At 43.0% G+C, this 57,671-nt stretch carries 44 protein-coding genes and 1 tRNA gene (2 of these 45 cut by a window edge); 34 read left to right on the forward strand and 11 right to left on the reverse strand.

The genetic code is table 11. From position 1 onward, the window contains the following. From wecB to OD355_RS08900, 13 genes are all read left to right on the forward strand, one after another. Positions 1-584: the final stretch of a non-hydrolyzing UDP-N-acetylglucosamine 2-epimerase gene (gene wecB, locus OD355_RS08840; protein WP_263038105.1), read on the forward strand. Its footprint begins 595 nt before the window's first position; the window shows 584 of its 1,179 coding nt (coding positions 596-1,179); its start codon lies beyond the left edge, outside the window; its stop codon occupies positions 582-584. Beyond that, positions 574-1,794, forward strand: coding sequence for a glycosyltransferase family 4 protein (locus OD355_RS08845; protein WP_263038106.1), 1,221 nt, complete (start codon positions 574-576; stop codon positions 1,792-1,794). Before wecB ends, OD355_RS08845 begins: the two co-directional genes overlap by 11 nt. Positions 1,795-1,909: 115 nt before the next feature. Then, positions 1,910-2,809, forward strand: coding sequence for an NAD-dependent epimerase/dehydratase family protein (locus OD355_RS08850; protein ID WP_263038107.1), 900 nt, complete (start codon positions 1,910-1,912; stop codon positions 2,807-2,809). A gap of 227 nt (positions 2,810-3,036) precedes the next feature. Beyond that, on the forward strand, positions 3,037-4,248 hold the full coding sequence (locus OD355_RS08855; RefSeq protein WP_263038108.1) for a UDP-N-acetylglucosamine 4,6-dehydratase: 1,212 nt from the start codon (positions 3,037-3,039) through the stop codon (positions 4,246-4,248). 233 nt (positions 4,249-4,481) lie between these two features. Further along, the gene (locus tag OD355_RS08860; RefSeq protein WP_263038109.1) at positions 4,482-5,033 is read left to right on the forward strand and encodes a hypothetical protein; all 552 of its coding nucleotides are present in this window, start codon (positions 4,482-4,484) and stop codon (positions 5,031-5,033) included. A 3-nt stretch (positions 5,034-5,036) separates the two neighbouring features. Continuing rightward, entirely contained in the window at positions 5,037-5,510 is a 474-nt protein-coding gene (locus tag OD355_RS08865) for a helix-turn-helix domain-containing protein (RefSeq protein WP_263038110.1), read from the forward strand. Beyond that, a complete protein-coding gene (locus OD355_RS08870; protein ID WP_263038111.1) occupies positions 5,503-5,961 on the forward strand; it encodes a hypothetical protein in 459 nt (152 codons plus the stop codon). The genes OD355_RS08865 and OD355_RS08870 overlap by 8 nt, the downstream gene beginning before the upstream one ends. Before the next feature lie 209 nt (positions 5,962-6,170). Next, entirely contained in the window at positions 6,171-6,833 is a 663-nt protein-coding gene (locus OD355_RS08875; protein ID WP_263038112.1) for a sugar transferase, read from the forward strand. Positions 6,834-9,019: 2,186 nt separating this feature from the next. Next, entirely contained in the window at positions 9,020-10,171 is a 1,152-nt protein-coding gene (gene gmd / locus OD355_RS08880; RefSeq protein ID WP_263038113.1) for a GDP-mannose 4,6-dehydratase, read from the forward strand. Then, the gene (locus OD355_RS08885) at positions 10,164-11,246 is read left to right on the forward strand and encodes a GDP-L-fucose synthase family protein (protein ID WP_263038114.1); all 1,083 of its coding nucleotides are present in this window, start codon (positions 10,164-10,166) and stop codon (positions 11,244-11,246) included. Before gmd ends, OD355_RS08885 begins: the two co-directional genes overlap by 8 nt. Continuing rightward, complete coding sequence (locus tag OD355_RS08890) at positions 11,239-12,378, forward strand: adenylyltransferase/cytidyltransferase family protein (RefSeq protein WP_263038115.1); 1,140 nt, start codon at positions 11,239-11,241, stop codon at positions 12,376-12,378. Before OD355_RS08885 ends, OD355_RS08890 begins: the two co-directional genes overlap by 8 nt. A 52-nt stretch (positions 12,379-12,430) precedes the next feature. After that, on the forward strand, positions 12,431-13,489 hold the full coding sequence (locus OD355_RS08895) for a mannose-1-phosphate guanylyltransferase (RefSeq protein ID WP_263038116.1): 1,059 nt from the start codon (positions 12,431-12,433) through the stop codon (positions 13,487-13,489). A gap of 280 nt (positions 13,490-13,769) precedes the next feature. Continuing rightward, a complete protein-coding gene (locus tag OD355_RS08900) occupies positions 13,770-14,075 on the forward strand; it encodes a hypothetical protein (protein ID WP_263038117.1) in 306 nt (101 codons plus the stop codon). A 624-nt stretch (positions 14,076-14,699) separates the two neighbouring features. Here OD355_RS08900 and OD355_RS08905 read toward each other — a convergent pair. Next, on the reverse strand, positions 14,700-15,953 hold the full coding sequence (locus tag OD355_RS08905; RefSeq protein WP_263038118.1) for an ATP-binding protein: 1,254 nt from the start codon (positions 15,951-15,953) through the stop codon (positions 14,700-14,702). A gap of 2,159 nt (positions 15,954-18,112) precedes the next feature. On the opposite strand from OD355_RS08905, the gene mqnE reads away from it, so the two are divergent. The 4 genes from mqnE to OD355_RS08925 all read left to right on the forward strand — a co-directional run bounded on the left by mqnE (position 18,113) and on the right by OD355_RS08925 (position 22,523). Further along, entirely contained in the window at positions 18,113-19,279 is a 1,167-nt protein-coding gene (gene mqnE, locus OD355_RS08910) for an aminofutalosine synthase MqnE (protein WP_263038119.1), read from the forward strand. Between the two features lie 98 nt (positions 19,280-19,377). Continuing rightward, positions 19,378-20,814 (forward strand): asparagine--tRNA ligase, encoded by a 1,437-nt coding sequence (gene asnS / locus OD355_RS08915; RefSeq protein ID WP_263038120.1) that lies wholly within the window; start codon positions 19,378-19,380, stop codon positions 20,812-20,814. 69 nt (positions 20,815-20,883) lie between these two features. Beyond that, a tRNA-Phe gene (locus OD355_RS08920) sits at positions 20,884-20,956 on the forward strand. Between the two features lie 352 nt (positions 20,957-21,308). Continuing rightward, positions 21,309-22,523 carry a DUF763 domain-containing protein gene (locus tag OD355_RS08925; protein ID WP_263038121.1) on the forward strand — a complete coding sequence of 405 codons (1,215 nt, stop codon included), beginning with the start codon at positions 21,309-21,311 and terminating at the stop codon, positions 22,521-22,523. 6 nt (positions 22,524-22,529) lie between these two features. On the opposite strand, the gene OD355_RS08930 is transcribed toward OD355_RS08925, so the two are convergent. The 3 genes from OD355_RS08930 to OD355_RS08940 form a co-directional block, all read right to left on the reverse strand. Beyond that, a complete protein-coding gene (locus OD355_RS08930; protein WP_263038122.1) occupies positions 22,530-23,141 on the reverse strand; it encodes a KTSC domain-containing protein in 612 nt (203 codons plus the stop codon). A 544-nt stretch (positions 23,142-23,685) separates the two neighbouring features. Further along, the gene (locus tag OD355_RS08935) at positions 23,686-25,146 is read right to left on the reverse strand and encodes a heavy metal translocating P-type ATPase (RefSeq protein WP_263038123.1); all 1,461 of its coding nucleotides are present in this window, start codon (positions 25,144-25,146) and stop codon (positions 23,686-23,688) included. Further along, complete coding sequence (locus tag OD355_RS08940) at positions 25,079-25,765, reverse strand: hypothetical protein (RefSeq protein ID WP_263038124.1); 687 nt, start codon at positions 25,763-25,765, stop codon at positions 25,079-25,081. Before OD355_RS08940 ends, OD355_RS08935 begins: the two co-directional genes overlap by 68 nt. A 198-nt stretch (positions 25,766-25,963) precedes the next feature. On the opposite strand from OD355_RS08940, the gene OD355_RS08945 reads away from it, so the two are divergent. After that, the gene (locus OD355_RS08945) at positions 25,964-26,182 is read left to right on the forward strand and encodes a hypothetical protein (RefSeq protein ID WP_263038125.1); all 219 of its coding nucleotides are present in this window, start codon (positions 25,964-25,966) and stop codon (positions 26,180-26,182) included. A gap of 1 nt (position 26,183) precedes the next feature. Next, positions 26,184-26,375 (forward strand): hypothetical protein, encoded by a 192-nt coding sequence (locus OD355_RS08950; RefSeq protein WP_263038126.1) that lies wholly within the window; start codon positions 26,184-26,186, stop codon positions 26,373-26,375. A gap of 67 nt (positions 26,376-26,442) precedes the next feature. Here the strand turns inward: OD355_RS08950 and OD355_RS08955 are convergent, their stop codons facing one another. The 6 genes from OD355_RS08955 to OD355_RS08980 all read right to left on the reverse strand — a co-directional run bounded on the left by OD355_RS08955 (position 26,443) and on the right by OD355_RS08980 (position 33,096). Next, positions 26,443-28,635, reverse strand: coding sequence for a TonB-dependent receptor (locus OD355_RS08955; RefSeq protein WP_263038127.1), 2,193 nt, complete (start codon positions 28,633-28,635; stop codon positions 26,443-26,445). Between the two features lie 64 nt (positions 28,636-28,699). Then, positions 28,700-29,020 carry a DUF6660 family protein gene (locus OD355_RS08960; protein WP_263038128.1) on the reverse strand — a complete coding sequence of 107 codons (321 nt, stop codon included), beginning with the start codon at positions 29,018-29,020 and terminating at the stop codon, positions 28,700-28,702. A 96-nt stretch (positions 29,021-29,116) separates the two neighbouring features. After that, positions 29,117-30,367 (reverse strand): DUF4861 domain-containing protein, encoded by a 1,251-nt coding sequence (locus OD355_RS08965; RefSeq protein WP_263038129.1) that lies wholly within the window; start codon positions 30,365-30,367, stop codon positions 29,117-29,119. Between the two features lie 70 nt (positions 30,368-30,437). Beyond that, the gene (gene kduI, locus OD355_RS08970) at positions 30,438-31,268 is read right to left on the reverse strand and encodes a 5-dehydro-4-deoxy-D-glucuronate isomerase (protein WP_263038130.1); all 831 of its coding nucleotides are present in this window, start codon (positions 31,266-31,268) and stop codon (positions 30,438-30,440) included. Positions 31,269-31,292: 24 nt separating this feature from the next. Next, positions 31,293-32,060 (reverse strand): SDR family NAD(P)-dependent oxidoreductase, encoded by a 768-nt coding sequence (locus tag OD355_RS08975; RefSeq protein ID WP_317619114.1) that lies wholly within the window; start codon positions 32,058-32,060, stop codon positions 31,293-31,295. 13 nt (positions 32,061-32,073) lie between these two features. Beyond that, positions 32,074-33,096 (reverse strand): LacI family DNA-binding transcriptional regulator, encoded by a 1,023-nt coding sequence (locus tag OD355_RS08980; RefSeq protein WP_263038131.1) that lies wholly within the window; start codon positions 33,094-33,096, stop codon positions 32,074-32,076. Positions 33,097-33,453: 357 nt separating this feature from the next. On the opposite strand from OD355_RS08980, the gene OD355_RS08985 reads away from it, so the two are divergent. The 9 genes from OD355_RS08985 (at position 33,454) to OD355_RS09025 (ending at position 50,561) form a co-directional block, all read left to right on the forward strand. Continuing rightward, entirely contained in the window at positions 33,454-34,632 is a 1,179-nt protein-coding gene (locus OD355_RS08985) for a glycoside hydrolase family 88 protein (RefSeq protein ID WP_263038132.1), read from the forward strand. A 257-nt stretch (positions 34,633-34,889) separates the two neighbouring features. Beyond that, entirely contained in the window at positions 34,890-38,018 is a 3,129-nt protein-coding gene (locus tag OD355_RS08990) for a SusC/RagA family TonB-linked outer membrane protein (protein WP_263038133.1), read from the forward strand. A 211-nt stretch (positions 38,019-38,229) separates the two neighbouring features. Continuing rightward, a complete protein-coding gene (locus OD355_RS08995) occupies positions 38,230-39,918 on the forward strand; it encodes a RagB/SusD family nutrient uptake outer membrane protein (RefSeq protein ID WP_263038134.1) in 1,689 nt (562 codons plus the stop codon). Between the two features lie 370 nt (positions 39,919-40,288). Continuing rightward, positions 40,289-41,170: a DUF5017 domain-containing protein gene (locus OD355_RS09000; RefSeq protein ID WP_263038135.1), complete on the forward strand. Its 882-nt coding sequence runs from the start codon at positions 40,289-40,291 to the stop codon at positions 41,168-41,170. 95 nt (positions 41,171-41,265) lie between these two features. Beyond that, positions 41,266-43,368, forward strand: a complete 2,103-nt coding sequence (locus tag OD355_RS09005; RefSeq protein ID WP_263038136.1) for a polysaccharide lyase family 8 super-sandwich domain-containing protein — start codon at positions 41,266-41,268, stop codon at positions 43,366-43,368. A gap of 6 nt (positions 43,369-43,374) precedes the next feature. After that, entirely contained in the window at positions 43,375-44,772 is a 1,398-nt protein-coding gene (locus tag OD355_RS09010; RefSeq protein ID WP_263038137.1) for a sulfatase, read from the forward strand. Positions 44,773-44,819: 47 nt separating this feature from the next. Next, positions 44,820-46,358 carry a chondroitinase-B domain-containing protein gene (locus OD355_RS09015; RefSeq protein WP_263038138.1) on the forward strand — a complete coding sequence of 513 codons (1,539 nt, stop codon included), beginning with the start codon at positions 44,820-44,822 and terminating at the stop codon, positions 46,356-46,358. A 7-nt stretch (positions 46,359-46,365) separates the two neighbouring features. Continuing rightward, positions 46,366-48,744: a glycoside hydrolase family 3 N-terminal domain-containing protein gene (locus tag OD355_RS09020; protein ID WP_263038139.1), complete on the forward strand. Its 2,379-nt coding sequence runs from the start codon at positions 46,366-46,368 to the stop codon at positions 48,742-48,744. Positions 48,745-48,986: 242 nt separating this feature from the next. Then, entirely contained in the window at positions 48,987-50,561 is a 1,575-nt protein-coding gene (locus OD355_RS09025) for a beta-N-acetylhexosaminidase (RefSeq protein ID WP_263038140.1), read from the forward strand. 68 nt (positions 50,562-50,629) lie between these two features. Here the strand turns inward: OD355_RS09025 and OD355_RS09030 are convergent, their stop codons facing one another. Then, positions 50,630-51,643, reverse strand: coding sequence for a LacI family DNA-binding transcriptional regulator (locus OD355_RS09030; protein ID WP_263038141.1), 1,014 nt, complete (start codon positions 51,641-51,643; stop codon positions 50,630-50,632). Positions 51,644-51,799: 156 nt separating this feature from the next. Here OD355_RS09030 and OD355_RS09035 point away from each other — a divergent pair, with 156 nt between their 5' ends. The 6 genes from OD355_RS09035 to OD355_RS09060 form a co-directional block, all read left to right on the forward strand. Beyond that, positions 51,800-52,621, forward strand: coding sequence for an SDR family oxidoreductase (locus OD355_RS09035; RefSeq protein WP_263038142.1), 822 nt, complete (start codon positions 51,800-51,802; stop codon positions 52,619-52,621). A 50-nt stretch (positions 52,622-52,671) separates the two neighbouring features. After that, entirely contained in the window at positions 52,672-53,880 is a 1,209-nt protein-coding gene (gene uxuA / locus OD355_RS09040; protein ID WP_263038143.1) for a mannonate dehydratase, read from the forward strand. Further along, entirely contained in the window at positions 53,877-55,283 is a 1,407-nt protein-coding gene (gene uxaC / locus OD355_RS09045; RefSeq protein ID WP_263038144.1) for a glucuronate isomerase, read from the forward strand. Before uxuA ends, uxaC begins: the two co-directional genes overlap by 4 nt. 15 nt (positions 55,284-55,298) lie before the next feature. Beyond that, a complete protein-coding gene (locus tag OD355_RS09050) occupies positions 55,299-56,339 on the forward strand; it encodes a sugar kinase (RefSeq protein WP_263038145.1) in 1,041 nt (346 codons plus the stop codon). Positions 56,340-56,540: 201 nt separating this feature from the next. Continuing rightward, positions 56,541-57,212: a bifunctional 4-hydroxy-2-oxoglutarate aldolase/2-dehydro-3-deoxy-phosphogluconate aldolase gene (locus OD355_RS09055; protein ID WP_263038146.1), complete on the forward strand. Its 672-nt coding sequence runs from the start codon at positions 56,541-56,543 to the stop codon at positions 57,210-57,212. Positions 57,213-57,214: 2 nt separating this feature from the next. Continuing rightward, positions 57,215-57,671, forward strand: the start of a protein-coding gene (locus OD355_RS09060) for an MFS transporter (RefSeq protein WP_263038147.1). The gene runs 998 nt beyond the window's last position; the window shows 457 of its 1,455 coding nt (coding positions 1-457); its start codon is at positions 57,215-57,217; the stop codon falls past the right edge of the window.

Raw genomic sequence — 57,671 nt, forward strand, 5'->3', positions numbered from 1 at the left:
TTGAAGCCTCTGATGTTTTTACAAGATTGAATCTTAAGAAAGGAAAATATTTTGTAGTATCCTCTCACAGGGAAGAAAACATCAATTCCGAGAAAAACTTTAACGGACTTATCGAAAGCCTGAATACCATTGCTGATCAATATCATATGCCGATAATCGTTTCTACGCACCCGCGCACCAGGAACATGATTGAGAAAATGAAAGTACAGGTAAGAAATGAAGTGCAATTCCTGAAACCATTGGGCTTTCACGATTACAACGCATTACAGAAAAACGCTTATGCTGTTTTGTCGGATAGCGGTACCATTTCTGAAGAAAGTTCCATTCTCAATTTTCGTGCATTAAATATCCGTGAGGCACACGAAAGGCCGGAAGCTATGGAAGAGGCTTCGGTAATGATGGTTGGCCTTTCACCTCAAAGAATTATGCAGGGCCTGGTACAATTGCAGCAGCAGGAAGTAGGGGAAAGCAGGAATTTCAGGAGAGTGGCAGATTATTCCATGCCAAATGTATCGGAGAAAGTTGTCAGAATAATTATATCATATACCGATTATATAAAAAGAGTTGTTTGGAGTGAAAAGTAATAAAGAAAGGCTATGGATTATTACTGAGTTGTTTTACCCGGAAGAAACGTCTACGTCATTTATCCTCTCAAAAATTGCAAATAAACTTTCGGATAAATATGATGTAAAAGTTCTATGTGGTTACCCGACTTATGATAAGAATTCGCGCAAACCGTCTTTTGAGATCAGCGATACGATAGATATAAAGCGAATTAAATCATTTGCCGGAAGTAAAGACAAAATTATACATCGCATGCTACGGTTTATGACATTAAGTATTGCCTTATGTTGGAGCGCTATGATCAACATCAGAAAGAGTGATAAGGTGTTTATAGTAACTAATCCGGCGCCATTGTTGGTGCTTATCAGTCTTCTAAAAAAAATAAAAAGGTTTGAATTAAATGTATTGGTTCACGATGTTTTCCCGGAAAATACTATTCCTGCGGGTATAATCAAAAGCAAAAAATCTTTTTTCTATAAAATTCTGAAAGCCATATTTGACAAGGCATACGGAAATGCAAGCAGGTTAATTGTATTAGGCAGGGATATGAAATCGATATTGGAAGAAAAATTACAATTCAAATCTTTACAACCGGAAATAGTGATAGTTCCCAATTGGGGAGATACAATAAATATTCAGGCTTTACCCAAAAATACCTTCATCAGGAATGATGAAAATGCTGCTAAAAAGATTGTATTTCAATATGCCGGTAATATGGGAAGAGTTCAAGGGTTGCTTGAGTTATTGGATATAATAAGCAAAGTTAACAATGATAAAATTTGTTTTGATTTTATAGGTGATGGTGCAGTAAAAAATGATATGATTGATTTTGTAAGGCATAATAAAATGATGCATAAGGTAAGCTTTTATCCGCCTTACCGCAGAGATGAGCAACAGGAAGTATTAGGAAAATGTGATGTGGCTATAATTACATTAGCTAAAGGAATGAAAGGGCTGGGAGTGCCTTCTAAAACCTATAATATTTTATCTGCAGGAAAGCCTGTTTTATTTATCGGTGATGAAGATAGTGAAATTAGTATGCTTGTGAGAGAGCATGAAATTGGTTATACATTTGTTGCTGATGATACACTTGGATTATATAATTTTTTTAATTCACTCACAGAAAGTGATCTTTTGAAACTAAAGCTAATGGGCAAAAAATCGAGAGAAATTGCAGAACAATATTATTCCGAAGATAAGGTGCTTGAAAAGTTTTATGAAATATTGTAAAGCGTATCAAATTAATAAACTATTGTAAAATGAATAGCCATAAGTGAAGTTGAAAACCAACCGAATGGTTATATGGTGTATTCCATGTGACCATTAAAAACATAAATATACACACATGAAATCTCTACTCTTCACAGGTGCATCTGGTTTTTTGGGGGAAAACGTCAAGCCTCTTTTAAGAAAAACGTATGAAGTTACTACCGCAGGATTGACGGATGAGGATGATTATAAAATAAATTTAGCTCAAGAGATTCCTGCTTTTGATAAGAAATACGATATTATTTTGCATGCCGCAGGAAAGGCGCATTCTGTCCCTAAAACAGAAAATGAAAAGAAAGTATTTTTTCAGGTGAACTTTGAAGGCACAAAAAATCTCTGTACCGGGTTGGAGAAGTCGGGTTTGCCGAATTCATTTATATTTATTAGTACTGTTGCTGTTTACGGATGCGAAAAAGGTGAAAATATAACAGAAAATCATCCTTTGGATGGGACGTCTCCATATGCCTTAAGTAAAAAACAGGCGGAAGAATTCCTAACACAATGGTGCTCTAAACATGGTGTAACGCTGGCTATTATCCGGCCATCTCTTATTGCAGGGCCTAATGCGCCTGGCAATCTTGGAGCAATGGTAAACGGTATAAGGTCAGGAAAATATTTAAGCATTGCAGGTGGAAAGGCGAGGAAAAGTGTATTGATGGTAGAAGATATTGCTAATATAATCCCTGCGCTGGCGCAAAAAGGCGGTATTTATAACGTTTGCGATGATACTCAACCTACTTTTCGTCAATTAGAAATTCTTATATCACATCATTTGAATAAAAAATTACCGGTAAATATTCCATATTGGCTGGCGAAGTCAATAGCTATAATGGGAGACGTTTTAGGTGATAAGGCGCCAATTAACTCTCTTAAATTAGAAAAGATAACTCAATCCCTGACTTTTAGCAATGAGAAAGCAAAACGAGAATTAAGTTGGCAGCCATTGAATGTTTTGAAATATTACAAGATAAGTTAGTAATTATTTAATTTCTTGATTGTTTGATTATAATATCTTTGCGCAAACTAAAAATCCATGTTATCATAAATTATTATTACAAATTAAAATTATCGACTATCAGCTAATTTGCCTTGATGTCAAGTCAAATAATACTATACAATGACTTGGGTACAGGTCAAGGCAATAGTAATCAAAAATCACAATCCATAAATCACTATCCATTCACCATTCACAATTAACAAAAAATGTCCTTATCATTCAACATAGAAAAATTTGTCGGCCAGCATATCACACATCGCACGGAAAGTTTGTTCAAACCGGATCTGGATGCCCATTATGAAACATTCAAAAAAGAAATTGAAGGTAAAAAAGTACTGGTGATCGGTGGTGCAGGTACTATTGGGTCGTCTTACATCCGCGCGCTGGTGAAGTATAACCCCGCTAAACTGATTGTAGTGGACATCAATGAAAACGGGCTGACCGAACTTGTGAGAGACTGCCGCAGCAGGAATGATATTCAGTTGCCGCAGGATTTTAAAACGTACCCGGTAAACTTCAGCGACAAGGTTTTTACAAAGATATTCCTGCACGAAGGCCCTTTTGATATTGTGGCCAACTTTGCAGCCCACAAGCATGTGCGCTCTGAAAAAGATATTTATTCCATTGAAGCGATGGTAGATAACAATGTGATCAAAGCAAAAGCATTGCTGGACGTGCTGTTGCAATACCCGCCCAAACATTTCTTCTGCGTGTCGACCGATAAAGCTGCCAACCCGGTAAACGTGATGGGTGCCAGCAAGAAGCTGATGGAAGAAGTGATACTGGCCTATTCTGAAAAATTCAAGATCACTACCGCCCGCTTTGCGAATGTGGCTTTCTCCAACGGCAGCCTGCTGATAGGATTTGTAGACAGGGTATTGAAGCAGCAACCGCTTTCCTGTCCGTCTGATGTAAAAAGGTTTTTTGTATCGCCCGATGAATCGGGCCAGATATGCCTCTCCGCGTGCATCTTGGGGAATTCGGGAGAAATTTTCTTCCCGAAACTGGAAGAAGAAACCATGGTGAAGTTTGCTGATGTGGTAGAGCCTTTCCTGCAGGAGATCGGTTATGACATGAAGGTTTGCGCTACGGAAGAAGAAGCGCGCAGCTCGCAGGAAGATATTGCCAACGGCAAATACCCCGTTTACTTTTTCAGCAGCAATACCAGCGGCGAGAAGTTGTATGAAGAATTTTATACCGACACGGAAGAGCTGGATATGAACACCTATCAATCTTTTGGCGTGGTGAAGAATGCGGAACGCAGGCAGATAGCTGAGCTGGATAACGTGATTGAAGAATTAAAGAAAGTGTTTGAATCTGAAACATCGGAAAAGAAAGATATTGTAGCAGCGCTGAACAAAATGATCCCGGGCTTTGAGCATATAGAAACAGGCATGGGCTTAGATCAGAAGATGTAGGTTTGTTGGGTTATCCTGTTATCAAGTGATCCTGTGAAGTCGTCTATTCGTTGAATTGCTTGTTTGTGTAGTTGGGTGATGTGGTTATCTGGTGATCAAGTTATGCAGTGATCATGCGAAGTCGTGTATTCGTTGAAAAACGTACAATAAAGCGAAGCGGGGGAGATAATCTTGTTCTGTTCAGGCCACCCCAGATAAAATTATTTCATAAAATAAGCTTATAAGTTGATTTAATGAAAATATACTGTACCTTTGTTGTTCGGATCATTAAAGAAGATATGCTATATGCTGTTCAGTACGTCAATAAAGAAACAGATTGTTTTCAGGAGTGTTTTGATAAATGGAATGACATAGTTTATTTGGAAGAATTTTTTGAAAATAATAAGAGCGATCTTAGTATGAAGATTGAGGATGCTATTTGTAAAACATTATATGAAGCAGCTCAGTTAGAAAATAAAATTTTGGATTGCATCAGCGGTTTGTCTAATCAAACTTTAGACAATTATATTTTTTTACCGTTGCATAAAAATGATGATTATGATATTCCGCTATTACAGTCAAAAGCCTATGGAAAACATAAAGGCAAAAGCTTTCTTCGGCTTTATGCCATACGATTAAAAGACGGATGCTATTTAATAACCGGTGGCGCTTTAAAACTCACCGCCACCATGCAGGAACGTCAACACACACAAGAAGAATTAGAAAAATTGAAACAGATTTCAAACATTTTGAGAAAGAAAGACATTTTTGACTCTTTTGATATTGGAATATTGATTCCTGAATAGAATATGAACAAAAAAGATTTACATCAAAAGCTGGAGCAGGCCTTTGGCCCTCTTACGGAAAGTAACTGGAAGCAAATGGCGCAGCAAAGGCAAAAAGAAGCAAGCTGGCGCAAACATTCTCAAAGAATTGCCCTTGCAGTCTTGCGTTCTTTAAGAACTCAACAAATTACTCAGGTACGGCTTTCTGAAATGCTAGATGTTACGCCTCAGCAAGTGAATAAGTGGTTAAGAGGAAATGAGAATCTTACACTTGATACAATTTCGAAACTGGAAGACGTATTAAACCTGGAGCTATTACAGATAACCGGTAAGGCAAAGTATACTACAGTAAATGCCTCTGCATCACTTAAGCGCAATTTTACTCATGTATATTCACCGGCCCATGAGCCTTTTAGAGCTATATATGAAACGAAGGTGATTCCAATGAAAAGCATTAGTCCAATTACATTAAAATCATCCCTCACCTGTTATGGATAACAATTCATATAAAATTTCATTTCGGCTGTCTGGAATCAGAACTGAACAATTTGCAATTATTGAAGATGTTGAAATTGTTGATAATAAAATAACGATTGAAACGGAAGTTGGTTTCGGAGTCAATATAGAAGTATCTGGCATTGAATGTAAATTTCATATTCGCTACAGCAGCAACGGTAAGGTTTTTATTTTACTTAAAGTCGCTTGCCAATTCGAAGTTGAGAATGATTTTTTTAAACAAAATCCGGAAGCAACACAATTTATTGTTCCGGTAGACTTGGCTAAACATCTGGCAGTAATTACTGTAGGCACTTCCAGGGGTATTTTACATACAAAGACGGAAGGCGGCTTTTATAATAAATTCATATTGCCGACTATTAATCTTCAGGATTTATTAAATGAAGATGTTATTTTTGAAATTCCTCCTGTCAATCACACAAATAATTTCTAATAATTTCAACCTTCATTGTGCATAAATAGATTTTATACTGGTACCATAATGCAGGTAATACCAAGACAATCTTTTGCACCCGGAAAGCATTCCAAATAAAAGTTTCCGTTTTATGAAGCTTGATTCCATTGTTACAATTTTATAACAAAAATAATATTACTGGAAAAATACAGCTAATTATATTTATCATTCATCATTTATCATTAAAAATGTATCCTCTCATTAAACGTCTTTTCGACATTCTCGTTTCCGGCATTGCTTTTATCGTGCTGTTGCCTTTCATGATCCCGATCGTGATTATTTTACTGCTGACCGGTGAGCATTATGTATTTTATTTACAAAAGAGAATAGGCTATAAAAGGCAGTATTTTAATATCATCAAGTTTGCGACAATGTTGAAAGATAGTCCCAATTTGGGTACCGGGTTGATTACAGTTAGGAAAGATCCGCGTTTGTTGCCTATCGGCGGGTTTTTAAGGATGACAAAGATCAATGAACTTCCCCAGATTTTAAATGTACTGAAAGGCGATATGAGCATTGTAGGCCCCAGGCCCTTGGTAGATAAAACTTTTAATGCTTATCCTGCTGAGGTTCAGGAGAAAATATATGATTCGAAACCGGGAATTACCGGTATAGGTTCTATTGTTTTCAGAGATGAGGAAGAATTGCTTACTAATACCAAGATGGATAGAGCAGAATATTATAATACAGTGATAGCTCCCTATAAAGGTGAATTGGAAATGTGGTATAATAAACATAAATCATTGTCAACAGACTTCTGGATTATTTTTCTTACAGCCTGGGCAATTATCAGCCCCTCGAGCCAGTTGCACTATAAAGTTTTCAAAGACTTGCCGAAAAGGGAGCTTTAGTGCAGTGATGGAGGTTATTTGTGGATTTGTGGAGGTGTGGATGTGTTTAGTGATGAAGTTATCAAGTGACGTTGTTACGATGTGATCCTGTGATGGGTAAAAGAAGTGTATTTGTGTATTTGTGGAGGCGTTTAGTGTAAAGATGTGTAGGGGGGTGCAAGCATGCTTTTGCCACAAAGGACCTAAGATACTAAGGATCACAAAGATAGAAGGTAGTTAAGTTATGTTTGCGGTCTCTGCGTTTAAAAACTTTGCGCTCTTTGCGTGAACCTTATGAGATAATTTATTTTTACCACAAAGTGCACAGCGCAGATACAAAGCTACACTAAGAGGGCAGTTCGCACCATCGCCTGGCTGTCAGTGACAGGAAGCAATGCACGGAAGGTGATTGATTCGCCCGAAAGAAATGATAGATCTTAGAGTAAATGCGGCGAAGCAATTGTTCCTGAGTGCAAATTGCTTCCGGGTCAGAGCCCATGCGCGTGGGTCACCTTCAGGCAGGCTAGACTTTTTTGATTCTTTTTGCGGCAATGGCAAAAAGAATAGCCAGAACTGGATTTGTTTAGTAATATAGTTATCAAGTGACGTTGTTACGATGTGATCCTGTGATGGGTAAAAGAAGTGTATTTGTGTATTTGTGGAGGCGTTTAGTGTAAAGATGTGTAGGGGGTGCAAGCATGCTTTTGCCACAAAGGCCCTAAGACACTAAGGATCACAAAGATAGAAGGTAGTTAAGTCATGTTTGCGGTCTCTGCGTTAAAAACTCTGTGCTCTTTGCATGAACCTTATTGCATTGTTGTCAAACTACAAAGAAATCCTTCGTGGCTTAGGTCTGCGTGGTCGCTGGAAATTCAAAAGATGACTTCTACAACTACGCTGCGCTACGTTTTACCGTAATGACGGAACCCCCGGGAGCGCGTCATTGCGAGCGAAGTACTCCGACGGTTCCTGAGGCCTTAGGACGGAGCGAAGCAATCTCACACCGCATTTACGTTCCTCGAGTTCTTCTCTAACTTTTTTTCTTGATAAAAAAAGTTACAAAAAAATCAAGCCGGCATAAGGTGGGCCGCGCACAAGGCTCAGAGCGGAAAAACTTTGTGCTTCAAGAACAATTCCTGCTGACTGGCATCAGCTTTTGATTACAGTCATATCCCGCGCAGCAGGAATCACTGTTCCGCACAGTTTTCCCTTCCACTGGCATGCCGGCGATTTCTAACCTTAGCATCCATGACGAAATGCTGCATTTTGAAATGGTTAAAAACTCAGGTGATATTGTTACCTTGTGATCGTGTGATGATGCTTCAGCAATTGCCTGCTCATACTTTGCGGCCGCTGCGTTAAAAGACTCTGCGCTCTTTGCGTGAACCTTATTTGCATTGTTGTTAACTACAAAGACATCTTTCGTGGCTTGGTGTCTCCGCGGTTGATTATCTACGCAATGCTAAAAGAATAATTTGTGTCAGGTGAAAACACCAGACACGGCATAAATCTGCACAAAACAGATACAAAGCTACACTAAGAGGACAGCTCGCACCATCGCCTGCCTGTCAGTGACAGGAAGCAATGCACAAAAGGTGATTGATTCGCCCGAAAGAAATTATAGATCTTAGAGTAAATGCGGCGAAGCAATTGTTCCTGAGTGCAAATTGCTTCCGGGTCTGAGCCCATGCGCGTGGGTCACCTTCAGGCAGGCTAGACTTTTTTGATTCTTTTTGCGGCAATGGCAAAAAGAATAGCCAGAAGTGGATTTGTTTAGTGATGAAATTATCAAGTGAGGTTGTTACCTTGTGATCTTGTGTTGGATGCTCCAGCAATTGCCTGCTCATACTTTCCGGTCTCTGCGTTTAAAAACTCTGCGCTCTTTGTGTGCACCTTATGAGATAATTTATTGGTGTCTCCGCGGTTGATTACCTACGCAATCGCAAAAAGAATAGCCAGAACTGGATTTGTTAAGTGATGAAGTTATCAAGTAAGGTTGTTACGATGTGATCCTGTGATGATGCTTCAACAATTGCCTGGGCGTACTTTCCAGTCTCTGCGGTAAAAACTCTGTGCTCTTTGCATGAACCTTATGGATAATTGCACAAAACAGGCACAAACATTCACAAATAAATACTTCGAGCCTTGGCGTCTCCGTGGCTGATTGTTTCACGACTATGCTTATATTTGTTACTCATAAAGCTACCATGAACAAAACCGCATTGATTACCGGCATTACCGGGCAGGATGGCGCTTATCTTGCAGAATATCTTTTAAAAAAGGGGTATACAGTACACGGCATTAAACGCCGGACATCGCTGTTTAATACAGACAGGATAGATCATCTTTATGAAGATCCTCATGAAGAAGACAAGAAACTTATTCTTCATTATGGTGACCTAACTGATTCCATGAACCTTACCCGCATAATACAGGAAACACAGCCGGATGAAATTTACAACCTGGCAGCTATGAGCCATGTGAAGGTAAGTTTTGAAACCCCGGAATATACAGCAAATGCAGATGGAATAGGTCCTTTACGCATACTGGAAGCGGTGCGACTGCTGGGTTTAATAGAGAAGACGCGCATCTACCAGGCATCTACTTCGGAGCTGTACGGCCTGGTGCAGGAAGTGCCGCAAAAAGAGACTACCCCATTTTATCCACGCTCGCCTTATGCGGTGGCCAAGCTGTATGCTTACTGGATCACGGTCAATTACAGGGAAGCTTACGGTATGCACGCAAGCAACGGTATTCTATTCAACCATGAATCCCCCATCCGCGGTGAGACTTTCGTTACCCGCAAAATCACCCGCGCGGTGAGCAGGATTGTATTGGGCTTGCAAAAGAAAGTTTACCTGGGAAACCTTTCAGCCAAAAGAGACTGGGGCCATGCCAAGGACTATGTAAAAGCCATGTACCTCATTCTGCAGCAGGACGAACCCTCTGATTATGTTATCGCTACGGGTATAACAACTTCCGTGAGGGATTTTATAAGCAAGGCATTCGATGAAGCAGGCGTGATGGTTCGTTTTGAAGGTGAAGATGTAGATGAGCAAATTATTTTAGACAGTATAAATGAACAGGTATTTTGTGACAAGGTAGGGGCAGAGTACCTGCCGGCATTAGCGCAGCGGATCAATACGGTAGTAGGTGAAGTAGACCCTGCCTATTTCAGGCCAACAGAAGTTGAATTGCTTATCGGCGATCCTGCAAAAGCAAAGAATGTTTTAGGCTGGGAGCCAGAATATGACCTTGCCGGGTTAGTAAAAGACATGATGCAAAGTGATATAGCGCTTATGAAAAAGAATGACTTCCTGGAAAAGAATAACTATAAAGTGATGAACTATTATGAATAAGGAAGCTAAAATTTATGTGGCAGGCCATCGCGGCCTGGTGGGCTCCGCCATTGTGCAGTCACTACAGCAGCAGGGATACGCCAACCTGGTTGGCAAAACAAGAGCAGAACTGGACCTGAAAGACGCCACAGCCGTGAACGATTTTTTCAGCAGCGAAAAGCCTGACTATGTTTTCCTGGCAGCAGCGCATGTAGGCGGCATCGTGGCAAACAATACCTACCGCGCCGATTTTATTTTTGATAACCTGCAGATACAAAATCACGTAATCGGCAGCAGCTTCCGGCATGGTGTAAAAAAGTTGTTGTTCCTGGGCAGCACCTGCATTTACCCGAAAGATGCGCCGCAACCGATGGCAGAAGACAGCCTGCTGACCGGCCCCCTGGAATATACCAATGAACCCTATGCCATTGCCAAGATCGCGGGATTGAAAATGTGTGAAAGCTTTAACCTGCAATACGGAACGAATTTTATGGCAGTTATGCCCACCAATCTCTACGGGCCCAATGACAATTTTGACCTGGAGAAAAGCCATGTACTGCCTGCCCTGATCCGGAAATTCTTATTGGCAGACAGCCTGCAAAAAAACGACTGGCAGTCAATCAGGAATGACCTGGACAAGCGGCCGGTGGAGAATGTAGGCGGCAACGCGTCAGAAGATGCGATACAAAAAGTTTTAAAAAAATATGGCATAACGGGGCAAAGCGTGGAGATATGGGGTAGCGGCAGGCCGATGCGGGAATTTCTGTGGAGTGAAGATATGGCCGACGCCTGTGTGTACATAATGCAAAACGTAAATTTCAGCGATCTGGCAGGCAGTAAACAGGAGACCAGGAATTGCCACATCAATATCGGTTCAGGCAAAGAGATCTCCATCGCAGGCCTGGCGCAACTTATTAAAGAAGCCATAAACTTTACCGGGGATATTGTGTTCAACACAGAAAAACCTGACGGCACCATGCGGAAGCTCACCGACGTTTCAAAGCTGCACGCATTAGGCTGGTATCATACAGTAGAAATAAAAGAAGGTATAGAAAAACTAATAAACTGGTATAAAAACGATAGCGGTCATGGCTAAAAAAGTATTTGTGAGCGGATGTTATGATATGCTTCACAGCGGCCACGTAGCTTTCCTCGAAGAAGCCGCTACTTACGGCGATGTTTATGTAGGCATCGGTTCAGATAAGACCGTGTATGATTTGAAATTGCGCAATACCATCAACACACAAGCTGAGCGTTTATACATGATCAGGTCGTTGAAAGCCGTGAAAGAGGCATGGATTAATTCCGGTAGTGGCGTACTTGATTTTGTGGAAGAAATGAAAGCCCTGCAGCCGGATATTTTTTTTGTAAACAACGACGGCCACAGCCCGGAAAAAGAACAACTCTGCAAAGAATTAGGTGTTGAATATGTGGTAAGCCGCCGCATACCACATGGGGATCTGCCTGCGCGCTCTACCACTGCATTGCGCAAGGCCTGCAGGATCCCTTACCGCCTTGACCTGGCGGGCGGCTGGCTCGATCAGCCTTATGTCAATAAATTATTTCCCGGACCGGTGATCACCATCAGTATTGAGCCGGACTATGAGTTTAACCATCGAAGCGGCATGTCTACCAGCAGCCGGAACAAAGCCATAGAACTTTGGGAAACAGATATTCCCGAAGGCAACAAAGAGAAGCTGGCAAAAATTCTTTTCTCCTTTGAAAACCCGCCCGGAACCAGGTATATCAGCGGTTCGCAGGATGCATTGGGCATCACGCTGCCCGGCCTGAATAAGCTTTATTACGAAAAGGATAGCCATTGGCCGGCAGACATAATTAGTACGGAGCAGGAAGATATATTGCAGTGGCTGGAAAGCATTATCTGGATGATACCCTTGTCTCCCAGGGAAAACAACTTTGATGTATTGTCGGATACCGCTATACAGGACGAGAAAGTCAGGCAGCTGAGCGCTGCTGCTGAGGAAGCATGGAATGCCATACTTGAAAAAAATATGGCCGCTTTCGGCCGCGCCTTTGTAAACAGCTTTGATGCACAGGTAGCCATGTTTCCCAACATGATCACACCGGAGATAGCGCAACAGGTCAATGCGTATAAAGACACGGTGCATGGCTGGAAAATAAGCGGCGCGGGTGGCGGCGGTTACCTGATTTTGCTGAGTGAAAAGAAAATAGATAAAGCCATCCAGATCAGGATCAGGAGATCGTGATAAAAAAGGAAGGCAAACCATATGTGCTGATGGATAATTAAAATATTGACTTATGATATACACTTTAATAATGGCAGGCGGCGTAGGCAGCCGTTTCTGGCCGAAGAGCCGCGAAAGTTTTCCCAAGCAATTTATAGACATTATGGGTACGGGCAAGTCGTTCCTGCAAATGACCTACGAACGCTCCCTGGCATTTTCAACGCCTGAAAATATACTGGTACTAACCAATGTAAATTACAAGCAGCTTGTGTCTGAACAACTGCCTGCACTCGCGGAAGAGAATATCATAACCGAGCCTTCGCGCAACAATACAGCGCCCTGCATTGCTTATGCAGCCTATAAATTATTTGCCAAAGACCGGGAAGCAGTGATGGTAGTGGTTCCTTCTGATCACCTGATTTTAAAGGAAAATGTTTTTGCGGAAAAGATCGGGATGGCTGTGGCTTTCCTGCAGGATCATGAAGCGCTGATAACCCTGGGCATTCAGCCGACACGGCCTGATACGGGCTACGGCTACATCCATTTTGAAGCGGGTAGTGCCGGTGTAAAGAAAGTAAAAAGCTTCAGGGAAAAGCCCGATGCTGCAATAGCACAGCAATACATCAACTCCGGTGAATATTTATGGAATGCAGGTATTTTTATCTGGAAGGCAAAGGATGTAATTCAGGCATTGGAGCGATATGCCCCGCAATTGAGTGGTCTTTTTTCACAGGGCAGCGAATTATACAACACACCTCAGGAAGCTGCTTTTATTGAAGTATATTACCCGCAGAGCCAGAAAATTTCCGTGGACTACGCCATCATGGAAAAGGCCGATAATGTCTATACCATTCCTGCTGATATCGGCTGGAGCGACGTGGGCACCTGGGCTTCGCTGTGGAATGTAACCGGAAAAGATGCGCATAACAATGCCGTGGTAGGTGGTGAACAAGTGTTGCTCACCAATACGGAAGGCACGATTGTATCTGCCCACAGCGGCACGACAGTTGTGGTTGACGGCCTCAAAGATTTTATTGTGGTCAATGAGAAGGACGCATTACTGATCTACCCGATACACAAGGAGCAGGAAATCAAGGAAGTGCTCAAAAGCCTGGATAAGAGTAAGTTGTAGCCTGCCCCTAAGCGGGATGATGTGATGATGTGATCAAGTGGTGGGTAAAAGTGGATTTGTTGATTTAATTGTTTATTTAGAGTGAGGTGAGATTGCCTCGCTCGCAATGACACGCTCCCGGGGATTCCGTCATACGATAAAACGTAGCGCAGCGTAGTTGTAGAAGTCATCTTTGGCCACGGAGACCTAAGGCACGAAAGATGTCTTTTGTAGTTTAACAACAATGCAAATAAGGTGCACGCAAAGAGCGCAGAGTCTTTTAACGCAAAGACCGCAAAGTATGAGCAGGCAATTGCTGAAATATCCATCACAGGATCACATCGTAACAACCTCACTTGATAACTTCATCACTAAACAAATCCAGTTCTGGCTATTCTTTTTGCCATTGCCGCAAAAAGAATCAAAAAAGTCTAGCCTGCCTGAAGGTGACCCACGCACACAAGCTCTGGCCCGGAAGCAATTTGCACTCAGGAACAATTGCTTCGCCGCATTTACTCTAAGATCTATAATTTCTTCGGGCGAATCAATCACCTTCCGTGCATTGCTTCCTGTCACTGACAGGCAGGCGTTCGGTTCGGGCACTTAACTATTATCGAAGCTTTCAAATTGATTTGAGTTATTAACCATTTCAAAATGCAGCATTTCGTCATGGATGCTAAGGTTAGGAATTGCCGGCATGCCAGTGGAAGGGAAAACTGTGCGGAACAGTGATTCCTGCTGCGCGGGATATGACTGTAATCAAAAGCAGCTGCCAGTCAGCAGGAATTGTTCTTGCAGCAAAGAGTTTTCCCGGGCATAGCCTGATGTGCGCGGCCCACCTTATGCCGGCTTGATTTTTTTGTAACTTTTTTTATCAAGAAAAAAAGTTAGAGAAGAACCGGAGGAACGTAAATGCGGGTGTGAGATTGCTTCGCTCCGTCCTAAGGACTCAGGAACCGTCGGAGTACTTCGCTCGCAATGACGCGCTCCCGGGGGTTCCGTCATTACGGTAAAACGTAGCGCAGCGTAGTTGTAGAACTCATCTTTCATGCCGTGTCTGGTGTTTTCACCTGACACAAAATTAAATAATCAGCCACGGATACGCCAAGCCGCTAAAGGTCTTTGTAGTTTAACAAAATGCAAATAAAGTTCACGCAAAGAGCGCAGATTTTTTAACGCAGAGATTGCAAAGTTATGACCGAAAAAATAGTCCCGCCTGCTAGAATTTAAATCAGCCCAGTAGCCATTTAAATGCCGGAACGATTGATATATTTTCCGGCACTTCTGCAGCATAGTTGTTCTCATCAAACACGATTAGTGTTCCTTTAGGGATATTGAATACAGACATAGCTTCTTTTAACCCGCCTATTTCCCGTTTAACGTTTTCTGCATCCAGCATGTAGGTCACCTGGACTGCTTCAGTAATCTGCAGGTTTTCTTTTATTAAAAAATCGCACTCGTATTTTCCTGAAAAATAATACAGTTCCCTGCCTCGCCGTTTGAGGTCCAGAAATACGATGTTCTCCAACAACCTCCCTTTATTTCCACTAAAACGAAACCCTAACCTATTCGGAATTGCGTTGTCTATTGCATATACTTTTCGTGAATTCATAATCTGTTTTTTGACAGAATAATCGAACTTCCGCAAATAATAAAATAAATAACTTGCTTCGTAATATTGTAAATAGTTTTTCACGGAGCTTAAACTTTTAACGCCGGCAACGTGTTGCAGCGAAGCATAGGAAAATACTTTACCAATATTAGACGCCAGGAAAAGCGCTATTTGTTTTACCTCCGCTATGTTGCTAAGCTTATAGCGTACCACAATATCCCTGTAGAGTATATCCTGAAAAAGAGCATGTGCAATTTCGGCATCTTTTTCTTTTGCTACCAATGGGAAACCGCCCGTTTCTAAAAATGTACTCAATTCGTTTAAGAGCATAGAACGCTTTTTAACCGACAAACGTTCTATATTATACGACTTGCCCTCCATCCGTAAATATTCAGAGAAAGAAAATGGGAACAACTCCAATACTTTGTTTCTGCCGGTAAGCGATGTGGAAATTTCGGAACTCAGCAGCGTAGCGTTTGAGCCGGTCACAAATACCTTACGGCCTTGTTCGTACATGCGGTTTACAAATTTTTCCCATCCCGGGGCTTCCTGTATTTCATCAAAGAAAAAAATGGGTTCGGATCTGTACGTCTCCAAATGCAGGGAGTATATATCATTAAATAATTGAGGATAGGGCATTATTCGCTCGTCGTCGAAGTTGCAGTAGCAAAATTCACCCTCACTCAGCTTCAATGCTTCCTTTATCAAAAACATTAAAGATGATTTACCGGAACGTCGGACTCCGGTTATAACCACTACCTGGCTTGTCTTTAGATAGGAGTCCAAAGGATAATCCCTCGCTATTAAGCCGCTTTTGGATTGAAACACCTCTTTTTGGTCAATAAGCACTTCTAATAACAACTTTTTATCCATACTCTGTCACAATTAATACAAAATAAAGGTAAAGAATTATTCTATACCAACGAATGAATTCATACTTTTTTGTTCTTTTAAAACGAATGAATTACGGCTGACCCGTAACTCTTATTTCGTTAGATTTAATTTGAAATGTAAGATATGGTATGCCTGCCTGGTTTTTACCCGACATTAAATCTTCGATAGCTGTTGTTTTCACCTGACACAAAATTATTCTTTTTGCCATTGCGTAGATAATCAGCCACGGAGACCTAAGGCACGAAGGATTTCTTTAGTGTAACTTTGTATCTGCTTTGTGTATTTGTGGTTAAAAAATAAATTATCTCATAAGGCTCCACGCAAAGAGCGCAAAGTTTTTAAACGCAGAGAGCGCAAACATGACTTAACTACCTTCTATCTTTTTGATCCTTAGTGTCTTAGGCCTTTGTGGCAAAAGCATGCTGCACCCCACTACACATCTTTACACTAAACGCCTCCACAAATACACAAATACACAAATACACAAATACACTTCTTTTACCCATCACAGGATCACAACATAACAACGTCACTTGGTAACTTCATTACTAAACAAATCCACTTCTGGCTATTCTTTTTGCCATTGCCGCAAAAAGAATCAAAAAAGTCTAGCCTGCCTGAAGGTGACCCACGCGCATGGGCTCTGACCCGGAAGCAATTTGCACTCAGGAACAATTGCTTCGCCGCATTTACTCTAAGATCTATAATTTCTTTCGGGCGAATCAATCACCTTCCGTGCATTGCTTCCTGTCACTGACAGGCAGGCGATGGTGCGAACTGCCCTCTTAGTGTAGCTTTGTATCTGCTCTGTGCACTTTGTGGTTAAAAAATAAATTATCTCATAAGGCTCCACGCAAAGAGCGCAAAGTTTTTAAACGCAGAGACCGCAAACATGACTTAACTACCTTCTATCTTTGTGATCCTTAGTGTCTTAGGCCTTTGTGGCAAAAGCATGCTGCACCCCACTACACATCTTTACACTAAACGCCTCCACAAATACACAAATACACAAATACACTTCTTTTACCCATCACACGATCACAAGGTAACAACGTCACTTGATAAACTGACAGGCAGGCCTTCGGTTCGGGCACTTAAGTATTATCGAAGCTTTCAAATTGATTTGAGTTTTTAACCATTTCAAAATGCAGCATTTCGTCATGGATGCAAAGGTTAGGAATCGCCGGCATGCCAGTGGAAGGGAAAACTGTGCGTAACAGTGATTCCTGCTGCGCGGGATATGACTGTAATCAAAAGCTGTTGCCAGTCAGCAGGAATTGTTCTTGCAGCACAGAGTTTTCCCGGGGATAGCCTGATGTGCGCGGCCCACCTTATGCCGGCTTGATTTTTTGTAACTTTTTTATCAAGAAAAAAGTTAGAGAAGAACTCGAGGAACGTAAATGCGGTGTGAGATTGCTTCGCTCTGTCCTAAGGACTCAGGAACCGTCGGAGTACTTCGCTCGCAATGACGCGCTCCGGGGGGTTCCGTCATTGATAACAACATCACTTGATAACTTCATCACTAAACAAATCCAGTTCTGGCTATTCTTTTTGCCATTGCCGCAAAAAGAATCAAAAAAGTCTAGCCTGCCTGAAGGTGACCCACGCGCATGGGCTCTGACCCGGAAGCAATTTGCACTCAGGAACAATTGCTTCGCCGCATTTACTCTAAGATCTATCATTTCTTTCGGGCGAATCAATCACCTTCCGTGCATTGCTTCCTGTCACTGACAGCCAGGCGATGGTGCGAACTGTCCTCTTAGTGTAGCTTTGTATCTGTTTTGTGCACTTTGTGGTTAAAAAATACATTATCTCATAAGGCTCACGCAAAGAGCGCAGAGTTTTTAACGCAGAGACCGCAAACATGACTTAACTACCTTCTATCTTTGTGATCCTTGGTGTCTTAGGGCCTTTGTGGCAAAAGCATGCTTGCACCCCCTACACATCTTTACACTAAACGCCACCACAAATACACAAATACACTTCTTTTACCCATCACACGATCACAACATCACTTGATAACTTCATCACTAAACAAATCCACACCTCCACACCTCCACAAAAATATTTCATTACTCCATTCGTGCCTCCGCGGCGGGTAGCAAAGTAGCGCTCACCGTTTAAATTAAAAAATAAAAATGGTAAATTTGCATACTCAAACACAAGGAATGACTAAAGAAGTTTATAGCAGTGCAGATGAATTAGTGGCATCCCAGCAGGATGGTGATTTAAAATCAATCGGTGAGAAAGTTTTATCAGCCCAACGTATTACACCTGAAGAAGGTGTTGTGCTTTTCGAAAAAGGCTCTTTAGGGTTTGTGGGTGCGCTGGCTAACTACCTCCGCGAGAAAAAGCTGGGAAACAAAGCTTATTTCAACAGGAACTTTCACATAGAACCTACCAATGTCTGCATTTTTACCTGCGATTTCTGCGCTTACTCACGCCGCTACAAACATCGTGAAGAAGGCTGGGAACTCAGCGAAGAACAGATGATGCATATTGTAAAAAGCTACGACGGCCAACCGGTAACGGAGGTGCACATCGTAGGTGGCGTACACCCGAAACTGAACCTTCCTTTCTTTATTGAACTGATCAAAAAGATCAAAGCCCACCGCCCGGAGCTGCATATCAAGGGCTATACCGCGGTTGAACTGGATTATATGTTCCGCAAAGCAAAAGTAACTCCTGAAGAGGGCCTGAAACTATTGCAGGATGCGGGTTTGCAGTCATTGCCCGGAGGAGGTGCAGAAATTTTCAATAAAGAAGTACGCAATAAGATCTGTGCCGATAAAGTAGATGCGGAAGGCTGGCTGAATATCCACCGCGCGGCGCATAACCTAGGCATGCACTCCAATGCCACCATTTTATACGGCCATATAGAATCGTTTGCCGACCGTATTGAACATATGGACATGTTGCGGCAGTTGCAGGATGAAACCAGAGGCTTCAACACTTTTATTCCTTTAAAATTCCGCAACCAGAACAACGACATGAGCCACATACCGGAAGTGTCGGTGATTGAAGATATGCGCATGTACGCTATCTCTAAAATTTACCTCGACAACTTCCCGCACTTAAAAGCCTATTGGCCAATGCTGGGCAGGCAGAACGCACAACTGGCTTTGAGCTTTGGAGTCGATGACCTGGACGGCACTATCGACGATACTACAAAGATATATTCTATGGCAGGCAGCGAGGAACAGAACCCTTCCATGTCTACCGAAGACCTGGTGAATATGATACGACAGGCAGGAAGGCAACCCGTTGAAAGAGATACTTTGTACAACGAAATAAAGGTTTATTGATTTTAAATTACAGTTACAGATTACAGATTACAGATTACAGATTGCAAATTTCAAATTACAGATTACAAATCATAATTCACAAATTATAATTCACCACCGTGTTTAACAAAAGAACGAGAATAAAAGAGCTTTTAAAAGGCGACAAGATAGGAGAGGAAGTAACTGCAATGGGCTGGGTGCGTACATTCCGCAACAACCAGTTTATCGCTATCAATGATGGCAGCTGCAATGCGAACCTGCAGGCAGTTGTAGAACTGGGTACACAAAACGAAGAAACCCTCAAGCGCATCACCACCAGCGCATCTGTGAAAGTTACGGGTGAGCTTATAGCATCTTTGGGCAAAGGGCAGCAGGTAGAATTAAAGGTAAAAACCCTGGAAATTCTCGGCGACAGCGACCCGGAGAAATATCCCTTACAACCCAAAAAGCACAGCCTGGAATTTTTAAGAGAACATGCGCACCTGCGTTTCAGGACCAATACATTCGGATCGGTTTTCCGGGTACGCCATGCATTGGCATTTGCGACTCATAAGTTTTTTAATGATAAAGGTTTTCTTTACCTGCATACGCCCATCATCACCTCCAGCGATGCAGAAGGCGCCGGAGAAATGTTCCGGGTAACAACGCTTGACCTGGAAAACCTCCCCAGAACGCAAGATGGTAAAATAAATTTTGCAGAAGATTTCTTCGGAAAGTCAACAAACCTCACGGTTTCAGGGCAGCTGGAAGGCGAGCTTGGCGCAACGGCATTCTCTGATATTTACACTTTCGGCCCTACATTCAGGGCAGAAAATTCCAATACTACCCGCCACCTGGCCGAGTTCTGGATGATAGAGCCCGAGATGGCTTTTTACGATATTGAAGACAACATGGACCTGGCGGAAGAGTTTATCAAGTACCTGATCAGCTATGTGTTTGAGCACAACCACGAAGATCTGCAATTCCTGGAAAGCCGCCTGAAAGAAGAAGAAAAATCATTGCCCCAGGATAAACGCAGTGAGTTTGGGCTGATAGAAAAATTACAGTTTGTGCTGGAGAATCCGTTCGAACGCATCACATATACCGAAGCGATAGATATACTGATGGCTTCGCCAATGTACAAGAAAAAGAAATTTAAGTTTGAGGTGAAGTGGGGTATTGACCTGCAAAGTGAGCATGAACGCTACCTGGTAGAAAAACATTTCAGGAAACCGGTGATTGTTACAGGCTATCCGAAAGAGATCAAAGCATTTTACATGCGCCAGAACGATGATGGCAAAACAGTTGCTGCGATGGATATCCTGGCGCCGGGGATCGGCGAAATTGTTGGCGGCTCGCAGCGAGAGGAGCGCCTGGAAGTATTGCTCAACAGGATGCAGGAGATGAATATTCCAGCCCGGGAAATGGATTTTTACCTGGATACGCGCCGCTTCGGCACGGTGCCGCATGCGGGCTTTGGCCTTGGTTTTGAAAGAATGGTATTGTTCGTGACGGGGATGACAAATATCCGCGATGTGATTGCGTTTGCAAGAACGCCGGATAATTGTGAATTTTAATAATTTTGTTGGCAAAAAACTTTTTTATTCGCAAAAATGATTTATTTTTGCAGTCCTTTAACGGGAAATGGTGCGATAGCTCAGTTGGTAGAGCAATGGACTGAAAATCCATGTGTCGGCGGTTCGATCCCGCCTCACACCACAAAAGCCGGAATTCTTATAGTTCCGGCTTTTTTTATGCATTAATATTGGTAAATATTGAGAGGTATTGATGCAGACCTCAACCTCAACATAATGCCAAAAAATAATCAGGCATTCGCCGCTGTTTTATAACTTCTATTGGCTCAAGGAACTAAATCGTGATAATTAGGAACAAATTACTCCAGAAGCTCGTACTTTGGCTGATACACCCGATGAATTTTCAATTGACCGGAATATACGTGCGCATTTACGAGTAAATGTTTCAGGGCGCCCCGGTCTACGATAGCTGGGCGGAGTAATCATGCATTGCTGATTTTTGCTAAAATTTGTAGCAAAACTTGTAACTTTGTACAATGAAACGAAGCGGAACTGCAGACCTTCCTCTACATTACGGCTATGTACCCAAATGGCTTTCCGACCGTATGGCCAAGCTTGGGCTGGCTATTACAGAAGCTGTATTGTCGGAATATGGAAAGAATGAAATGCTGCGCCGCTTATCTGATCCCTTCTGGTTCCAGAGCTTTGGCGCGGTCATGGGCATGGACTGGCATTCTTCCGGCATCACAACTTCAGTGATGGGTGCGCTGAAACGCGCTGTGAATCCGCATTTCAGGGAATTGGGCATATATATTTGCGGCGGCAAGGGGAAATATTCTACCGAAACGCCGGCAGAACTTTTACGGCTGAGCGACATTTCAGGCCTGAATGGTAATGAGTTGGTGAGGTGCAGCAAGCTGAGCGCTAAAGTAGATAACACTGCCGTGCAGGACGGGTTTCAATTGTATACACACAACTTTATCGTGAGCAATACAGGCGAGTGGACCGTGATACAGCAGGGCATGCGCATCGGCGATAAGACTGCACGCCGCTACCACTGGCATTCTGCCGGTATTCGATCTTTTACCGAAGAGCCGCACACAGGCATCTGTGGTTTGAACCAGGGATACATCCTGAACCTTACAGCGAAAGATGCTGCGCCCGCAAAGCAAGGCATTATGCAGCTTTCAAAAGAAAAGCCCGATCAATGGCTGGATGATTATCAGCGGCTGATAATGCCATCGCACCATGAAGTACACGCCAAAGATGTTAACCTGAAAAGATTAGGTTCAGTGCTCTGGCTGGCACATGAACAACAACCTGAAAACTTTGAAGAATTGCTGTTGTTGCAGGGTATAGGGCCGCGCACGATACAATCTCTCTCTTTGGTCAGCGAAGTGATACATGGCACCCCATCAAGATTTGAGGATCCGGCGCGCTTTTCCTTTGCACACGGTGGAAAAGATGGTCACCCGTTTCCCGTGCCGGTAAAGACCTATGATGAAACTATCGCTGTTTTGCAGCATGCAGTATATAAAGCTAAATTAGGCAACACTGATAAAAGTGAAGCTTTAAAGAAATTGCATACCATTGCAGAAAATGCTGAAAAGAATTTTACTCCTAACAACAATTTTGCTGAACTGATAGCCAAGGAAAGAAACGATAGCTGGAAGTATGGCGGCAAAACGGTTTTCGGTGATGCAAAGCCTCCCAGGCATCGTTCTAAGGGTGTGCAGTTGCGTTTGTTTTAATAGTATTTATTCATCCAATTTTTCATAAGCGAAATTCGGCTTGATGTACTGGTTTAAATACTTGCCTTTGGAAAAAGCATTTTTAAAATCCTGGAAAACAGCCGCCGGCACCTTGAGGTATTTATACACCGATCCCGAAACGTAGACGATGGTAAGTGTCTCCTTCTCCGCATTGTAATGATAAGATTTTATAACGGTTGAGGGCATAGCTGATGCGTTGCAAAAACCTTTCCAGTTTGGTTCTGGCTCCCTCTCTTGAATAGAGATCGTGGTCTGAAGGCGATGGAAAAAATCCGTGCCGAAGACATCAAGAATAACGGAATAAGACCTCTTTGAACTCTGGGCACAAGTGGACACTTGCGGCAGCTTCGTTGGTTCCGGCTCCCTCTCTTGAATAAAGATTCGTCGCCTGGAGGCGATATAAAAGAAATCCGTGCCGAAGACAGCAAGATAACGGAATAAAACCTCTTTGAACTCCGGGCACAAGTGGACACTTGCGCCGGCTTCGTTGGTTCTGGCTTTCTCTCCTTGAATAGAGATCGCCGCTTGGACGCGAAAGGAAATCCGTGCCGAAGACATCAAGAATAACGGAATAAGACCTCTTTGAACTCCTGGCACAAGTGGACACTTGCGCCGGCTTCGTTATTTCTGGCTCCCTCTCTTGAATAAAGATTCGTCGCCTGGAGGCGATATAAAAGAAATCCGTGCCGAAGACAGCAAGATAACGGAATAAGACCTCTTTGAACTCCGGGCACAAGTGGACACTTGCGCCGGCTTCGTTGGTTCTGGCTCCCTCTCTTGAATAAAGATTCGTCGCCTGGAGGCGATATAAAAGAAATCCGTGCCGAAGACAGCACGAATAACGCGAATAAGACTTCTTTTAACTCCGGGCACAAGTGGACACTTGCACCAGCTTCGTTGGTTTTTGGCTTTCTCTCCTTGAATAGAGTCCGTTCGCTTGGAGGCGATGGAAAGAAAATCTGTGGCGAAGACAGCACGAGTAACGGGATTTATTGTAACTCCATAACTCCATAACTTCATCACTCCATCACTCCATCACTTCGTAACTTCATCACTCCATCACATCAACACCTAAACTCCTCCACAAATCCACACCTCCTTTTCATTACATTTTTTTGGCAGGGCTGTATGAGCTTTGCTATTAAAACTGCATCCGCTGTACCCGCACTGCATTCAATATTGCCAACAGTGCAACGCCTACATCGGCAAAAACAGCCTCCCACATAGTAGCCAGTCCGCCTGCACCCAGCAGCAACACAGCTGCTTTCACCACAAATGCAAGCGCAATATTCTGCCATACTATTTTCTTTGTTTGCCTGCCGATGTTGATGGCCATAGGTATTTTAGACGGCATATCATCCTGGATCACCACGTCGGCAGTTTCTATGGTAGCGTCGCTGCCAAGCCCGCCCATGGCAATGCCCGCATCGCTCAACGCTACTACCGGTGCGTCGTTCACTCCGTCGCCTACAAATGCCACTGTTTCATGCCGCGCTTTAATCTCTTTTAGTTTATTCACTTTGTCTTCAGGTAGCAGGTCGCCATATGCATGGAGAATGCCCAGTTGCCTGGCAACATCCTGTACCACAGCCGATTTGTCGCCGCTGAGCATGGTTGTTTGAATGCCCATCCGGTTTAGCCTGGCTATAGTTGTGCCTGCATCCTGTTTGATGCTGTCAGCAATGGTCAGGTAGCCTGCAAATTTTTTATCGTAAGCGATTGCGATTTGCGTGTGTGCTTTGCCGGCAGGGTCTATATCGTAGGGAATATTTTCTTTGTCCAGCAGCCTGAAGTTGCCTGCCAGCAGCTCTTTACCGTTGATCATTGCTTTTAAACCATAGCCTGGAATTTCTTCCACCTGTTCCAAAGGAATGTGATGATCTATTTCACCCACAAATTCGTGTATGGCGGTGGCTACAGGGTGTGTAGATTTGCTTTCCAGGGTATTGACCATCTGCAGCAGTTCCTGCCTGTTAAACCCGGGTTTTATATGGGCTTCCTGAACGCGGAACAAACCTTCTGTAAGTGTCCCGGTTTTGTCCATTACCACATGTTTTACCCTGGCCATCACATCCAGGAAATTGCCGCCTTTGAATAAAATACCGTTGCGGCTGGCAGCGCCGATACCGCCGAAATAACCCAATGGTATACTAATGACCAGCGCACACGGGCAACTGATCACCAGGAATATCAGCGCGCGGTAGAGCCAGTCCCTGAATACATAATTGTCCACAAAAAAATAAGGCAGCAGGCAAATGCCTATGGCTGCAAAAACAACCATAGGTGTATAGATCTTTGCAAACTTGCGGATGAATAATTCTGTAGGCGCCTTTTGTGCAGTAGCATCCTGTACCAATTGCAGTATCCTGGAAAGCTTTGTATCTGCATAAGCTGTGGTTACTTGTACTTCGGAAACATTGTTGAGGTTGATCATGCCTGCCAGCACTGTATCTCCTTTGCGTTTGGTGTCTGGCTGGCTTTCGCCGGTAAGTGCAGCAGTATTAAAAGTTCCGCTTTTTGAAATAAGATCACCATCAAGCGCCAGCTTTTCCCCGGGCTTCAATTGTACAATATCGCCGATGACTGCATTTGCCGCTTTCATAATTTTCGGCCGGCCATTGTCTAAAACAGTTACTTCGCTGATCCAGCAGCTTGCTGATATTTCCTTTGGCTCTTCTTACTGCCATTGCCTGGAAAATTTCTCCCACACTGTAGAACAGCATCACCGCAACGCCTTCGGGATATTCGCCGATGGCAAATGCGCCAATGGTAGCAATGCTCATCAGCAGGAATTCAGAAAATATTTCGCCTCTTGCAATACTTTTGAAAGCATCTTTTACTACCGGGAAGCCCACGGGTATATAAGCTGCAATATACCACAGGAGGCATATGCGGTTGTTGAACCAGACCTGTGGCAGCCAGTTGTCCATCACTATGGCAGCCATCATCAACGCCAAAGACAGTATCGCAGGCAGAAACATTTTTAAATGATTGCCGCCTGTATGATGGGCGTGGTCATGATCATCACCATGTTCGTGGCTATGATCGTGTGCGGAAGCAGGTTTCAAAGCTTTATGCTGATGCGTGGCAGTTGCCACGGCCGATGTATTTACAACCTTGCGGGCTGCTATTCCTTTAGCTGCTTTATCATTCACTTTTTTTTCCTGTGGCGTACAACAAAGTTGGTTGCCATCCTTATCGTAAATATGTTTGTGCATCATCTTATATTGCTTTTGCGCTATACAGCTTAAATATTTTTGGTGAATTATTGATGTATTACTTTACCCTACATTACATATGATCTCAACAAGATTTAAAATTAAAGTTTTATAATTAGTTAATATTTATTTCTGCAGAACTTCGTACCTCAAAGAATTTTATTTTTAAATTTTAATAGAAAATACATTAGTAAAATACAAATGAAAAAGCAACCTGTAGTAGCCCTTGCCATAACGCTGGTGTTGCTTTCCTGCAATGATCCGTATACTACTGACCTCGCGGATACCACCGGTACAACTATCAGCGAGCCCGATAGCGGCAACGCCGGTATCGTAGAAATAGCAGAAGAGACAGTGGTAGTGCCGGGCGACCTTTATGCAAGCAGCCCGGGGCAACAAATACACGTGCGCTGTTTTTGAAATGGACGGAAAGCGTGTTGCAGGCTTGTTGATAAACGAAGACCCGGGAAAAATGCTGTACCAGGTTGAGGGGTCTGCATTTGCCAAAGGCGTTGACTATGAGGGCGAACATATAAAATGGCAGGCGAAAGGCAACGAAGGCACCTGGATAGAAAACGGCAAGAGTGAGAAGTACAAGCTTGTAAACCAATAACGCTCTATACCGCCACATACAAAACACCACAGTATTTTTTTTAATCAAAGAACCGGTTTTCATTGTATTACAATTTAAATTTTATGCCTGCACTAAGTACTCTGCCTTCCGTTAATGTCCAGATATCGTCAAAAACCGGGCTGGTATGCGAGCCGGATACAACCGGTTTGTAACGGCTCTGGCGTGTGTCTAAGAAGTTTTCGGCATTAATATAAACGGAAAATTTACCGAAATACTTTTCTGCCATAAAGCCCAGGTTCCAGTAGGGCTGCGTAGCTGATCCGTCATATACAAATTGAACGCCGGTATAATAAGCTTCCAAGCCCAGTTTGTAATTATCGTGCTTTTCTGCTATCAGTGCACTGTTTATTTTGTGCTTGGGAACCAGCGGCATAAACTGGTTGTTGTTTAAAACATAACCAGCCTTCGTATCGGTAAGCGTATAGCCTAAGAACAGTTTCAGGAAATCTTTGTAAACAAGCCTGGCATTGGTTTCTATGCCTGTGGAAGTTACTTTCTTATTTGTATTGATAAAATTATAATTACCTGTTGCGTCCTGTTCCAAGATGTTTGAATTATTCACCCTGCTGATGAAGAACATTTGGTTGATGCTGAATGAAAGCTCTTCTGCCAGGTGGGTTTTGTAGTTTACATCTGCCGTAGCCCCGATACTTCTTTCTGCAACAACGTCTTTTAAAGGCATTAAGTTTTGGTATTGAAAGGTTTCTGTGCGCTCCGTAAATGTGGTGGGTGTTTTGTATCCTAAACCACCCCCGATACGGCTGCTCCAGTTGTTATTCCACTTAAATAAAACAGAAACCCTCGGTAGCAGAAACACTTCATTTTTTTTATAGAGCTTGTTCCCATAGCTGACTGCGTCTGCACGCAGGCCGTTTTCGAACTTGATGGTTTCATTGGCATCAAACGTGTGCTGGGCATATACGCCATAAGTTGATGTAGTAAAACCCAGTGTTTGCGCATGTTCTGTATTCTGATCCTTAAACCGGTCATTGATAAAGTTTGCACCCGCAATAAAGGTCTGGTTCCGGAAATTCCTGATATACGATACATCTGTGAAAAGATTGTAGTTGGTGCCGGTAAAGTCGAAAGCAGGAATAAAAATATTTCTTTTAAACAATGTATAGGCTGCTTTGGCTACTACCCGCGAGGAAGGATTGATATCAGATGTTATGTCCAGTGTAGTTGTATTGCGCACGGTTTCATTCTTTTCAAAATAGCTGTGCGCTGCGCTGCTGCCATTGCTGATCAGTTGCATATCGCCACCGAGCATATTCCCTTTAGTAAAACTATTGCCCAGAGATATAGTTGTATTTTCTGACGGATACAGGAACAATCTGGGGTGTAAGGTAAAATTGTTTGATCGAGGTACTTCAGAAAAATCGTCCTTATCTGCATCAAAAGCCTTTTGCCTGCTGTACAGGCCCAGCATCGTGTAGCCGGCTTTCTTGCTTCTTGCAGAAGAGAATACCCCAATATTGGACTGCCCTATGTGCGACTGGCTTAGAATGGCGCTCAGCTCAGGTTTATCCCTGGGCGATTTGCTGATAAAGTTTATTACGCCTGCAATGGCGCCGGCTCCGTACAATGTAGATGCCGGGCCTTTGATCACCTCTACCTGCCTGAGATCCAGCGGGGGTATCTCAAGAATGCTTAAACCGTTGGCAAAATTACCGAAGGAAGCATAACCGTCTTTTAATATCTGTGTGTAGCGCCCGTCGAGCCCCTGCATGCGTATGCTGGCATTACCGCTGGTAGCGGAGGTTTGCTGCACATTGATGCCGGTACTTTCACTTAGAAGAATAGCTACGTTGGCGGGGCGCATATTGCTTTTTTCATCAATCTCTTCTAATTCAATTGTCTCCACCCGCGTGGGCGTATTGGCAATGGTGCGGCTGGTGCGGGTAGAGGATACAATGATATCATCCATTTCTTCGCGATGCGGATGCAGCAATATTTCACGGATAGCTGTATCTGTCAAAGGAAAAATATAAGACTGATGGAATGTTTCGTAGCCAACTGAAGCAATACGCAGCTCTTGGCTGCCGTCCGGGATGTTTGTTAGCCTGAAATAGCCTGTAGAATCTGAAAGCACACCCGCCGTATTGCCGGTAATTGTAACGCTTGCCGAAGATATTGGTTGTAGTGTTTCCTTGTTTTTAATTTGAGCTTTAAATATATTTTGCGCGCTTGATGTAATGCATAAGCATAGCGCCACTAATGGCATAAGTATTTTTGACATAAATTGTAAATGATTATTGGAAAAAAAAATTTGCTGCACATGAGTTGTGCAGGTGTTGAATTAATTATCCAATAAAGTGGGGAGGCTGCCAGATGGCCGGCAAGAATACTACAGGCTGGTAAGAAACATATACACCGGCATGCTGCTGTACCACATCATGTCTGATGAATGAAAAGAATACATCAGGTTGCTTGTAAGCTGCCGTACTGCAGCAGGCGCAGTGGCAGAGCGGGGGGCATTGCTCAGCGTCATGATCGTGAGCTTTGTGCGTCAGCACAAGCGCTGTTTTAGAGTCGACGGGTTCATTGCATTCAGTGCCGTCTGCACAGGGCACTGCTGCAAGCAGCAAGAGGTAAAAGTTCAGTATGAATACAATGATCTTCACGAACTGCAAAGATAAAAAACACAAATTTCAATAGCAAGATTATTAATGCAAGGCTGTTGCAGACAAATTTGCTTAACAAGAAAAAGTCCCGAAATGTTATTCTATTACAGGCTTGTTGCAAAACTTTTCAGCTTCTGTTCTCAGAAACTTTTCAAAGTAGTTCTTATCGCTAAATCTTTTGTCGGTTTTTTCCCATGCAGCATAATAACGGTAGGTATATTTTTTCGAAGCTGCTGACAGGTTCAGGGTAAATGTATTCGCAATATCCCTGCTTTGGGTAGATGCATAGCCAAAGGAATGAAAATATTGTATTGGCGCTACTATGCCCAGGCCGAGTGTGTCTTTGTTTTCACTTTGCTTACCGTGTGTGTACAGCGCTGCATATTTTTTTGTAATGATGTTGGCAGCTTTGTCCAGGTACAGGTCTATTGTGCCTGTGGTTATTTCCACCGGGGAGTTATTGCCTGAAATTGTTACATCATTTTGATAGAAAAACTGTCCTCCCCAAATGCTTATACGTTCTGTAATGCTTATGGGCTGTGCATTTGGCAGGTATTTAAAATCTTTATATGCCATTTCAAACATGGCTCTTACGGGACCGTCTGCAATTCTCCGGTAGCTTACTTCAGCGTTTGTGCCCAATCTTACCAGGCTGTCTTTGCCGTTGATGTGTATGCGCAATGCCAGCCCGCCGGCGCCCAGTGATTTGCCCACTTTCAAAATGTCCATTCCCCAGGTATCTAACTCGTGGTAGGATTTTTCCGGGTCAACGCCTGCATAGTCCAATACCATGTCTGAAGTTGTTTTTCCCCAGATATCGTTGGTATTGCGTACATCAAAATATTTCCTGAAACCAACTTTATCATTCTCCCAGGCCGGACCTTCGGTAAGGTAGGGGGGAAGTTTTTGCCTGGTAAAATCTGTAGGTTGATTGTTGTGAGGCATTACATCTTTTTCCAGGTTTTCGCCGAACCTGTTGCCCACATTGCGTTTATGACGTACATGTGCCCGCACTAAGGCTTTTACTGCTGCAGGCCGCCTGGCTGCCTGCACAGTGAATACTACTTTTTCCCCGGCTGAAAAATCATGCAAAAATACCACTTCATCCCAGTTGCCGTCTTTGTCCAGGTCGTCATGCTGCAATACCTTAGGCGCATTTCCATGAAAGATATGTATAAACTGATCTTTGGTAATATTACCCAGTTTAGCTTCGAGAAAATCCCTGGTAAGCACTACCAGCTCATCCTTTCTTTCAAGCTCTGACGGGTTGCTGACTGTGATAGTTTTAAGCTGGGCATAAGCATTGCTGCAAAGAAAAGTTGTCAACAGTATGAGTAAAGGCTTCATGGGTTTTGATTTATAAGGCAGGCCTTCAGCGTGCCGGTTTATTTTATTTGTAGTTTGAGGGCATTGGTTTCTATCTTAAATGTTCAATAGGCGCTGCATCCATATCGCTGTAATCAAGGTTTTCGCCGCCCATTCCCCAGATAAAACCATAGTTGGAAGTGCCGCATCCGGAATGTATAGACCAGGGAGCAGACAGTACCGCTTCGTGGTTTGCCATGATCAGGTGGCGTGTTTCCCGGGGTTGGCCCATTAAGTGGATCACGCGCTGATCGGCCGGTACATCGAAATAAAAGTAAGCTTCCATGCGGCGCGTATGCGTATGCGAGGGCATGGTGTTCCATACGCTTCCGGTGTCTAAAACCGTTAGGCCCATTACCAATTGGCAGCTTTGAATGCCGTCTTTGTGAATGTATCGCCTGATGGTTCTTTTGTTAGAAGTTTCGCTGCTGCCGAGCTCAGCGGAGAAAGCATCTTCCTTACTGCATTTTGTATTGGGATAGTTGGTGTGCGCCGGCGTTGAAAGCATATAAAATACAGCAGGATCACTGGCATCCGCAGATGCAAAGCTTACGTGCTGCGTGCCTTTGCCCAGATACACACATGCCAGTTTTTCTACTTCATATGTAGTGCCGTCGGCTGTGATTTTGCCTTTTCCGCCAACATTAAAAATACCTATTTCCCTGCGCTCTAAGAAAAATTCAGCTCGTAGTTCGGCTTCGTTCGGCAATATTATTTCCTCCCTCACCGGTTTTACACCGCCAACAATCATCCTGTCGTAATGTGAGTAAACAAGTTTTAATTTATCTTCTGTAACCAGTGTCTCTATCAAAAAATTTTTTCTTAATTCTTCTGTACACATCTGTTTCGTCTCTTGCGGACTGTTTTGAAACCTAATTTCCATGATACTTTATTTTATGAACAATATTTATCTTCCCATCCAGCCGCCATCTACATTCAGGATGGTGCCGTTTACATAATCAGATGCAGCAGCAGCAAGGAATACATAGGGCGCTGCCATATCTTCGGGTGTTCCCCATCGTGCTGCCGGAATCCTTTCCAGTATTGCTTTGCTTCTTACAGCATCGCTCTGCAATGCAGCGGTATTGTCTGTGGCGATATAGCCGGGTGCAATGCCATTGATGTTTACGCCTGATGAAGCCCATTCATTGGCAAAAGCTTTGATAACGCCGGCTACAGCCGATTTGCTGGCTGTGTAGCTGGCTACATTGATGCCTCCCTGGTAGGAGAGCATGGAGCAGGTAAAAATAATTTTACCTTTTTTGCGTGCCACCATTTCCTTGCCAAGCTCCCTGGCCAGGATAAACTGTGTGTGAAGATTCACAGACAGCACCTTGTCCCAGGTGTCATCATCGTGTTCTGCCAGCGGCTTTCTCACGATGGTGCCTGCATTGTTTACTAGTATATCCACAGGATTTTCTTTTTCCTTTAATTCTTTGAGAAAATGATAAACAGCTTCGCGTGAAGAAAAATCGATGCTGTATTTACTAAAATGCCTGCCATATGCTTTGGCAGCCTTCTCTGCTTCCGAGCCTTCGGGGAAATTGTTTGAAACGCAGATGATGTCTGCTCCGCAGCAGGCCATAGCTACAGCTACTGCCTGGCCAATACCCCGGCTGGCGCCTGTGATCAGCGCCGTTTTGCCGGAAAGATCGTAAAGGTTTTGAATATTCATTTGTAAAAATTTTTTAGGTTGACATTCTCCTGATCACTGAAACCGGGATCACGTAGTTGTCTGTCTTAACACCAACAGCTGTTCCGCTTTCTTCGTGGCTAAGTTGTTGCATCAGCAGCTCCACGCACCGTTTCCCAAATTCTGCAGGAAACTGTTCAACCGTACTTAGGGAGGGGCTGGCAATTGATGTACGTTTATCGTTGGAGTAGCCGATTATTTTTACCTGTTTGGGTACGTCTATATTTTTTGACTTGCAAAATTCCAGTGCAGCAATGGCAGAGGTGTCATTGGCTGTAAAAATGCCGTCAATGGTCGGATCCTGGTTAAATGCTTTTACCAAGGTATTCCAAGCATTTTCGTGCGTAAGCTCATGGCAATACATGTTTTCTTTCCGGAAGGTAATGCCATGGTTTTCTAAGGCAGCTTTATAGCCTTTGGATCTGTATTTATACAGGTAGCATTCCAGCGGACCCGAGATGTGTAAAATATTTTTGCAGCCAACATCCAGTAGATGTTTTGTTGCGCCGTAACCACCCTGGAAGTCGTCGCCGGAAATATGGATGCCGCCAAAAGGGTAGTCTGGAATCCGGTCGTAAAAAATTACCGGGATCTCTTTTTTCAGAAAAATATCGAAGTGGCTGAAATCGGTAGTGTGGAGTGTTGCCGCAGCTATAACGGCTGCAACCCTCAAAGAAGAAAGGGTGTCTACAGCGTGCTGCTCAAGCTCATGCGAATCGTTGGATTGCAGGATGATAATATTATAGCCGAATTTGTACAACTCATTCTGTATAATGGTAATGACTTCGGAATGAAAGTTCATGGAAATTTTAGGCACTATCAGGCCCACAATTTTTGATTTGTTGCTCCTGAGGTTGGATGCCACACTGTTGATGCTGTATCCTGTATCGCGTGCAAAATCTATTATTTTCTTTCGTGTTGCCTCCTTTACCTGGCTGCTTCCGTTAAGCGCCCTGGAGACTGTGGCAGTAGAAACTTTTAGTTTCCTGGCAATTTCAACAATAGTAAGATTTTGCATTGAAGGATTTTAAACTGGGGCAAAGATAAGGGTAAAGACCTGTAATAAAAAATAATAATTGTAAACGTTATACATGCAGTCATGTTTTTTATACAATATTCCTTATTTTCTATTTTTATAATTTAGTTTGATTATCATATAATTACAATTTAATTAAATATAAATTTATAAATAATTATAATAATATTTTGTTTTTTATTTTATTGTACTATATTTGAAATACAATAAAATGTAAACGTAGACATTCTTATGAACTATACTTTATAAGAAAATAATGTAACATTCCAATTTAAATAAATTATGAGAAATCTACTGATAAGCACAGTTTGTTTGTTGTGTGTATTGCTTCCGGCATGTATGGCAGTTAATACTTATACTAAGCAGGATCATGTATTTAAAGTTGCAGAACAGCAGTATTCAAAAATGCTCGAAGTGGCAACAGACCTTACCAAATATCCCAGGACGAGCAATCCCGATGGATCCGTAAAGTATGTAGGCATTGAGGACTGGACAGGAGGTTTTTGGCCCGGCAGCTTATGGTATGTTTATGAATTTACCAAAAATGAAAAATGGAAAGATGCTGCTGTTCAATGGACGGAAAGCCTGGAAAGCAACCAGTTTAATACCCGGCATCATGATATAGGTTTTATGATGTATTGCAGCTACGGTAATGCACTTCGTCATATAAACAAACCCGCATACCGTGATATTTTAGTCCAGTCTGCAAAATCCTTAATTACCAGATATGATCCTGTTGTAAAATCCATAAAATCGTGGAATAAAAAGAACTCGTGGGATGGAAAAACCTGGACATTTCCGGTGATTATAGATAATATGATGAATCTTGAATTACTGTTCTATGCCTCAAAGGTAACCGGCGATCCTGTTTATAAAAATATAGCGATAGCGCATGCTGAGACCACGCTTAAAAATCATTTCCGCCCGGATTACAGTTCCTATCATGTAGTAGATTATGACGTAAACACAGGTAAAGTGCTGCATCAGCAGACCAACCAGGGATTTTCAGACAATTCACAATGGGCCAGAGGCCAGGCGTGGGCCATATATGGATTTACGGTTATGTACAGGGAAACGAGAGATCCCAGGTACAGGGATGCAGCTGCTAAAATGGCTGATTTTTATATAAACCATCCCAACCTTCCAAAAGACAAAATCCCTTATTGGGATTTTAATGTAGGCCAGGAAGGGTATAAAGCAGATTGGAAATACGACCCTGCAAAGTTCAGCTATATTCCCAGAGATGCATCTGCTGCAGCTATCACTGCTTCAGGGCTGTTAGAACTTGCCGGTTATCTGGGAGCTGAAGGTAAAAAGTATAAAAGTTTTGCAGTAGAAACTTTACATTCTTTAAGTTCCCCGGAATATCTCGCTCAACCCGGTACCAACAGTAATTTTATTTTGAAGCATTCTACAGGCAGCTTTCCTCACCATGTAGAAATTGATGTTCCCCTGGTGTATGCCGATTACTATTTTCTGGAAGCTTTACTTCGTTATAAAAACCTGTTGAAATTTTAATTTCTAACCGCTGGAGCGGATAAGTTGTGAACAGAAATAATACAATATCTAACAATTCAAACGAGCCGTTACTGAATTCTCATAAGGGAGAGAGCACATGCAGAAATTCTGCGCAGCCATCGCGAACACTTAAAAATATTCAAAAAATACACACATGAAATAGCCATAAGAATGCTGCATACCAACCGCGGATGAATAAGCTAATTCCATGTGACCATTAAAAACAGCCGCAAAGCGGCGAACTAAAATATATACACATGAAAAACTGGATCAAAATAATGTGTCTTTCTGCGATTTTATGTGCAATAGCAGCAGCTGGCAACGCACAGGTGGTTACAGGTACCATTTTCGATGAAAATGGTGATCCTGTAAGTTCGGCAGCAGTACAAAACCTCCGGACAAACCAGGGAGTGATCTCGGGCGCTGATGGTACTTACCGGATAGCTGCTTCTACAGGCGACACGCTTTACTTTACCTCTGTGGGTTTCACACCGGTTACAGTAAAAGTCTCTTCCGGCAGGCAGAACATGGTTTTGCAGCCTGACGACGGAAACCTTTCAGATGTTGTGGTAGTAGGGTATGGCACCGTAAAAAAGACAGACCTTACAGGATCTGTGGCGGATGTGCCTATAACAGATATGCAGAAGGCGCCCGTGCGCTCATTTGTAGAAGCGTTAGGAGGACGCGTGGCCGGGGTAGCAGTAGCTTCCTCAGACGGGCAGCCGGGATCTTCAAACCAGATCACCATCAGGGGTAATAATTCTATTACACAAGACAATTCACCCTTGTATGTAGTGGACGGGTTTCCTATAGAGGGCCTCAATAGCAACGGCATTAATCCAAATGATATAGAATCTGTAAGTGTCTTAAAAGATGCCTCTGCAACAGCCATATATGGCGCACGTGGCGCCAATGGCGTAATAGTTATTACCACAAAAAGCGGGAAGGCAGGCCCGCCTGTTGTAAACTTAAGCGCTTCTTATGGCATCCAGAAAACAACCAATACTGTGAAGCTGATGAGCCCCTATGAATTTGTAAGATATCAGCTGGAGATAAGCCCGGGAACAGATACGACCATAGTTGGTTCGGCAGCTTATTACTACCTTAGGAAAGGCGCCACGCTGGAAAGCTACAGAGACAGCATAGATATTAACTGGCAATCCAGATTGTTTAGAACAGCGCCTATGAAAGACTTTAACCTGTCTGTTTCAGGAGGTAATGCACAGACCAAATATTCGCTGTCCGGAAATATTTTAGATCAGGATGGGGTGATCATCAACTCTGGTTACAAAAGATACCAGGGAAGGTTTGTAATAAATCAAAACCTGGGAAAAAAGCTCAAAGCCAATGTCAACGTTAATTACAGCCGCTTGGAGCAATATGGTGTATCGCCTTTTGCCAGCAGCGGCAGCGCTACCAGTACTTTAATGTACAGTGTGTGGGGCTATAAACCCTTTGGCAACGACCTGATCAGCCAGCCGTTTGATGACAATGTGAGCTCGACCAACGATTATCGTTTCAACCCGATCCTGAATCAACAGAATGCAGTAAGAAAAAATAATTACAATAATTTAAGCGCCAACGCTTTTATTGAGTATGCAATTACAAAAGAATTAAAGTTAAAAGTTTCCGGCGGTATAGATTCCCGTATTCGCCAGGTACAGACCTTTAATGATACACTTACTTCTTACGGTAATCCCAGGCTTAGCACAAACGGTATCAACGGCTCGGTGATATATTATCACAACAATTCCTGGTTAAACGAAAACACGCTCAGCTATAACAAGCGGTTTAATAAAAATCACAACCTCAATGCCGTGGCAGGTTTCACAATGCAGGAGGCAAGCTCCTCAGTTTACGGATCAGCTGCTAATAATCTTCCGCCGCAGGCTACCGGCGTGAGCTGGCTTAGTTCAGGTACACCTACTACGGTAACTTCCACCGCATCGGTAAATGGTTTGGTTTCTTTCCTCGGGCGTGTAAATTATACCTTGTATTCTGATTATCTTTTGACAGCTTCCTTCAGGGCAGATGGCTCTTCAAAATTTTCCCCTGAAAACCACTGGAGCTATTTCCCGTCTGCGGCTTTTGCCTGGAAATTAAAAAACAACGTATTGAAAAATGTAAATGTAATTTCAGACGGAAAATTGAGGATCAGTTATGGCTTAACCGGCAATAACCGTGTAGGAGATTTTCCTTACTTATCACAGTATTCAATTTCTACTATTTCGCAGGGATACACTTTTGGCAATTTGGGAATGCCCGGCCTTATTCCGGATGCGCTCGGCAATATTGACCTTAAGTGGGAAACTACAGAGCAATGGGATCTTGGTTTAGATCTCTCATTTATTAATAACCGAATCAACCTTACTGCGGATATCTACAAAAAAGTTACCAAAGATCTGCTCTTAAATGCAAACATCCCCACATCTTACGGCTACAGAACTATTTTTCAAAATATCGGCAGTGTAGAAAACAGGGGATTAGAAATTACAGTAAATACTTTTAATATAAAGAAAAAAGATTTTACATGGAATACCAGCTTTAATATTTCTTTCAATGCCAATAAAGTTTTATCACTTGCCAATAATCAGCATTCTTTCTTTGCAGCAGCTCCCTTTGACAATACGGTTGCCTCCATCTCGGCATTTTTAGTAGAAATAGGCAAGCCTTTAGGATTGATGTATGGCCCTATATGGGATGGGGTTTATCAATACGATGATTTCGATAAAAGCCCCGCCGGCGTTTATACTTTAAAGGGTAACATTCCAACCAACGGCAATGTAAGAAGCAGTATCCAGCCCGGCGACATAAAATACAAAGATCTCAATGGAGACGGAGTGGTAAATAACAACGATTTTACGGTTATCGGCAGAGGATTTCCTTTAAACACAGGCGGATTGACAAATAATTTCAGCTACAAAGGATTTGATTTAAGCATCTTCTTTCAATGGTCTTATGGCAATGACATACTCAATGCAAACCGGTTAATATTTGAGGGTAATGGTTTGGCAAAACAAGGTCTCAATCAGTTTGACAGTTATAAAGACAGATGGACGCCGGAAAATCCAAGCAATACCTTATTCCGCACGCGCGGACAGGGGCCTGCCAGCAATATATTTTCTTCCCGGGTTATTGAAGATGGATCTTATCTGCGTCTAAAAACAGTATCATTCGGTTATAACATTCCTGCTCAGGCAATGAGAAAGTGGGGCATCAAAAATCTGAATGTTTATGTAGCTGCACAAAATCTATTCACCTGGACTAATTATACAGGAAATGATCCTGAAGTAAGTATTTATAACAGCGTATTGACGCCGGGAGTTGACTACTCGGCTTATCCACGCTCCAACACTACTACTTTTGGCCTGAAGGCTACGCTTTAACCGTAAAAACAGTATTATCCTGAAATAACCATAACATTAAGTATCTGTATCAACCAGGAATGAGTGTTGAGTATAAAAAGATGGTTATTCGATGTCACAACTAAAACCAATAAATATATACATATTAAATAGCCATAAGCAAAGTTGCATACCAACTGTTAATGAATAAAAGCTATTCCATTTGACTACTAAAACAAATAAATATAAACATATGAAACCTAGCATAAAAAATAATTCACATACAGCAACGTATATAAGTTATCCTCATTGTTGGGACAAAACAGGTGTACAAAAAAATATAAGAATGCACCTGGTCTATCTTTTTATTTTAATATTAATAGGTAGCTCTATACTTTCCTGCAATAAAATTTTAAATAAAGAGCCCATTTCTTTTGCTTCTCCTGAAGCCAACTATGCAACCGGGGCGCAATTGCTGCAGGCATTGGCAGGAGTATACGATGTACTGGGCAGGCAGAGGGAGCAATTATATGCCAACAAACTCTTTAATCAGTTGGGCGCCTGTACCGACGAGGGTTTTTATGCCAGAAACAACCAGGTTGTGGGGCCAATGGTATATAATTTTGATTTCACCGATGCAGATATTGACCAGACATGGCAGACGCTTTATATAGGCATAGAAAGAGCCAACAACCTGATTTATTACATTAATACGCCAAAATCAATGAATCCTGCTGAGCGGAATGCTATTTTAGGAGAAGCAAAGTTTTTACGAGGTTATTACTATTTCCTCCTGGTGAGTAGTTTTGGCGATGTGCCCCTGAAGCTGAATCCCACTACTATTACAGGAGCTGCTTCTGAAAATGTTCCAAGATCGCCTGCCAAAGAAGTATATGCCCAGGTATTGAAAGATATGACAGAGGCAGAGGCAATATGTTATCCTGCTACTACCTTTAACCATTCAAGCCGCGTTTCCCAAACAACTGTACAGGGCATTTTGGCAAGGGTATGCCTGACTATGGCAGGATACCCGCTGCTGGATAAAGCAAAATACAAAGATGCATTGCAATGGGCTACTAAAGTAAAGCAGTCCGGCATTCACGCCTTAAACCCAAGCTACAGCCAGATATTTATCAATCAGGCACAGGATATTTACGATATTAAAGAAGCCATGTGGGAGGCTGATTTTATCGGCAATGATCAATCCACCACACAGGAGCAGGGCAGGGTAGGCAATACGAACGGAATACAATATACTGCCGCCAATTTTGCAGATACCGGTTATAGCTATGCTTTTATTAATGTTACCAGGAAACTTTATGAGCTTTACAACCAGGGCGACCTGCGCAGAGACTGGGCAATTGCCCCTTACGGCTATTCAGGAACAAACCGCGTGAATAAAGGATCATTGATATATGACAGGAATTGTGGCAAATGGAGAAGGTCGTATGAAAAACTTACTCCTAAGAGTAAAAACAATACAGGTATTAATTTTCCGATCTTGCGCTATGCAGATGTTTTACTAATGCTGGCAGAAGCTGATAATCAGTTGAATAACGGGCCTACAGCAAATGCATATGCGGCTTTTAATGAAGTTCGCAGAAGAGCTTATGGCTTTCCTGTTAATATACCCAATGCAGTTTCAGACCTGCGCGCAGGCTTATCTGCTAATGATTTTCAACAGGAAATTATAGATGAGAGGTCCCGGGAACTTTGTTTCGAAGCTTTGAGAAGGCAGGATCTGATCCGGTGGGGAATATGGACACAAACAATGAGCGCACTGGCAAATCAGATGAATACGCATCTGGCCGGTAATGCTTCCTGGAAATATGCGTCCTTGGGGGCTACTAATGCAGCATCTTCACCTAAGTTCCTCTTGTACCCTATACCTGCTTCGGAATTTAGTGTGAATAAAGCTGCTACACAGAATCCCGGGTATTAACCATTAAAGAACAGCAACAATAAAATATTAAAATGAATACGCGGAGAATAATGTATTTAAGCGCATATGATATTTGGCGAAACGAAGCACTGGAAGTAATTCCATGTGGCCATTAAAAATATCCGCAATGCGGCGCACCTTAAAAAAATATACATAGGAAATAACCATAAAGATTAGGAATGTATACCAACCGGGAATGAGTATTGAATCTAAAAACCAGGTTTATTCCATGTGACAACTGAAAAACAATTAAACATACACAGATGAAATAGCCATAAAGATTAAGAATCTATACCAACCGGGAATGAGTATTGAATCTAAAAGCTGGTTATTCCATGTGGCAACTGAAAAAAAAAATAAATATACACACATGAAAAATCATTGTATAACAGGAGTGGCTGCTTTACTTGTATTTGCTTCCTGCAGCAAACAGCTTAGCACAGAACCTCTGAATTTTAATGTGGAAACCGCTTCCGCAACCTATAATGTGGGCGATACCGTAACATTCTTTTTCTCCGGCAACCCGGATTTCATTAGCTTTTATTCAGGAGAGGAAGGCAATAATTATGATAACCGTGAACGTACAACTATTGACGGCACTCCGCGTCTGCAGTTTACATCGTATGCCCAGTATGGAACACAGCTTAATACGCTGCAATTGCTCGTTTCAAACGACTTTAAGGAGTCTTATGACGAAGCCGGTATCAACGCTGCCAAGTGGACAGACATTACTTCACAGGCTACTTTATCTACCGGCGCCGACAATACTCCTTCCGGAGTTGTAGACCTGTCAGATTTCCTTGCACAGAAAAAGCCGGTTTATATTGCCTTTAAATATACCGGCACAAGCGGTAACGCCCAAAAAACCTGGACCATTAAGTCGCTTACTGTTGATCTGCTTAAAAAAGATGGTTCGGTATTGCCGGTTACTGATATTGCTACTGCAGCATGGAGACAGGTAAGCATTAAAAACCCCGCAGCAGTATGGACAATCAGTGCTACACAACTTCGTATAGCCGGAGGTAATGCTGCTGCTGAAGATAATGAAGACTGGGTGATCTCCAAACTTTTGTACCTCAATAATGTGTTACCTGATGTGGCAGTGCCGGTAAAAAATATTGCCCAGAAAGTAGATAGTTATAAGTATGTGTTCTCAAAATCCGGCGCTTACAAGGTTGTTTTTCTCGCTGTAAATGCCACTGCAGATGTACAACAGGCCACTACAAAAGAGATTCAGTTAACCATTAAATAAAACTATAGCGCTGCCAGGTAATGAATAAATTCGGAAGTATTGCTTTTAAAATAATTGCAGAAGAAATCAAAGCGATGCATTAAAATTATATACGGATGAAAAAACTTTTTTTTATTTTACTGTGCTCTTTTCTTTCTCTTGCTGCATATCCGCAGGACGATATGCCGTTAATTCTCTCACGGATACTGAAAGAGTTGTATGCTAAATCTTCGGATAATCAATTGCTGAGATCAATGCTTGAATATGATAATATGCGTCCCGATGGCAGTTGGGCAGATATTGATTATGCATCTACCCATGCCACCAATTGGCCGCCTATACGTCATTTGGAACGTATGCAGCTAATGGCTGTGGCGTTTTCAAAACCAAACAGTATCTACGCCGGCAATCAGGATATTTATCAGAAGCTCGTAAAAGGTATGCAGTATTGGTATACTCAAAATCCCAAGAGTTCCAACTGGTGGCATAATGATATTTCAGCGCCGCAATACATCGGCAGGATACTGCTGCTTACAAAAAGCGCAAAAACGCCCCTGCCGCCGGATCTGCAAGTTGCACTGCTTGCCAAGATGCAAGAGGCACAGCCACCTTTTACTTTTACAGGAGCCAATAAACTGGATATTGCTATCCATAATATCTACCGGGCCCTATATACCAATAATGAAAAATTAATGACTACCGCTGTCAGGGAGGCTTTTCAGCCAATCAATTTCACTACTGAAGAGGGGTTGCAGCACGATTATTCATATCTACAACATAAAGAGCAGCTAATGATTTCCGCATACGGGTTGGTTTTTCTTACAGGAGAGTATCGTGTGGCAGCCTGGCTCGCAGGCACAAAGTATGCATTACAGGAAGAAAAACGTCATATGCTCAATAATTTTTTCTTCAACACCTTTGCAAGAACTTTACGCGGCAGGTATATAGACTATAACGTAGAGGGCAGGGGCGTATCGCGCCCAAATACACTTGACAAAAAAAGCCTTGCAGCTAAAGACGACAATGCTCTCTTAAATATCATTGCTATTGTAAGCCCTGAAAAAGAAAAAGAATTACAAGTTTTACAACAGCGAATCTCTCAAAGCGCTCTGCCTTCTTACCAGGTGGCTCCTTCCCATACTTATTTCTGGCGTGGTGATTATACATTGCATACAAGGCCTGCGTACTCCTTCCATGTGCGTACAGTATCAAAGCGTACTATCCGGACTGAAGCAGGTAACGGGGAAAATCTTTTAGCAACCGTTATTCCCGACGGATCTGTCAATCTTGTGAGAAGAGGCGATGAATATTACAATATTATGCCTGTATGGGAATGGGATAAAATACCCGGCGTTACGGCCAGAGACTATGATACTGCCGTAACTCTTAAAAAACACTGGGGAGAATATGGAAGTACAGACTTTGTGGGAGGCGTTACAGACAGTGTCTATGGTGCAACTGCTTACACCCAGGAGTATGATGATGTACAGGCTAAAAAAGGTTATTTCTTTTTTGATAAAGAAGTTGTATGTATGGGTGCGGGAATTACCAGCAACGCGCCGCAGAATATTACAACTACTTTAAACCAATCCTGGAGCAGAGGTAAAGTTTTTATAAATGAAAAAGATAAAATATCTGAAGTAAAGAACAATACAGCCTATAACAATATCAATTGGCTTTGGCACGATAGTATTGCTTACTGCTTTTTGCAACCTGCCGCTGTGCATATTTCCAATGCTGTGCAAAGTGGCAGCTGGACTGCTATCAACAAAAACCGCAAAGGCGAAGAAAAAGGCAAGGTCTTTAAAGCATGGATAAACCATCATGCAAACCCGGTCAACGCTTCGTATGCTTACGTGGTGGTACCCGGCGTTTCTGCTAAAGACTTGCCGGTATACAATTATGCTGCTATAAAAAATTTATCAAATACCGCAGTATTGCAGGCAGTCCATCACCAGGAGCTGGATATAGTTCAGGCAATTTTTTATGAACCCGGCTCTTTGCAGGCAGGCGATGTAAAAATACAGGTAGAACATCCTTGTATTTTACAAATCAAAGATCTCACAGGCCGTATTCAATTAAGTATAGCTGAGCCCACCGGCCGGTATGCGAATCTTAAAGTTGAAGTAACAACGCCCCGGGCGGGTAAAAAAATCATTCCTGTGACTTTGCCGCAAGCCCCGTATGCAGGAAGTTCGGTAATTTTAAACATTCAGTAAAGCAAAATGAGCAATATTATAAAATTTATATTTATAGTTTTATGTGCCTTTCAGTTAGGCAGCACCAGAAAACAGGAAAAGCAACCAAACATTATTCTTATTCTTGCAGATGATGGCGGCTACAACGATTTTGAGTGTTACGGCGGCTCGCAGATACCTACGCCAAATATTAATTCGCTGGCCCGCGAAGGAGTAAAATTTACAAATGGTTATGTAACAGCTTCTGTCTGTGCGCCTTCAAGAGCTGGCTTGCTTACCGGACGTTATCAGCAGCGTTTCGGTTTCGAACACAATACCTCAAAAAAAACAGCACCCGGGTATACTATTGCCGATGTCGGGCTAAACCGCAATGAGAAGACCATTGCTGATTATCTGAAAAAAGCAGGGTATGCAACCATAGCTATTGGAAAATGGCATTTAGGCGCTGATGAGCAATACTTTCCTCTAAAACGAGGTTTTGATGAATTTTACGGATTTAAAGAAGGACACCGCAATTACTTCCCGTATACCGCCGGCAGAAGCGATGAATATGCTTTGTATAACAATCATACCATTGTGCCGGAGCAGGAAATTACATACCTTACCGACATGTTCACAGACAAAGCTGTTGAGTTTATTAATCACAATAAATCAAATCCCTTTTTTATATACATGTCGTACAATGCCATTCATACACCTCTTCAGGCAAAGCAGAAGGACCTGGATAAATTTAAGTTTATTAAAGATGATGACCGGCGGCTCTACGCTGCTATGATGACTTCTATGGATGAAGGTATAGGCAGGATTTTACAAAGCCTTGAAAAAAATGGCCTTGAAAAAAATACGCTGATTTATTTTTTAAATGATAACGGAGGCGCTACTAATAATGCTTCTGATAACGGAGCCTTAAGAGGAATGAAGGGGTCAAAATGGGAAGGGGGTATCCGTGTGGCTTACATTATGAAATGGCCAGGTATAATCAAAAAAAATACTGTTTATAACAACGCTGTCACTTCACTTGATGTAGTACCTACATCGCTGGCTGCAGCAGGCATTAATTATAAAGATAAAAAACTGGACGGTGTAAACCTGATTCCGTTTCTTGATAAGCCGCCGCTCATAAAACCGCATCAAAATCTTTTTTGGCGCAGAGGGGTGGCAGCGGCTGTACGTTCAGGCGATTGGAAATTAATACGCGTTGGAGCCAACCCGGTTTTATTGTTTGATTTAAAAAAAGATGTTTCTGAAACCACAAACGTTGCACACAGCCATCCGCGTGTGGTAAAAAAAATGCTGAAGCAACTTAATGAGTGGGAAAAAGGGCTGTCAAAACCGCATTGGTACAGTTCGTATGGCGATGAAAATCAAATAAAGAAACACCGGATGGAAGTAGTGGGAAGGGATATGGAGCGGCAATACCCATAACGGCAGCGCAAAAAAAATTAAGTATTATATGCAATGAATATAGCAGTATGGCAAAAAAATTTTTTATATTAAACGTGTTTTTCCTGATATCAGCAGCTTGTGTATCGGCAAGGAACATAGAGGTTAAAAGTAAAGAAGAAGTCTATCAGGCGCTGCCACACTTGAAAGCAGGCGATCAGCTGATTTTAGATGACGGCAATTACAGCGATATCCGGTTGATTGTAACTGTTTCAGGCACAGCGGCATCTCCTGTTATCATAGCAGCCAAAAATCCTGGCAAAGTGCTTTTTACAGGAAATGTAAAAGTAGAACTGCGGGGAGACCACCTTGTTTTGAAGGGAATTTATTTTACAGGCGGCAACAGAAATCCCGCGGAATGGAAATCACACGGGCCGGGGCTTGTAGCTATATTTGGGAGTTATAACCGGGTTACTGATTGTGCTTTTAATAATTTTGATCTGGTGCACTCAGCATACATCACTACCTCGCTGGACGAAAAAGGCAAAGTGCCTGTACACTGCCGTATTGATCATTGCTCATTTACTAATAAACTTACCTTAGACCAGGTCATCAACCTCAACAATACCTATAAAAAAGGGACGGCGGGCGGGCCGCCGATGTATCACAGGATAGATCATTGCTTTTTTTCTAACCCTAAGAAAAAAGGAAATGCCGGAGGCGGCATCAGGATCGGCTATTTCAGAAATGATACAGGGCGCTGTCTGGTAGATTCTAACCTTTTCGTGCGGCAGGATTCGGAGGCCGAAATCATAACCAGCAAATCCATGGAGAATGTTTATTATGCAAACACTTTCCTGAACTGCCAGGGCACACTGAATTTCCGGCATGGAGATAAGCAGGTGGCTGTTAATAATTTCTTTATCGGTACCGACAATCTCTACGGCTACGGCGGCATGTTTGTATGGGGCAGCAACCATATTATTGCTCAAAATTATTTTAATCTTTCTAAAACCATTGCCTCCAGAGGGCATGCAGCTTTGTACCTCAACCCCGGGTCGAGGGCTTCAGAACACGCATTGGCTTTCGATATGGATATTGTCAACAACTTGTTTGTAAATAATAATGGCTATGCCATTCATTTTAACCCTATGGATGAAATCAGGAAGAAAGTAAATGCAGCAGAAAATACTTTTTTTGAAGTTCCCGGGCACATTAAGATCATCGGGAATGTTTTTTATACAGATAAAAAAAATAATTTCGCTTTCTTTAAAGACGATTATCCGCACATTGAAAGAAACCTGTACTGGCAAAAAAATATTTTTTACGGTGCCACCCCCGGCATGCAGGTTGCAGCAGGGTTGAAAGATCAAAAACCTGCTATAGAAAACTATCAGGGATATTTTATGGTAAAAAACAGCACACATCTCCCCAACTTGCGCTACAACAGTATCCCGGGTATAGATTTGAATTTTAAAGAAATGGCAGCAAAGGGGATTATGGGAAAGCCCTTTGAAATATCTGCGTTTCTCAGCAATTGGAAGCAATATACTATTGGCGACTATTATCTTAGTGGTAGATTGAATGAAGCAATGAAAGAAAATTTAGAAAAAATTCCTGTAGAATAAAAATTATATGATGACAATAAGAGTAACTCTGGTAGTTTTGGCAATTCTTGCCGCAACAGCTCCCCAAGCGCAAACCTCCATCTACAAAAACGGATGGATTGATTTAAATAAAAACGGGAAAAAAGACATTTATGAAGATCCCGCCCAGCCGTTGGAGAAAAGAATTGATGATCTGATTGCACAAATGAATCTTAATGAGAAAACCGCACAGATGGCTACTCTGTACGGTTATGGCAGGGTGCTGAAAGATTCTCTGCCTGTGCCGGGCTGGAAAAATGAGATATGGAAAGACGGTATTGCTAATATAGATGAGCACCTCAACGGATTTGTGCAATGGGAAAAACCTACCTTAAAAATAGATATTGTAAAAGACATACCTAAACATGTATGGGCAATGAACGAAGTACAGCGCTTCTTCATAGAGCAGACCCGGCTGGGTATTCCGGTTGATTTTACCAACGAAGGTATCCGTGGCGTAGAAGCCTATGAAGCAACTGGTTTTCCCACGCAGTTGAATATGGGCATGACCTGGAACAAAGCATTAGTTAGAAAGATGGGCGAAATAACCGGTAAAGAAGCCAGGGCCCTGGGCTATACCAATGTATACGCACCTATTCTGGATGTAGCACGTGACCAGCGCTGGGGCAGGTTAGAAGAAGTCTATGGCGAGGATCCCTACCTGGTGGCGCAGCTTGGTATACAGATGACCAAAGGCATGCAGGAAAATAAAGTGGCTTCAACAGCTAAGCACTTTGCAGTGTACAGCGCCAATAAAGGCGCCAGGGAAGGACAGGCGCGCACAGACCCGCAGGTTTCTCCGCGTGAGGTGCACGATATATTGTTATACCCTTTCCAGCAGGTTATGCGCCACACAGACATAATGGGTGTTATGAGCTCTTACAATGATTATGATGGCGTTCCTGTATCCGGAAGCAGCTATTGGCTCATAGATATGCTTAGAAAAAAATTTGGATTTAAGGGGTATGTAGTGAGCGATAGCGAAGCGCTGGAATATTTGTACACAAAGCATAAAACAGCTGCTGGTTTAAAAGAGGCAGTTTACCAGGCATTTATGGCAGGCATGAATGTGCGTACTACTTTTCGCCCGCCGGATAGCATTATCATTTACTTAAGGGAGCTGGTGCAGGAAAATCTGATACCTATGGACACTATCGATAGTCGTGTAAGGGATGTGTTATCTGTAAAGTTCAGGCTCGGGTTGTTTGATGAACCTTATGTTAAAGATCCGGCGCACAGTAAAGCAATCGTAAATAGCCTGGCTCATCAGCAGGTGGCCTTACAGGCAAGCAGGGAAAGTATTGTACTGTTAAAGAATAAAAACAATAGCCTGCCCTTGTCCAAATCTTACAAGAAAATTGCTGTAATAGGCCCTAATGCAACGGATGCCGGATATGCACATGCACATTACGGCCCCTTGGAATCAGCAAGTGTAAACGTATTACAGGGAATGCAGCGTAGATTCGGAGCCGCAAACGTATTGTATGCTCAAGGTGCGGCCCTGGTTGATAAAAGCTGGCCGGAGAGCGAAATTCTCCCCGTTGAGCCGGATGTTGCCGAACAAGCGCTGATCCGCAAAGCAGTGGAAGCTGCCAGGCAGGCAGATGTAGCCGTATTGGTATTAGGCGGCAATACGAAAACAGCAGGAGAAAATAAAAGCCGCACCTCGCTGGATCTTACCGGTCATCAGTTGCTGCTGGCTAAAGAAGTGAAAAAAACAGGCAAGCCGGTAGTGGTTGTGTTCATTGGCGCGCAGCCCATTACTTTTAACTGGATAGATAAGAATATTGACGGCATCATATATGCCGGATATCCGGGCGTAAAAGGTGGTATAGCTATAGCTGATGTGCTTGCAGGAGATTATAACCCGGGCGGTAAACTCACCCTGACTTTTCCCAGGTCGGTAGGGCAAATTCCGCTGAATTTTCCGTCAAAGCCCAACGCGCAAAGCGATGACGGCGAAAGTGCGAAGATAAAAGGGTTGTTGTATCCGTTCGGTCATGGCCTGAGCTATACTACTTTTCAATACAGCGGCCTTACCATTCAGAATCATTTAAAAGACCAGGATAAGGTAGTAGTCACTGCTAAAATCAGCAATACGGGCAAATATCCCGGTGATGAAGTGGTGCAACTTTATACACGGGATGTTATCAGCAGTGTAACTACTTATGAAAAAAACCTGAGAGGCTTTGAACGGGTAGCCTTAAAACCCGGAGAAACAAAGACTGTTGCCTTTGAAGTAGAAGGGGATGATTTCAAATTATGGAATCGCCAGATGCAGCATGTAATAGAACCGGGTGAGTTTAAAATAATGCTGGGAAGTTCGTCAGAAGATATCAGGCTGAGCGGCAGTTTTTTTTATGAGTAAAACAGCCGGAGCGATACTGTATGAAAAAACAGCTTTTTGTAAACTATCGCCTTGCCGGGATGTTATTTAAAAATGCTTAAAATGAAATAACCGTCTCTTTTACGGGTGGCATCCACTGTTGATGATATGGTTGCGCATCTAAAAAGCAAATAATAAATTACACATCAAACGAAGCATGATAAACCTGATGGCTATTGCCAGGAATGTACAAGCTGCCATTCAAAACATTAAAAAGATTACAAATGAAAAGTATAAAAATTATAATTACAGGACTGCTATTGATTGTTGCTAATATCAAAGCCAGGCCCCAGCAGCCTCAGATCATTCCTTTGCCTCAGCAGTATACAGCAGTTCCGCAGACTTTTGTGCTCAGCAAAAATACCGCCCTGGTTGTAGAAGATAAATTATTTTCAGAAGAGTCTTTTTTCCTGCAAAAAGAAATATTGTCCAGGAAAGCAATTCCGGTTTCGCGTAAGCCGGCGCCCGGGGCAACAACTATCCGCCTGAGAAAAAACAATAAACAAGTTCAACAGGGCGCGTACAGTATATCTATGTCTGCATCAGAAGTAGTTATAAGCGCCGCTGAAGAAGAGGGTATTTTTAACGGCATCATCAGTTTTCTGCAATTAGTTTCTGTTAATGAAGCTCGGAACGGATCCATCCTGGTCAACTGTTGGAATATCGGAGACTTTCCTAAGTATGCGTGGCGTGGTTTAATGATAGATGAATCAAGGCATTTTTTCGGAATTGAGAAAATAAAATCGGTGCTGGACTGGATGGCATTTTACAAGCTCAATCGTTTTCACTGGCACCTGACTGACGAGCCTGCCTGGAGAATTGAGATAAAAAAGTACCCGATGCTGGCGCTTGTGGGCGGCATCGGGTCTCATACCGATTCTGCCACCGTTGCAAAGTTTTATACTCAGCAACAGATAAAAGAGGTTGTTGCTTATGCGGCAGAACGTAAAATTGTGGTGATACCTGAAATAGATATGCCAGGCCATGCAAGAGCTGCCAACAGGGCCTATCCGCAGTTTAGCGGCGGCGGCTCCGAGAAGTATCCTGACTTTACTTTTGATCCGGGCAATCCCCAAACCTACCAGTATCTTACAGATATTTTGCGGGAAGTAGATGTGCTGTTTCCTGCTAAAATGATCCATCTGGGTGGCGATGAAGTAAGTTTCGGGAATGAAAAATGGTCCTCCAATGCCGGTGTCAAAAAGCTGATGTCGCAGCACAGGCTAAAGAACTTAAAAGATGTGGAACAATATTTTATGCAGCGTATGGCAGATTCTTTGTTTAGGATGAACAGCAAATTCCTCGCCTGGGATGAGATGGCAAACGTGAAGTTGCCGTCAGATAAAACCATCATTTTCTGGTGGAGGCACGATCAGAAAAAAGATTTACAGGCAGCGTTAGACAACAATTACTCCGTAGTACTTTGCCCCCGTATACCTTTTTATTTCGATTTTGTACAGGATAGTACACACGCTGTTGGAAGAAAATGGAAAAATACCTACGCCGCTCTCAAAGACGTTTATGCATTCGACCTGAATGAATACGTTGATAAGAAACAACAGCAGCATGTGTTGGGTATCCAGGCAAATGTATGGACGGAGACCATTATAAGCAATGAGCGCCTGGAATATATGATGTATCCGCGTATATCCGCGTTAGCGGAAGCGGGATGGTCTGCTACAAAAGATTATGATAGTTTTTTAAAACGCCTTGCACCTCATTTATCTTTATTTCAAAAAAGCAGGATTTATTATTTTGATGTATTCTCTCCCGGCAGGTTGTCTGAGCCACGTATGTAGATTCATTGTATGCAGGCAGACGGGCTTGGTTCAGCTCTCTGGTATTTTTAAAAGCACAGGTTAATTCTCTACGTAGACATCCTCCTGACCAGCTTCACCGGTATCACATACTTAGTAGGTGCGCCAGCCTCATTATTCAGGGCCTGCATCAGCACGCTGACTGTTTTAATGCCGAATTCATTGGGAAATTGTTCTACAGAACTTATGGATGGGGTAGTAATGGCTGTTCTGTTATCGTTAGAGTAGCCAATGATCTTTACATCGTTAGGAACGCGCAGGTTGTGCGATTTGCAAAATTCCAGCGCTGCTATGGCGCAGGTATCATTGGCCGTAAAAATACCATCAATAGAGGGGTCGCGCTCAAACGCGTTTACCAAAGTGCTCCAGGCATTTTCATGTGTCAGCTCATGGCACACCAGGTTCTCTTCTTTGAATGGAATGCCAGAGCGTTCCAGCGCCATCTTGTAGCCCATGCTTCTGTATTTGTACAGGTAGCATTGCAGCGGTCCGGAGATGTGCAGTATGTTTTTACAACCGACTTCTATCAGATGCCTGGTAGCCTCAAAACCGCCCTGCTTATCATCTCCGCAAACTTTTATAGAGTCATTTTCATAGTCAGGTATCCTGTCGTAAAAGATTACGGGGATGTTGTTGTTTAAAAAAACATCAAAGTGGCTGAAATCTACAGTGTACAATGTTACGGCAGCTATAACTCCGGCTACTCTGAAAGACATCAGTGTTTCCACTGCCTGTTTTTCCAGTTCCAATGAATCATTTGATTGCAATATGATTAGGTTATAGCCGTATTTATACAGCTCGTTTTGTATAATGGTTATGATCTGCGATTGAAAATACATGTATATTTTCGGCACGATCATGCCAATGGTTTTAGACTTATTGCTCCGTAAACTTGATGCAACTTCGTTGATGCGAAAGCCCATTTTATCAGACATGTCCACAACTCTTTTTCTTGTCGACTCTTTTACGGACGGATGGCTGTGCAATGCTCGTGAGACGGTTGCTACAGACAGCTTTAATTTTTTGGCAACATCAGTGATGGTTACATTCTTTTTTTCGTTCATCAGCTCAAAAATATGGTTGTAAATGTAAACGATTTTATTCAATAAAGTTAAAGGATACGTTTATTAAATAATACAAAATAATAAAATGGCTATTTTATTTTGTTAAAAAATTAAAACGTTTTAATTTTAATCTTTCAAGAAAGAACCTCAATGAATATGCACACGGAAAAAAACAGCTTCTCCCTGGAAAATAAAGTAATTATAGTCACAGGCGGCACCGGCGTTCTGGGCTCATCGTTTGTACAGGCTATAGCAGAAGCAGGCGGCGCGGTAGTGATCCTTGATCTTCACCAGGATAAAGCAGAGCAGAAGGCAGCAGAGCTGAAAGCGGCCGGTCACGAGGCATTGGGGCTTGCAGCCAATGTGCTGGATGAGGCAGATCTTGAAAAAGCAAAAGCAATTATTCTTGAAAGATACGGGAAAATAGACGGCCTGGTAAATGCAGCCGGCGGCAATGTGCCGGAAAGTATTATACAGCCTGACCAGGATATTTTTGATATGAACATTGAAGGTATGAAGAAAGCGCTGGTGTTGAATGTATGGGGTACGGTTACGCCTTCCAAGGTTTTTGGCGCGGCCATGAAAGAAAATGGCGGCAGCATTGTAAATATCTCTTCTGTAAGCTCTAAAACAGTGCTTACAATGGTTATGGGTTACAGTATGGGTAAAGCGGCCATTGATATTTATACAAAATGGTTCGCAGTGGAGGCAGCCAGGCGCTATGGTGATAAAATACGTGTAAATGCCATTGCACCGGGTTTCTTCCTGACACATCAAAACAAAGACCTGCTTACTAATCCTGACGGAAGCCTTAAGCAGCGCTCTAAAAATATTATGCACTCCACTCCTTACGGCAGGTTTGGCCAGCCGGAAGAATTGAACGGCGCAGTGATCTACCTGCTGAGTGATGCCTCTAAATTTGTTACGGCCGCAGAAATAGCCGTAGATGGCGGGTTTACCAAGTTCAGCGGTGTGTAAGGCATGTACAATTTTCGGAACGGATTTTAACTTAAAACCTAATTAAACAAATGTTTCCTTCTTATAAAAATACGGGCTACCGCATGGAGCAGACTATGCGATGGTATGGGCCTAAAGACCCTGTAAGCTTGTCAGATATAAGGCAGGCCGGATGTACAGGCGTGGTTACTGCCCTGCATCACATTCCCAATGGTGAAGTGTGGACTAAAGAAGAGATTAATAAACGTATTGACGAAGTAAAAGCCGCCGGGCTCACCTGGAGTGTAGTGGAAAGTGTGCCTGTGCATGAAGCTATAAAAACCCGGACGCCGGGCTTTGAACAATACATAGACAATTATAAAACGTCTATTAAGAATTTGTCTGAGTGCGGTGTGCATATCGTTACCTACAACTTTATGCCCGTGCTCGACTGGACAAGGACAGACCTGGCTTACACGGTGGAAGATGGCAGTAAAGCCTTACGTTTCGATAAAGCAGCTTTCATAGCCTTTGATGTGTATATTTTACAGAGAAAAAATGCCAAACAGGATTATTCGCGCGAAGAGGTGCAGAGGGGGAGAGAGAAATTTGAATCAATGAGCGATGAAGAGAAGCACCAGCTGCAACGTAATGTTATTGCGGGCTTGCCGGGAAGCGAGGAAAGTTTTACGCTGGAAAATTTTCAGCAGGCTTTGGATAAATATCAACATATAGACGCCGAAAAGCTCAGGAACAACCTCATCTGTTTTTTACAGCAGATTGTACCAGTTGCTGAACAGTACAATGTGAAACTGGTAATTCATCCCGATGATCCTCCATACCCGATCCTGGGTTTGCCGCGCGTAGTGAGCACAGCAAGCGACATACAGGCTTTGATAGACGCGGTTCCTTCGGTAAACAATGGCTTATGCTTTTGTACCGGTTCTTTTGGTGTGCGTGCAGATAACGATATGCCGGCAATGATCAGGAAGTTTGGAGATAGAATCAATTTTCTTCACCTGAGAAGCACGCGCAGAAACGAATTCGGCGATTTCTATGAAGATAATCACCTGGAAGGAGATGTAGATATGTATGAAGTGATCCGGGAAATCGTGCAGGTAATGCAGGAACGCAAAATATCCCTGCCCGTACGCCCCGATCACGGACATCAGATGCTGGATGACCTCAATAAAAAAACAAATCCCGGGTACTCTGCCATCGGCAGGCTGCGCGGGCTGGCGGAAATACGTGGATTGGAGTTAGGCATTTTAAGAAGTTTGGCAAACAACTCATCAGCATGAACAAAACCATTTTTACAGAAGATTTTTTATTGCACACAGAACAGGCAAAAAAGCTGTATCACAATTATGCGGAAGATTTGCCGGTAATAGATTACCACAATCATCTTCCTCCTGATGAGATTGCCGAAAATAAACGATTCGAAACAATAACGGAAATTTGGCTAAAAGGAGACCACTACAAGTGGCGCGCCATGCGGGCGCTGGCCATCAGTGAACAATTTATTACAGGCAATGCAAGTGATGAGGAAAAGTTTTATGCGTGGGCTAAATGTGTGCCCCAGACACTGCGCAACCCGTTGTTTCACTGGACACACCTGGAACTTAAAAATCCTTTTGGTATACATGAATACCTCGATGAAAGATCTGCTGAGTCTATCTACCGGCGTGCCAACGAAAAACTTCAGGCAGAAGCATTCAGGACTAAGGCGCTGCTGCAGCACTTTAAGGTAGAGATGGCCTGCACAACTGATGACCCGGTAAGCGGCCTGCAATACCACAGGCAGATTGCTGCCGATAATTTTTCTGTAAAAGTTGTTCCGGGTTTCAGGCCTGATAAGGTTTTCAATATCGCCAACAAAGCGATGTTTATGAACTACCTTGGTGAACTTTCTGAAACTGCCGGCATGCCAATCACTGACTACGACTCGCTTCTGGATGTTTTACAGCAAAGGATAAATTATTTCCATGAAGCCGGCTGCCGCATTGCCGACCACGGTTTACATGCCATGCCGGTAAAAGTTCACATGCACGCATCGTTGCGCGAAGAATTTAAAAATTACTTACAAGACAAGCACGCAACCCACTTTTCAGACGCTGAAAGTTTTCAGGGCGCATTGCTCACGGAGCTGTGCAGAATTTACCATGCCAAAGGATGGGTGCAGCAATTTCACCTCGGTCCGCTCAGGAACAACAGTGTCAGGCAGTTTGAAAAATTAGGCCCCGATACGGGCTTTGATTCTATCGGCGATGAGCAGCAGGCACAGGGGCTCTCTGTTTGCCTCGGCGAACTTGACAGGACAGGTGAGCTTGCCAAAACGGTGATCTACAATATCAACCCTTCCTTCAACGAAGTATTTGCTGCTATGGCAGGAAATTTTAACGACGGAACGGTGCGAGGAAAGGTGCAGTTCGGTTCAGGCTGGTGGTTTTTAGACCAGATGGATGGCATGACCAAACAGCTGAATGCCTTGTCGTCTATAGGCTTGCTAAGTACGTTTGTAGGGATGCTTACAGACAGCCGGAGTTTTCTGTCATTCACACGCCATGAGTATTTCAGGAGACTGCTCTGTAATATCCTGGGTGAAGAAATGAACAAAGGATTATTGCCGGATGATGAGGCATGGATAGGTGAGGTCGTAAAAAATGTGTGCTATTATAATGCTAAAAATTACTTTACTTTTTAAATCAAAATATAGACAATGGGTAAAATAGTAACTTTCGGGGAAGTGATGTTGCGGCTCGCAACAACCGGGTATGAAAGATTTAGCCAGGCCGGCAGCTTTACAGCAACATTTGGGGGAGGCGAAGCAAATGTAGCCGTATCGCTTGCCAACTATGGTCTGGAAACTCAGTTCGTAACAAGGCTTCCTAAGAATGATATAGCAGATTCCTGCATCATGAACCTGCGCAAATACAAGGTAGGCGTAGATCATATGCTGCGTGGCGGCGAGCGGATGGGTATTTATTTTTTAGAAACAGGAGCCGTAGCGCGCGCCAGCAAAGTGGTGTATGACCGTGCCCATTCAGCTATTGCAGATGTTCAGCCGGGAATGATCAACTGGCGCGAAATACTGAAAGATGCTTCCTGGTTTCACTGGACGGGTATAACGCCTGCGCTGTCACAAGGCGCTGCTGATGCCTGCCTGGAAGCCATAAAAACGGCCAACGATATGGGTGTAACAGTTTCAACAGATCTGAACTTCCGTAAAAACCTGTGGAAGTATGGCAAGACGGCTGCGGAGATCATGCCTGCGCTGGTTGAAGGCTGCGATGTGATACTGGGTAATGAAGAAGATGCAGAAAAAGTCTTCGGCATCAAGCCCGAAGGCTTTGAAGTGGCACACACCGGCGGCGAGATCAACGCCGCAGAGTTTGAGTCTGTGTGCACACAGCTTATGCAAAAATTCCCGCGTGCAAAGAAAGTGATCATTACGCTGCGCGGCTCTATCAATGCCAATCATAATTCCTGGGGAGGTGTTTTATACAGCCAGGGAAAATTGTACCAGTCAAAAAGATACGACATTACACACATTGTAGACCGTGTGGGTGGGGGAGATTCTTTTATGGGAGGATTGATCTACGGGCTGCTGACCTATACCAACGATGACCAGAAAGCGCTGGACTTCGCGGTAGCTGCTTCCTGCCTGAAACACACTGTTTACGGCGATTTCAACATGGTTACGGTTGCAGAAGTAGAAAACCTGATGGGCGGCGACGGCAGCGGCAGGGTCTCAAGATAATTTTTTAATTGCTGATTGGAGAGTGAAAATTTCAGATTGAAAATTACAGGTTACAAATTGAGGATTGAAATGAAGATTCAACATTACAGATTCCAAAGAAAATCTTTCATTGCTCACCATTCACCATTTACCTCTCATCGCACCATTCACCATTCACGATTCACCATTCACCATTCACCATTCACAAAATCACCAATCAAAATGCTTTTCAATAAATTACAAGTACTTTCAGCAATCGGCGAAACCGGCATGGTGCCTGTGTTTTACCACCATGATGCGGAAGTGGCAAAGAACGTGGTTAAGGCCTGCTACCAGGGCGGCGTAAGAGTTTTTGAATTTACCAACCGCGGCGATTTTGCCCAGGAAGTTTTTGCTGAGCTGGTAAAGTTTGCTAAGACAGAATGCCCGGAACTCATATTGGGCATAGGCTCTGTGGTAGATGCGCCAACAGCTGCGCTTTACATTCAATTGGGCGCCAACTTCGTCGTAGGCCCGTTGTTTAATCCTGAAGTGGCCAAGGTCTGCAACAGGCGGCTGGTGCCTTACACACCCGGTTGCGGATCAGTTTCCGAGATTGGTTTTGCACAGGAAGCCGGCTGCGACCTCTGTAAGATATTTCCTGCCTCCAACGTAGGCGGGCCTTCCTTTGTTAAAAATGTAAAAGGCCCCATGCCGTGGACAATGATGATAGTAACCGGAGGTGTGGAACCTACCCGAGAAAACCTTGATGCCTGGGTAAAGTCAGGCGTATTCGCAGTAGGCATGGGATCAAATCTTTTTCCCTCCGATGTGATCAAAGCGCAAAACTGGCAGGCAATCACCGATAAAACCCAAGAAGCACTGGCTTATATTCAGGAAGCAAGAAACAGATAATTATGATGCAATATCCTATCCCGCAAAACGGCAAAATGACAAATTACCGCTGGTCTATAACAGCCATGTTATTTTTTGCCACTACCATCAACTACCTCGACAGGCAGGTGCTTTCCCTCACGTGGAAAGATTTTATAGCGCCGGAATTTCATTGGACAGACTCAGACTATGGTACAGTCACAGGTTTGTTTTCTATCTTCTACGCCGTAGCCATGCTGTTTGCAGGCAAGTTCGTAGACTGGATGGACACCAAGAAAGGATTCCTGTGGGCAATAGGCGTGTGGTCTGCCGGCGCGGTGCTGCATGCATTCTGCGGTATTGCTACTTCAGGTATTCTCACCGGCGACTGGGCTTTGAGCTTTGCCGGCGCACGAGAATCTATTGCTGCTGTCAGCGATGTATCTAAAGTAGTAACCGTGAGTGTGTCGTTGTTTATTTTCGCGAGAGTAATACTGGCTG

The organism is Haoranjiania flava, assembly GCF_025631005.1.
Lineage (GTDB): Bacteria > Bacteroidota > Bacteroidia > Chitinophagales > Chitinophagaceae > Haoranjiania > Haoranjiania flava.

Bases quoted from the DNA above. Each gene is read 5' to 3' on its own strand.
- OD355_RS08905 (WP_263038118.1), bottom strand. From the start codon at position 15,953: ATGGATAAAAAGTTGTTATTAGAAGTGCTTATTGACCAAAAAGAGGTG.
- OD355_RS08900 (WP_263038117.1), top strand. From the start codon at position 13,770: ATGAGCAGGCAATTGCTGAAATATCCATCACAGGATCACATCGTAACA.
- OD355_RS08925 (WP_263038121.1), top strand. From the start codon at position 21,309: ATGAAACGAAGCGGAACTGCAGACCTTCCTCTACATTACGGCTATGTA.
- OD355_RS08890 (WP_263038115.1), top strand. From the start codon at position 11,239: ATGGCTAAAAAAGTATTTGTGAGCGGATGTTATGATATGCTTCACAGC.
- OD355_RS09020 (WP_263038139.1), top strand. From the start codon at position 46,366: ATGATGACAATAAGAGTAACTCTGGTAGTTTTGGCAATTCTTGCCGCA.
- OD355_RS09035 (WP_263038142.1), top strand. From the start codon at position 51,800: ATGCACACGGAAAAAAACAGCTTCTCCCTGGAAAATAAAGTAATTATA.
- OD355_RS08875 (WP_263038112.1), top strand. From the start codon at position 6,171: ATGTATCCTCTCATTAAACGTCTTTTCGACATTCTCGTTTCCGGCATT.
- OD355_RS08950 (WP_263038126.1), top strand. From the start codon at position 26,184: ATGGACGGAAAGCGTGTTGCAGGCTTGTTGATAAACGAAGACCCGGGA.
- OD355_RS08860 (WP_263038109.1), top strand. From the start codon at position 4,482: ATGAAAATATACTGTACCTTTGTTGTTCGGATCATTAAAGAAGATATG.
- OD355_RS09000 (WP_263038135.1), top strand. From the start codon at position 40,289: ATGAAAAATCATTGTATAACAGGAGTGGCTGCTTTACTTGTATTTGCT.
- kduI (WP_263038130.1), bottom strand. From the start codon at position 31,268: ATGGAAATTAGGTTTCAAAACAGTCCGCAAGAGACGAAACAGATGTGT.
- OD355_RS09010 (WP_263038137.1), top strand. From the start codon at position 43,375: ATGAGCAATATTATAAAATTTATATTTATAGTTTTATGTGCCTTTCAG.
- uxaC (WP_263038144.1), top strand. From the start codon at position 53,877: ATGAACAAAACCATTTTTACAGAAGATTTTTTATTGCACACAGAACAG.
- OD355_RS08850 (WP_263038107.1), top strand. From the start codon at position 1,910: ATGAAATCTCTACTCTTCACAGGTGCATCTGGTTTTTTGGGGGAAAAC.
- OD355_RS08945 (WP_263038125.1), top strand. From the start codon at position 25,964: ATGAAAAAGCAACCTGTAGTAGCCCTTGCCATAACGCTGGTGTTGCTT.
- uxuA (WP_263038143.1), top strand. From the start codon at position 52,672: ATGTTTCCTTCTTATAAAAATACGGGCTACCGCATGGAGCAGACTATG.
- OD355_RS08935 (WP_263038123.1), bottom strand. From the start codon at position 25,146: ATGAAAGCGGCAAATGCAGTCATCGGCGATATTGTACAATTGAAGCCC.
- OD355_RS09005 (WP_263038136.1), top strand. From the start codon at position 41,266: ATGAAAAAACTTTTTTTTATTTTACTGTGCTCTTTTCTTTCTCTTGCT.
- OD355_RS08990 (WP_263038133.1), top strand. From the start codon at position 34,890: ATGAAAAACTGGATCAAAATAATGTGTCTTTCTGCGATTTTATGTGCA.
- OD355_RS08855 (WP_263038108.1), top strand. From the start codon at position 3,037: ATGTCCTTATCATTCAACATAGAAAAATTTGTCGGCCAGCATATCACA.
- gmd (WP_263038113.1), top strand. From the start codon at position 9,020: ATGAACAAAACCGCATTGATTACCGGCATTACCGGGCAGGATGGCGCT.
- OD355_RS09025 (WP_263038140.1), top strand. From the start codon at position 48,987: ATGAAAAGTATAAAAATTATAATTACAGGACTGCTATTGATTGTTGCT.
- OD355_RS08955 (WP_263038127.1), bottom strand. From the start codon at position 28,635: ATGTCAAAAATACTTATGCCATTAGTGGCGCTATGCTTATGCATTACA.
- OD355_RS08985 (WP_263038132.1), top strand. From the start codon at position 33,454: ATGGCAGTTAATACTTATACTAAGCAGGATCATGTATTTAAAGTTGCA.
- OD355_RS09030 (WP_263038141.1), bottom strand. From the start codon at position 51,643: ATGAACGAAAAAAAGAATGTAACCATCACTGATGTTGCCAAAAAATTA.
- OD355_RS08975 (WP_317619114.1), bottom strand. From the start codon at position 32,060: ATGAATATTCAAAACCTTTACGATCTTTCCGGCAAAACGGCGCTGATC.
- OD355_RS08895 (WP_263038116.1), top strand. From the start codon at position 12,431: ATGATATACACTTTAATAATGGCAGGCGGCGTAGGCAGCCGTTTCTGG.
- OD355_RS09055 (WP_263038146.1), top strand. From the start codon at position 56,541: ATGCTTTTCAATAAATTACAAGTACTTTCAGCAATCGGCGAAACCGGC.
- OD355_RS08940 (WP_263038124.1), bottom strand. From the start codon at position 25,765: ATGATGCACAAACATATTTACGATAAGGATGGCAACCAACTTTGTTGT.
- OD355_RS09015 (WP_263038138.1), top strand. From the start codon at position 44,820: ATGGCAAAAAAATTTTTTATATTAAACGTGTTTTTCCTGATATCAGCA.
- OD355_RS08885 (WP_263038114.1), top strand. From the start codon at position 10,164: ATGAATAAGGAAGCTAAAATTTATGTGGCAGGCCATCGCGGCCTGGTG.
- OD355_RS09050 (WP_263038145.1), top strand. From the start codon at position 55,299: ATGGGTAAAATAGTAACTTTCGGGGAAGTGATGTTGCGGCTCGCAACA.
- OD355_RS08965 (WP_263038129.1), bottom strand. From the start codon at position 30,367: ATGAAGCCTTTACTCATACTGTTGACAACTTTTCTTTGCAGCAATGCT.
- OD355_RS08980 (WP_263038131.1), bottom strand. From the start codon at position 33,096: ATGCAAAATCTTACTATTGTTGAAATTGCCAGGAAACTAAAAGTTTCT.
- OD355_RS08870 (WP_263038111.1), top strand. From the start codon at position 5,503: ATGGATAACAATTCATATAAAATTTCATTTCGGCTGTCTGGAATCAGA.
- OD355_RS08865 (WP_263038110.1), top strand. From the start codon at position 5,037: ATGAACAAAAAAGATTTACATCAAAAGCTGGAGCAGGCCTTTGGCCCT.
- mqnE (WP_263038119.1), top strand. From the start codon at position 18,113: ATGGTAAATTTGCATACTCAAACACAAGGAATGACTAAAGAAGTTTAT.
- OD355_RS08995 (WP_263038134.1), top strand. From the start codon at position 38,230: ATGAAACCTAGCATAAAAAATAATTCACATACAGCAACGTATATAAGT.